Annotated in this window: 67 protein-coding genes and 1 tRNA gene (1 of these 68 only partly in view); 44 read left to right on the forward strand and 24 right to left on the reverse strand. The window is 69.0% G+C overall.

Annotated elements, in window-relative coordinates:
- Positions 1 to 168 precede the first annotated feature (168 nt).
- On the reverse strand, positions 169 to 2,046 hold the full coding sequence (locus DAERI_RS16335; RefSeq protein ID WP_103130509.1) for a menaquinone biosynthesis decarboxylase: 1,878 nt from the start codon (positions 2,044 to 2,046) through the stop codon (positions 169 to 171).
- A gap of 80 nt (positions 2,047 to 2,126) precedes the next feature.
- Here DAERI_RS16335 and DAERI_RS16340 point away from each other — a divergent pair, with 80 nt between their 5' ends.
- From DAERI_RS16340 to DAERI_RS16350, 3 genes are all read left to right on the forward strand, one after another.
- Positions 2,127 to 3,356, forward strand: a complete 1,230-nt coding sequence (locus DAERI_RS16340; RefSeq protein WP_235610436.1) for a M24 family metallopeptidase — start codon at positions 2,127 to 2,129, stop codon at positions 3,354 to 3,356.
- Positions 3,357 to 3,428: 72 nt separating this feature from the next.
- A complete protein-coding gene (locus tag DAERI_RS16345) occupies positions 3,429 to 4,106 on the forward strand; it encodes an SDR family oxidoreductase (protein ID WP_103130510.1) in 678 nt (225 codons plus the stop codon).
- 241 nt (positions 4,107 to 4,347) lie between these two features.
- Positions 4,348 to 5,328 carry a ferritin-like domain-containing protein gene (locus DAERI_RS16350; protein ID WP_103130511.1) on the forward strand — a complete coding sequence of 327 codons (981 nt, stop codon included), beginning with the start codon at positions 4,348 to 4,350 and terminating at the stop codon, positions 5,326 to 5,328.
- A 55-nt stretch (positions 5,329 to 5,383) separates the two neighbouring features.
- Here DAERI_RS16350 and DAERI_RS16355 read toward each other — a convergent pair whose 3' ends face one another.
- Positions 5,384 to 6,049 (reverse strand): HAD family hydrolase, encoded by a 666-nt coding sequence (locus DAERI_RS16355; RefSeq protein ID WP_165794251.1) that lies wholly within the window; start codon positions 6,047 to 6,049, stop codon positions 5,384 to 5,386.
- An 81-nt stretch (positions 6,050 to 6,130) separates the two neighbouring features.
- On the opposite strand from DAERI_RS16355, the gene DAERI_RS16360 reads away from it, so the two are divergent.
- The gene (locus tag DAERI_RS16360; protein ID WP_103130513.1) at positions 6,131 to 6,742 is read left to right on the forward strand and encodes a DedA family protein; all 612 of its coding nucleotides are present in this window, start codon (positions 6,131 to 6,133) and stop codon (positions 6,740 to 6,742) included.
- A gap of 96 nt (positions 6,743 to 6,838) precedes the next feature.
- Here DAERI_RS16360 and DAERI_RS16365 read toward each other — a convergent pair whose 3' ends face one another.
- From DAERI_RS16365 to DAERI_RS16385, 5 genes are all read right to left on the reverse strand, one after another.
- Positions 6,839 to 7,159, reverse strand: coding sequence for a hypothetical protein (locus tag DAERI_RS16365; protein WP_103130514.1), 321 nt, complete (start codon positions 7,157 to 7,159; stop codon positions 6,839 to 6,841).
- A gap of 93 nt (positions 7,160 to 7,252) precedes the next feature.
- On the reverse strand, positions 7,253 to 8,218 hold the full coding sequence (locus DAERI_RS16370) for an asparaginase (protein ID WP_103130515.1): 966 nt from the start codon (positions 8,216 to 8,218) through the stop codon (positions 7,253 to 7,255).
- A gap of 10 nt (positions 8,219 to 8,228) precedes the next feature.
- Positions 8,229 to 9,158, reverse strand: a complete 930-nt coding sequence (hemC, locus tag DAERI_RS16375) for a hydroxymethylbilane synthase (RefSeq protein WP_103130516.1) — start codon at positions 9,156 to 9,158, stop codon at positions 8,229 to 8,231.
- 246 nt (positions 9,159 to 9,404) lie between these two features.
- Positions 9,405 to 9,959, reverse strand: a complete 555-nt coding sequence (locus DAERI_RS16380) for a DinB family protein (protein WP_103130517.1) — start codon at positions 9,957 to 9,959, stop codon at positions 9,405 to 9,407.
- A 7-nt stretch (positions 9,960 to 9,966) separates the two neighbouring features.
- The gene (locus tag DAERI_RS16385; RefSeq protein ID WP_103130518.1) at positions 9,967 to 10,995 is read right to left on the reverse strand and encodes a tRNA dihydrouridine synthase; all 1,029 of its coding nucleotides are present in this window, start codon (positions 10,993 to 10,995) and stop codon (positions 9,967 to 9,969) included.
- A 161-nt stretch (positions 10,996 to 11,156) separates the two neighbouring features.
- Here DAERI_RS16385 and DAERI_RS16390 point away from each other — a divergent pair, with 161 nt between their 5' ends.
- Together DAERI_RS16390 and argB are read left to right on the forward strand one after the other, a co-directional pair.
- The gene (locus tag DAERI_RS16390; RefSeq protein ID WP_103130519.1) at positions 11,157 to 11,660 is read left to right on the forward strand and encodes a GNAT family N-acetyltransferase; all 504 of its coding nucleotides are present in this window, start codon (positions 11,157 to 11,159) and stop codon (positions 11,658 to 11,660) included.
- Positions 11,661 to 11,886: 226 nt separating this feature from the next.
- Entirely contained in the window at positions 11,887 to 12,636 is a 750-nt protein-coding gene (gene argB / locus DAERI_RS16395) for an acetylglutamate kinase (RefSeq protein ID WP_103130520.1), read from the forward strand.
- Between the two features lie 3 nt (positions 12,637 to 12,639).
- Here the strand turns inward: argB and DAERI_RS16400 are convergent, their stop codons facing one another.
- From DAERI_RS16400 to purE, 5 genes are read right to left on the reverse strand one after another with little or no spacing between them, the layout of a single operon-like run.
- Positions 12,640 to 13,200, reverse strand: coding sequence for a GNAT family N-acetyltransferase (locus DAERI_RS16400; RefSeq protein ID WP_103130521.1), 561 nt, complete (start codon positions 13,198 to 13,200; stop codon positions 12,640 to 12,642).
- A gap of 30 nt (positions 13,201 to 13,230) precedes the next feature.
- Complete coding sequence (locus DAERI_RS22460) at positions 13,231 to 14,064, reverse strand: GNAT family N-acetyltransferase (RefSeq protein ID WP_103130522.1); 834 nt, start codon at positions 14,062 to 14,064, stop codon at positions 13,231 to 13,233.
- 39 nt (positions 14,065 to 14,103) lie between these two features.
- A complete protein-coding gene (locus DAERI_RS16410) occupies positions 14,104 to 15,267 on the reverse strand; it encodes a VanW family protein (protein WP_103130523.1) in 1,164 nt (387 codons plus the stop codon).
- 46 nt (positions 15,268 to 15,313) lie between these two features.
- Positions 15,314 to 16,426, reverse strand: coding sequence for a 5-(carboxyamino)imidazole ribonucleotide synthase (purK, locus tag DAERI_RS16415; protein ID WP_103130524.1), 1,113 nt, complete (start codon positions 16,424 to 16,426; stop codon positions 15,314 to 15,316).
- Complete coding sequence (gene purE, locus DAERI_RS16420) at positions 16,423 to 16,956, reverse strand: 5-(carboxyamino)imidazole ribonucleotide mutase (RefSeq protein WP_103130525.1); 534 nt, start codon at positions 16,954 to 16,956, stop codon at positions 16,423 to 16,425. Before purE ends, purK begins: the two co-directional genes overlap by 4 nt.
- A gap of 51 nt (positions 16,957 to 17,007) precedes the next feature.
- Between purE and DAERI_RS16425 the strand changes: the two genes are divergently transcribed.
- Positions 17,008 to 18,228, forward strand: coding sequence for an NAD(P)/FAD-dependent oxidoreductase (locus DAERI_RS16425; protein ID WP_103130526.1), 1,221 nt, complete (start codon positions 17,008 to 17,010; stop codon positions 18,226 to 18,228).
- A 322-nt stretch (positions 18,229 to 18,550) separates the two neighbouring features.
- Here DAERI_RS16425 and DAERI_RS16430 read toward each other — a convergent pair whose 3' ends face one another.
- Positions 18,551 to 19,057: a vitamin K epoxide reductase family protein gene (locus tag DAERI_RS16430; protein WP_103130527.1), complete on the reverse strand. Its 507-nt coding sequence runs from the start codon at positions 19,055 to 19,057 to the stop codon at positions 18,551 to 18,553.
- A gap of 142 nt (positions 19,058 to 19,199) precedes the next feature.
- Between DAERI_RS16430 and DAERI_RS16435 the strand changes: the two genes are divergently transcribed.
- Positions 19,200 to 20,360 (forward strand): bifunctional folylpolyglutamate synthase/dihydrofolate synthase, encoded by a 1,161-nt coding sequence (locus DAERI_RS16435; protein WP_103130528.1) that lies wholly within the window; start codon positions 19,200 to 19,202, stop codon positions 20,358 to 20,360.
- Between the two features lie 37 nt (positions 20,361 to 20,397).
- Positions 20,398 to 20,473 (forward strand) — tRNA-Lys (locus DAERI_RS16440).
- Between the two features lie 186 nt (positions 20,474 to 20,659).
- On the opposite strand, the gene DAERI_RS23155 is transcribed toward DAERI_RS16440, so the two are convergent.
- Positions 20,660 to 20,794: a hypothetical protein gene (locus DAERI_RS23155; RefSeq protein ID WP_268806551.1), complete on the reverse strand. Its 135-nt coding sequence runs from the start codon at positions 20,792 to 20,794 to the stop codon at positions 20,660 to 20,662.
- Position 20,795: 1 nt separating this feature from the next.
- Positions 20,796 to 20,975 carry a hypothetical protein gene (locus DAERI_RS22085; protein ID WP_133162052.1) on the reverse strand — a complete coding sequence of 60 codons (180 nt, stop codon included), beginning with the start codon at positions 20,973 to 20,975 and terminating at the stop codon, positions 20,796 to 20,798.
- Positions 20,976 to 21,994: 1,019 nt separating this feature from the next.
- Between DAERI_RS22085 and DAERI_RS16445 the strand changes: the two genes are divergently transcribed.
- The 19 genes from DAERI_RS16445 to purL all read left to right on the forward strand — a co-directional run bounded on the left by DAERI_RS16445 (position 21,995) and on the right by purL (position 35,496).
- Positions 21,995 to 22,906, forward strand: coding sequence for an AfsR/SARP family transcriptional regulator (locus DAERI_RS16445; RefSeq protein WP_103130529.1), 912 nt, complete (start codon positions 21,995 to 21,997; stop codon positions 22,904 to 22,906).
- A gap of 28 nt (positions 22,907 to 22,934) precedes the next feature.
- The gene (locus tag DAERI_RS16450) at positions 22,935 to 23,540 is read left to right on the forward strand and encodes an NUDIX domain-containing protein (protein ID WP_103130530.1); all 606 of its coding nucleotides are present in this window, start codon (positions 22,935 to 22,937) and stop codon (positions 23,538 to 23,540) included.
- Entirely contained in the window at positions 23,537 to 24,157 is a 621-nt protein-coding gene (locus DAERI_RS16455; RefSeq protein WP_103130531.1) for an IMPACT family protein, read from the forward strand. The genes DAERI_RS16450 and DAERI_RS16455 overlap by 4 nt, the downstream gene beginning before the upstream one ends.
- A gap of 28 nt (positions 24,158 to 24,185) precedes the next feature.
- Entirely contained in the window at positions 24,186 to 24,674 is a 489-nt protein-coding gene (gene ispF / locus DAERI_RS16460; RefSeq protein ID WP_103130532.1) for a 2-C-methyl-D-erythritol 2,4-cyclodiphosphate synthase, read from the forward strand.
- Positions 24,671 to 25,129 (forward strand): tRNA (cytidine(34)-2'-O)-methyltransferase, encoded by a 459-nt coding sequence (locus tag DAERI_RS16465; RefSeq protein WP_103130533.1) that lies wholly within the window; start codon positions 24,671 to 24,673, stop codon positions 25,127 to 25,129. Before ispF ends, DAERI_RS16465 begins: the two co-directional genes overlap by 4 nt.
- Before the next feature lie 400 nt (positions 25,130 to 25,529).
- Complete coding sequence (locus DAERI_RS16475) at positions 25,530 to 25,772, forward strand: hypothetical protein (RefSeq protein ID WP_235610437.1); 243 nt, start codon at positions 25,530 to 25,532, stop codon at positions 25,770 to 25,772.
- A complete protein-coding gene (locus DAERI_RS16480) occupies positions 25,769 to 26,353 on the forward strand; it encodes a DUF2087 domain-containing protein (RefSeq protein WP_103130535.1) in 585 nt (194 codons plus the stop codon). Before DAERI_RS16475 ends, DAERI_RS16480 begins: the two co-directional genes overlap by 4 nt.
- Before the next feature lie 5 nt (positions 26,354 to 26,358).
- Positions 26,359 to 27,648, forward strand: a complete 1,290-nt coding sequence (locus tag DAERI_RS16485; protein WP_103130536.1) for an aminopeptidase — start codon at positions 26,359 to 26,361, stop codon at positions 27,646 to 27,648.
- A 21-nt stretch (positions 27,649 to 27,669) separates the two neighbouring features.
- Positions 27,670 to 28,272, forward strand: a complete 603-nt coding sequence (locus DAERI_RS16490; RefSeq protein WP_103130537.1) for a peptidylprolyl isomerase — start codon at positions 27,670 to 27,672, stop codon at positions 28,270 to 28,272.
- 96 nt (positions 28,273 to 28,368) lie between these two features.
- On the forward strand, positions 28,369 to 28,953 hold the full coding sequence (locus DAERI_RS16495; protein WP_103130538.1) for a Jag family protein: 585 nt from the start codon (positions 28,369 to 28,371) through the stop codon (positions 28,951 to 28,953).
- A 22-nt stretch (positions 28,954 to 28,975) separates the two neighbouring features.
- Positions 28,976 to 29,845 (forward strand): peptide chain release factor N(5)-glutamine methyltransferase, encoded by an 870-nt coding sequence (gene prmC, locus DAERI_RS16500; RefSeq protein ID WP_103130539.1) that lies wholly within the window; start codon positions 28,976 to 28,978, stop codon positions 29,843 to 29,845.
- Between the two features lie 251 nt (positions 29,846 to 30,096).
- Entirely contained in the window at positions 30,097 to 30,807 is a 711-nt protein-coding gene (purC, locus tag DAERI_RS16505; RefSeq protein ID WP_103130540.1) for a phosphoribosylaminoimidazolesuccinocarboxamide synthase, read from the forward strand.
- The gene (locus DAERI_RS22090; RefSeq protein ID WP_133162053.1) at positions 30,807 to 31,145 is read left to right on the forward strand and encodes a DUF7668 domain-containing protein; all 339 of its coding nucleotides are present in this window, start codon (positions 30,807 to 30,809) and stop codon (positions 31,143 to 31,145) included. The genes purC and DAERI_RS22090 overlap by 1 nt, the downstream gene beginning before the upstream one ends.
- Before the next feature lie 22 nt (positions 31,146 to 31,167).
- Positions 31,168 to 31,437, forward strand: a complete 270-nt coding sequence (gene purS / locus DAERI_RS16515; protein ID WP_103130542.1) for a phosphoribosylformylglycinamidine synthase subunit PurS — start codon at positions 31,168 to 31,170, stop codon at positions 31,435 to 31,437.
- On the forward strand, positions 31,434 to 32,117 hold the full coding sequence (purQ, locus tag DAERI_RS16520) for a phosphoribosylformylglycinamidine synthase subunit PurQ (RefSeq protein WP_103130543.1): 684 nt from the start codon (positions 31,434 to 31,436) through the stop codon (positions 32,115 to 32,117). Before purS ends, purQ begins: the two co-directional genes overlap by 4 nt.
- Positions 32,118 to 32,121: 4 nt before the next feature.
- Positions 32,122 to 32,484 carry a helix-turn-helix domain-containing protein gene (locus DAERI_RS16525; protein ID WP_103130544.1) on the forward strand — a complete coding sequence of 121 codons (363 nt, stop codon included), beginning with the start codon at positions 32,122 to 32,124 and terminating at the stop codon, positions 32,482 to 32,484.
- Positions 32,481 to 32,915, forward strand: coding sequence for a type II toxin-antitoxin system VapC family toxin (locus DAERI_RS16530; protein ID WP_103130545.1), 435 nt, complete (start codon positions 32,481 to 32,483; stop codon positions 32,913 to 32,915). The genes DAERI_RS16525 and DAERI_RS16530 overlap by 4 nt, the downstream gene beginning before the upstream one ends.
- Positions 32,912 to 33,250: a hypothetical protein gene (locus tag DAERI_RS22095; RefSeq protein WP_133162054.1), complete on the forward strand. Its 339-nt coding sequence runs from the start codon at positions 32,912 to 32,914 to the stop codon at positions 33,248 to 33,250. The genes DAERI_RS16530 and DAERI_RS22095 overlap by 4 nt, the downstream gene beginning before the upstream one ends.
- Positions 33,247 to 35,496, forward strand: a complete 2,250-nt coding sequence (gene purL / locus DAERI_RS16535) for a phosphoribosylformylglycinamidine synthase subunit PurL (protein ID WP_103130546.1) — start codon at positions 33,247 to 33,249, stop codon at positions 35,494 to 35,496. Before DAERI_RS22095 ends, purL begins: the two co-directional genes overlap by 4 nt.
- Before the next feature lie 77 nt (positions 35,497 to 35,573).
- On the opposite strand, the gene DAERI_RS16540 is transcribed toward purL, so the two are convergent.
- Entirely contained in the window at positions 35,574 to 35,924 is a 351-nt protein-coding gene (locus DAERI_RS16540) for an endonuclease domain-containing protein (RefSeq protein ID WP_235610438.1), read from the reverse strand.
- 97 nt (positions 35,925 to 36,021) lie between these two features.
- Between DAERI_RS16540 and purF the strand changes: the two genes are divergently transcribed.
- Genes purF through DAERI_RS16555 form a run of 3 tightly spaced genes read left to right on the forward strand, consistent with a single transcriptional unit; the run spans position 36,022 to position 38,121 of the window.
- Positions 36,022 to 37,440 (forward strand): amidophosphoribosyltransferase, encoded by a 1,419-nt coding sequence (gene purF, locus DAERI_RS16545; protein WP_103130548.1) that lies wholly within the window; start codon positions 36,022 to 36,024, stop codon positions 37,438 to 37,440.
- A 47-nt stretch (positions 37,441 to 37,487) separates the two neighbouring features.
- A complete protein-coding gene (locus DAERI_RS16550; RefSeq protein WP_103130549.1) occupies positions 37,488 to 37,760 on the forward strand; it encodes a BrnT family toxin in 273 nt (90 codons plus the stop codon).
- A gap of 4 nt (positions 37,761 to 37,764) precedes the next feature.
- The gene (locus DAERI_RS16555) at positions 37,765 to 38,121 is read left to right on the forward strand and encodes a hypothetical protein (protein WP_103130550.1); all 357 of its coding nucleotides are present in this window, start codon (positions 37,765 to 37,767) and stop codon (positions 38,119 to 38,121) included.
- A gap of 35 nt (positions 38,122 to 38,156) precedes the next feature.
- On the opposite strand, the gene DAERI_RS22100 is transcribed toward DAERI_RS16555, so the two are convergent.
- Positions 38,157 to 39,401, reverse strand: coding sequence for a DUF6602 domain-containing protein (locus DAERI_RS22100; RefSeq protein ID WP_133162055.1), 1,245 nt, complete (start codon positions 39,399 to 39,401; stop codon positions 38,157 to 38,159).
- 57 nt (positions 39,402 to 39,458) lie between these two features.
- Between DAERI_RS22100 and DAERI_RS16560 the strand changes: the two genes are divergently transcribed.
- The 10 genes from DAERI_RS16560 (at position 39,459) to DAERI_RS16605 (ending at position 45,458) form a co-directional block, all read left to right on the forward strand.
- Entirely contained in the window at positions 39,459 to 39,995 is a 537-nt protein-coding gene (locus tag DAERI_RS16560) for a hypothetical protein (RefSeq protein ID WP_103130551.1), read from the forward strand.
- 57 nt (positions 39,996 to 40,052) lie between these two features.
- Complete coding sequence (locus DAERI_RS16565; protein WP_103130552.1) at positions 40,053 to 40,289, forward strand: type II toxin-antitoxin system VapB family antitoxin; 237 nt, start codon at positions 40,053 to 40,055, stop codon at positions 40,287 to 40,289.
- Positions 40,283 to 40,627: a type II toxin-antitoxin system PemK/MazF family toxin gene (locus DAERI_RS16570; RefSeq protein WP_103130553.1), complete on the forward strand. Its 345-nt coding sequence runs from the start codon at positions 40,283 to 40,285 to the stop codon at positions 40,625 to 40,627. The genes DAERI_RS16565 and DAERI_RS16570 overlap by 7 nt, the downstream gene beginning before the upstream one ends.
- Before the next feature lie 44 nt (positions 40,628 to 40,671).
- Entirely contained in the window at positions 40,672 to 40,878 is a 207-nt protein-coding gene (locus tag DAERI_RS16575) for a YwbE family protein (RefSeq protein ID WP_103130554.1), read from the forward strand.
- A 126-nt stretch (positions 40,879 to 41,004) separates the two neighbouring features.
- A complete protein-coding gene (locus tag DAERI_RS16580; protein WP_103130658.1) occupies positions 41,005 to 41,826 on the forward strand; it encodes an AfsR/SARP family transcriptional regulator in 822 nt (273 codons plus the stop codon).
- A 223-nt stretch (positions 41,827 to 42,049) separates the two neighbouring features.
- Positions 42,050 to 42,517, forward strand: coding sequence for a CBS domain-containing protein (locus DAERI_RS16585; protein WP_201262780.1), 468 nt, complete (start codon positions 42,050 to 42,052; stop codon positions 42,515 to 42,517).
- On the forward strand, positions 42,514 to 42,696 hold the full coding sequence (locus tag DAERI_RS16590; protein WP_103130555.1) for a hypothetical protein: 183 nt from the start codon (positions 42,514 to 42,516) through the stop codon (positions 42,694 to 42,696). The genes DAERI_RS16585 and DAERI_RS16590 overlap by 4 nt, the downstream gene beginning before the upstream one ends.
- Positions 42,696 to 43,259 carry a cytochrome c oxidase subunit II gene (locus DAERI_RS16595; RefSeq protein ID WP_103130556.1) on the forward strand — a complete coding sequence of 188 codons (564 nt, stop codon included), beginning with the start codon at positions 42,696 to 42,698 and terminating at the stop codon, positions 43,257 to 43,259. The genes DAERI_RS16590 and DAERI_RS16595 overlap by 1 nt, the downstream gene beginning before the upstream one ends.
- Positions 43,260 to 43,272: 13 nt before the next feature.
- Positions 43,273 to 45,042 carry a b(o/a)3-type cytochrome-c oxidase subunit 1 gene (locus tag DAERI_RS16600; RefSeq protein ID WP_103130557.1) on the forward strand — a complete coding sequence of 590 codons (1,770 nt, stop codon included), beginning with the start codon at positions 43,273 to 43,275 and terminating at the stop codon, positions 45,040 to 45,042.
- Positions 45,042 to 45,458, forward strand: coding sequence for a c-type cytochrome (locus tag DAERI_RS16605; RefSeq protein WP_103130558.1), 417 nt, complete (start codon positions 45,042 to 45,044; stop codon positions 45,456 to 45,458). The genes DAERI_RS16600 and DAERI_RS16605 overlap by 1 nt, the downstream gene beginning before the upstream one ends.
- Positions 45,459 to 45,629: 171 nt before the next feature.
- Here the strand turns inward: DAERI_RS16605 and DAERI_RS16610 are convergent, their stop codons facing one another.
- Both DAERI_RS16610 and DAERI_RS16615 read right to left on the reverse strand, forming a co-directional pair.
- Positions 45,630 to 45,965, reverse strand: coding sequence for a hypothetical protein (locus tag DAERI_RS16610; protein WP_235610439.1), 336 nt, complete (start codon positions 45,963 to 45,965; stop codon positions 45,630 to 45,632).
- A 48-nt stretch (positions 45,966 to 46,013) separates the two neighbouring features.
- Positions 46,014 to 46,691 carry a DUF1990 family protein gene (locus tag DAERI_RS16615; protein WP_103130560.1) on the reverse strand — a complete coding sequence of 226 codons (678 nt, stop codon included), beginning with the start codon at positions 46,689 to 46,691 and terminating at the stop codon, positions 46,014 to 46,016.
- A gap of 107 nt (positions 46,692 to 46,798) precedes the next feature.
- Here DAERI_RS16615 and DAERI_RS16620 point away from each other — a divergent pair, with 107 nt between their 5' ends.
- Entirely contained in the window at positions 46,799 to 47,548 is a 750-nt protein-coding gene (locus DAERI_RS16620) for a GNAT family N-acetyltransferase (RefSeq protein WP_103130561.1), read from the forward strand.
- On the opposite strand, the gene DAERI_RS16625 is transcribed toward DAERI_RS16620, so the two are convergent.
- The 5 genes from DAERI_RS16625 to DAERI_RS16645 all read right to left on the reverse strand — a co-directional run bounded on the left by DAERI_RS16625 (position 47,534) and on the right by DAERI_RS16645 (position 50,608).
- Entirely contained in the window at positions 47,534 to 48,004 is a 471-nt protein-coding gene (locus tag DAERI_RS16625; RefSeq protein WP_103130562.1) for an HIT family protein, read from the reverse strand. The two genes, DAERI_RS16620 and DAERI_RS16625, sit on opposite strands and share 15 nt — an antisense overlap.
- A 35-nt stretch (positions 48,005 to 48,039) precedes the next feature.
- Positions 48,040 to 48,504 (reverse strand): NUDIX hydrolase, encoded by a 465-nt coding sequence (locus DAERI_RS16630; RefSeq protein WP_103130563.1) that lies wholly within the window; start codon positions 48,502 to 48,504, stop codon positions 48,040 to 48,042.
- A 16-nt stretch (positions 48,505 to 48,520) separates the two neighbouring features.
- The gene (locus DAERI_RS16635) at positions 48,521 to 49,441 is read right to left on the reverse strand and encodes a P1 family peptidase (RefSeq protein WP_103130564.1); all 921 of its coding nucleotides are present in this window, start codon (positions 49,439 to 49,441) and stop codon (positions 48,521 to 48,523) included.
- Between the two features lie 85 nt (positions 49,442 to 49,526).
- Entirely contained in the window at positions 49,527 to 50,195 is a 669-nt protein-coding gene (locus DAERI_RS16640; protein WP_011529345.1) for a response regulator transcription factor, read from the reverse strand.
- A gap of 104 nt (positions 50,196 to 50,299) precedes the next feature.
- On the reverse strand, positions 50,300 to 50,608 hold the full coding sequence (locus tag DAERI_RS16645; RefSeq protein WP_103130565.1) for a hypothetical protein: 309 nt from the start codon (positions 50,606 to 50,608) through the stop codon (positions 50,300 to 50,302).
- A gap of 99 nt (positions 50,609 to 50,707) precedes the next feature.
- Here DAERI_RS16645 and DAERI_RS16650 point away from each other — a divergent pair, with 99 nt between their 5' ends.
- Positions 50,708 to 51,625, forward strand: coding sequence for an alpha/beta fold hydrolase (locus DAERI_RS16650; RefSeq protein ID WP_103130660.1), 918 nt, complete (start codon positions 50,708 to 50,710; stop codon positions 51,623 to 51,625).
- Positions 51,626 to 52,048: 423 nt separating this feature from the next.
- Positions 52,049 to 52,299 carry the 5' end (the start) of a sugar phosphate nucleotidyltransferase gene (locus DAERI_RS16655; RefSeq protein WP_165794252.1) on the forward strand. It continues 787 nt past the right edge of the window, so only the first 251 of its 1,038 coding nucleotides appear in the window; the start codon lies at positions 52,049 to 52,051; its stop codon lies beyond the right edge, outside the window.

The following is a 52,299-nucleotide window of genomic DNA, read 5'->3' on the forward strand; positions in this document are numbered from 1 at the left end:
TGTCATCGTCACTTGCACCAGCTTGTCATGCGTCCCGGCGGGGCTCTTGCGAGCTTTTCCGCCTCGCCCTTTTCATCGGGCGAAGAGAAATATACGGCTTCCCGCCGAATCTGTCAACACCCCCCGCGCCGATCCGGCTTCCAGCGGGATGACGGGAGAAATGGCAGCCTAGCGCCACTTCTCCGGCAGGCCGTACAGGTGCCAGCGGGCGTCCACCCGGCGCCGCACCTCGGGGGTCATCTCAATCTTGGGGGGCCACTCGCGGACGAAACCTTCCCCGGGGAGCTTGCGGGCCCCGTCCCAGGCAAGCAGGCCTCCCGAGGAGGTGGGAAGGCAGTGGACATCCCGCTCGGGGTCGATGTTGTTGAGGATCGTCCACCAGACATCCTGGATATTGCCCACGTCGGTCTGCTCGTCGGCGATGAGGAGGTGGCGGATGCCCGCGGCGGCGGGATGGGCGGCGAACGCCCGCGCAAGGGCTTTGGCCTGACCGGGCTGGGTCTTGTGGAGGGCGACATGCCAGTAGCCGTCCGCCGTCTGACGTTGGGCGATGACCCCCTCGAAGGAGGGCAGCTCAGCGGCAACTCGGGGAACGAAGCTAGGCTCCATCGCCTCTTCCCTCCCCTGCTCTTCCCGGCTGCTGGCCGCGCTGCCGACCTCCTCGGGGAGCTTGCTCGTCGCGTCGATGATGAGCTTGCCGCCGTAGCCCCAGCCCCGGCTGGAGTGGTCGAGTACGTCGGTAGGACCGCGGGTCGTGAGTGTGTCGCGCCCCGGCACCGCCCTCGCCACCACCTCTCGCCACACGGCCCCAAAGTCGTTGACCCGCACACCCTCGTCCACGACGACGATCACCTTGGCGAACATCATCTGGCCGAGGCCGAAGAGGCCGTTGGCGACCTTGTACGCCTGGCCGGGATAGCTCTTCTTGATACTCACCACGACAAGGTTGTGGGCGACTCCGGCGGGCGGCATGTGATAGTCCGCAATCTCCGGGAGAATGGTCTGCGCGGCGGGGAGGAAGAGGCGCTCGCTGGCCTCAATGAGGTAGGCGTCCTCCATGGGCGGGCGGCCCACGATGGTCGCGGGATAGACCGGATGGCGCCGCATCGTGACCGCCGTGACGTGGAAGCGCGGGTAGAGATCGGGCAGGGTGTAGAAGCCGGTGTGGTCGCCGAAAGGTCCCTCCACCGCCCAGTCCTCCGCCGGGTCCACATAGCCTTCGAGGATGAACTCGGCGTTGGCGGGCACGTCGAGGTCCACCGTGACACCCCTCGTGATCGGGTATCGTTCGCCCCGCAGGTAGCCTGCGACCGCGAACTCGTCGAGGCCCGGGATGGGCGGCAACGGCGCGGTCGCGGCATAGATCAGGGCCGGGTCACCGCCGAGCGCCACCGCGACTTCCAGCTTTCGGCCCAGCTTCCGCGCCTTTTCCAGATGCCTCGTCCCGGTCTTGTGCCGCTGCCAGTGCATCCCGGTCACGTTCTTTCCCATAACCTGCATCCGGTACATGCCCATGTTGCGCTCGCCCGTCTCGGGGTCGCGGGTGACCACGAGGGGCAGGGTGACGAAGGGGCCGCCGTCCAGCGGCCAGCACTTCAGGATGGGGAGGCGGGAGAGGTCCACCTCGCCCTCCCGCCACACGACCTCCTGTACGGGGGCGGAGCGAACGCGACGGGGTGGGAGGTGCATGGCGTCCCTCAGCTTGCCGAGGTTGCCGAGCAGCCCACCCAGGCCCCCGCTCCCCTTGAGGTCGATCAGGTGACGCACCTTCTTCGCCAGGTCGTCGAGGTCGGAGACGCCCAGAGCGAGGGCTGTCCGCTCGCGGGTGCCCATCAGCCCGATGGCGAGGGGGAAGTCGCTGCCCTTCACGTTCTCGAAGAGCACCGCCGGGCCGCCCCCTTTCACCAGTCGGTCGGCGATCTCGGTGATCTCCAGCTCGCGGTCCACGGGGACAGACACGCGCACGAGTTCGCCGCGTTCCTCCAGCAGCCGGATGAAGCTCTGGAGGTCGGGCGTGCGCCGGGCGGGGGGGGAAGGGAGGGCCATGAGGCGAGTGTAGGGGCCGGGGGGCGGGGCAACCGTACCCGGAGCGCCAGGCCGAGTCCCCCGCCTGTTACCCTGCCCCCATGACCTCCTCCCCCACCGAACGGATGCGCGGCGCGCTGCAAGGGACCGGGCTCGACGGCTGGCTGCTCTACGACTTTCAGGGCCTCAACCCGCACGCGCGGACCGTCCTCGGCCTGCCCGCGGGTGCCCACCTCACCCGCCGCTTTTTCGTGTGGGTGCCGCGCGAGGGTCAGGCCACGCTGCTGCACAACCACATCGAGGGGGGGACGTGGCGGACGCTCTCGGCGGGGTGGAACGTTTCCCTCCGTGCCTTCGGCTCGCACGCGGAGTTGGACGCGGCGCTGCGCGAGGTCGTCGCCGGGAAGACGGTGGCGATGGAGTACAGCCCGAATGGGGCGGTGCCCTACGTGAGCCGGGTGGACGCTGGGACGCTGGAGCGGGTGCGCGCGGCGGGCGCGGAGGTGGTGAGCAGCGCCGACCTCCTCCAGTCGTTCCTGGTGTGGTCGGAGGAGGACCTCGCCGCCCACCGCCGGGCCGCCGCTGTCCTCATGGGGGCAAAGGACGACGCCTTCCGCCTGATGCACGAGCGGCTCCGGGCGGGCGAGACCGTCACGGAACTGGAGGTCCAGGCCGTGATCGAGCGGGCGATCCGGGAGGCGGGCATGACGAGCGGCCACCCGGTCAACGTGAGCTTCGGGGCGAATGCCGCCGACCCGCACTACGAGCCCGGGGGGGAGAAGAACGCCACCCTGAAGCCGGGCGAGTGTGTCCTGATCGACCTGTGGGCGCAGGAGCCGGGCCGCCCCTTCGCGGACGTGACCTGGGTGGGGCACGCGGGCGAGCCGGGCCCCGAGTACCTGGACGCCTGGGAGGCGGTGCGGGGGGCGCGGGACGTGGCGCTGGCCCTGCTGCGCGAGCGGCAGGCGGCGGAGGGCTGGGGGCGCCTGCGAGGGTGGGAACTCGACCGGGCCGCGCGGGACGCGGTGGGGCCCCGGTGGGAACCCTTCTTCCTGCACCGCACCGGGCACGACCTGGGGGTGCAGCTTCACGGCTCGGGCGCGAACCTCGACGACTACGAGACGCACGACACGCGGACCCTCACGCCCGGACTGGCGGTGACGGTGGAGCCGGGCACTTACCCCCGGGCACGCGGTTTCGGCATCCGCAGCGAGGTCAATGTCTTCCTGGCACCGGCGGGGCCGGAGGTGACCACCGACCTCCAGCGCCACCCCTTCGTGCTGGGAGCAGGCGAGTGGGAGGCTGTGCGGGCGGCGGGGTACGGGGAGTAGGCAGGGCCTGAGCCCGAACGTCCCGCGCTTTCTCAAGCCTGTCTGAACCCCTTCGCCCGGTAGTCTGGGGGCATGGCGAACCTCAGCTCCTCGACGATCATGCTTACGGGGGCGGGCGGCGCGCTGGCGACCGCTGTTGCCCAGGAACTGGAGGACGCGGGCGCGCAGCTCGTGCTCGTGGGACGCGGCGAGGCCCTGGAGCGCGCCGCCGACCGCTTTCCCGCGACCGAAGTTCTGGACCTCGACCTGCGGGACCCCGCCAGCGTGGAGGCCCTGCGCCGGGTGAAGGTGGACGCGCTCGTGCATACGGTCGGCGCCTTCACCATGCAGGACGTGCAGAAGGCGACCGAGGAGGACCTGCGGGCGATGTTCGACACGAACATGCTGACCCTCTTTCACGCGGTGCAGGGCGTGTTGCCCCACATGCTGCGGCAGAAAGACGGCCTCATTATGGGCGTGAGCGCCGGGCAGGCGGCCCGGATGAGCGGCCCCAAGGCGGCGCTCTACACCGCCAGCAAGGCCGCCGTCGCCGCCTACGTCCTGAGCCTGCACGACGAACTCAAGGGCCGGGGCCTGCGCGGCTGCGTGCTGTACCCCATGGGCGCCATCGACACGCCGAAAAACCGCGAGGCCGGGATGGACTGGGACGACCTGATCGACCCGCGGGGCCTCGCCAAGAGCGTCGCGCATGCCCTGACGCGCCCCGACCGCGCCCACGTGACGGAGCTCAAGATTTACCCGGACGCCTGACCTCTTTCGGCCCACGCCCTCCACGGATCACCGGTCCGGGAGGGCGCTCCTTCATGCGGGTTTAATCGTTCCCCTCAACCTGATTCCGCACTGATCCAATACAGGGGACGCCGCATAGAGGCGGGGTGAAGCGACGCTGAGGAGGTCCCCGGGCCTCCGCGTAACAGGACCGTACCCACGGCCCTGAGGCTTTCACCCTGTCGGCCCCGTTCCTTCCTTCTCGTTCCCGGAGGTTCCACGCATGAGCAACGACACGAAAGGCCTGAGCACCCGCCGCAAGTTCCTGGGCATGGCCGGCATGATGGGGGCAGGCGCCGTCCTGTCCGGCTGCACGAACGTGATCGCCGCGCCGTCCAATCAGGACAACGGCCTCGACGCCGCCATCTTCAACTTCGCGCTCAACCTGGAGTACCTGGAAGCCGCCTTCTACCTGGCCGCGGTGGGCCGTCTGGACGAGCTGACGGCGGCGGGCGGTGACGCGAGCAAGGTGATCCTTCCGGCGGGCTTCACCGGCATGGGCAAGGTCGGCATCCCCGGCATGTCCGCCGACGTGCGCAGCCTGGCCGAGGAGATCGCGGACGACGAGCTGGCGCACGTCAAGGCGATTCGCGCCGTGTTGAAGGCCGCCGGGGCCACTCCGGTCGCCCAGCCCACCCTGGACCTCGGCCCAGCCTTCGATGCTGCTGGTCGGGCCGCTTCAAAGGACGCCATCAAGGGTTTCAACCCGTACGCGAACGAGCTGTTCTTCCTGCACGGCGCGTTCATCTTCGAGGACGTGGGGGTGACCGCCTACAAGGGTGCGGCGCGCTTTATCGACGACCAGAGCGCGGGCGGCAACCTGGAGAATGCGGCGGGGATCCTGGCCGTCGAGGCATACCACGCCGGGGCGATTCGCCATGAGCTGTACCGCCGCCGCGAGGAGGTAGCGGCCGCGGGCCTGAAGGTCGGCCAGATCGTGCAGGCGATCAGCGACCTGCGCGACTCGGTGGACGGCGACACCGACGACGACCAGGGCATCGTGGCCTCGTTGCAGACTGGCCTGCCCTACGTGCGGGCGAGCGCCTCGAACATCGTCGCCGCCGACGCGAACGCCATCGCGTTCAGCCGCACCCCGCGCCAAGTGGGCAACATCGTGTTCCTCTCGCCTGGGGCGACCAAGGGCGGCTTCTTCCCGAACGGCCTGAGCGACGACGGCAACCTCGGCGCGCTGCTGAAGCTCTGACCTTTTTCCCCACACGCGCCGGGACCACTTCCCCGGCGCGTGTTCTCGTGCCGTCCTATCCCCCCGCCACCCGCAGCAATTCCTCCAGCCCGCCCGCGAAGCCGTCCTCCAGCCGGGGCCACTCGGGGGGGAAGGGCTGCGTGCGGGTCACGTCGTTCGGCACCACGATCACCCGGCAACCCGCGGCGACGGCGGCGGTCGCCCCGTTAAAGCTGTCCTCGACGGCCAGGCATTCCTCCGCGCGCAGGCCCAGGCGCTCGGCGGCCAGGGCGTAGAGTTCGGGGTCAGGCTTCACCCGCCGCACGTCATCCCGGGTGGCAAGGACCTCGAACAGGTCCAGCAACCTGTGCTGCTCCATCCAGCGGGTGACCCAGGCGCGGTCGCTGCTCGTGGCGAGGGCGAGGCGCAGTCCGGCGGCGCGCACCCCCTCCAGCACCGCCCGCACCCCGGGCCGCAGGTCCTGCTCGGCGATGTCGGCCACGATGCGTTTGTGCAGCCCGGCGCGCACCTGCTCGCGGTCGGCCCGCACGTGGTCGGGCAGCCCCGCCCAGGGGTCGAAGGCGTCCCAGGTGCCCACGCCGCGCTGCCAGTCGCTCAGCGCCAGTTCGCGCCCGTGGGTGCGGTACAGCTCCTGCCAGTGCCAGAACTCGCGGGTCTCGGTGTCGAGGATGGTGCCGTCGAAGTCGAAGATCAGGGCGCGCAGGGGGACGGGAGAGGTCATGGGGGCAGTGTAGGGCGCCCCCGGCCTCATCCTCACTTTAGGCGGACGTTCGCCTGCGGCCCAGCCGCTACTCTGGGGCGGATGGCCGACTGGGTACAGAACCTGATGGACAGCCTGGGCTACCTGGGCATCCTGCTGCTGATGATTGTGGAAAACCTCTTTCCCCCGATTCCCAGCGAGCTGATCATGCCCTCGGCGGGCTTCGCGGCGGCGCGGGGGGACATGAATATCTTCGTCGTGATCGCCGTGGGCACGCTGGGCAGTGTCGTGGGCACCCTGCCGCTGTACTACATCGGGCGGGCCTTTGGCGAGGAGCGGCTGGTGGCGTGGGCCGACAAGCACGGCAAGTGGCTCACCCTGCGCGGCGAGGACATCCGCAAGGCCGACGACTGGTTCGACCGCCACGGCACCAAGGCGGTGCTGTTTGGCCGCATGGTGCCCGGCATTCGCAGCCTGCTGAGCCTCCCGGCGGGCATGAGCGAGATGCCCATGCCCAAGTTCCTTCTGTACAGCGCTATCGGCTCGGGCCTGTGGGCGAGTGCCCTGGCCGGGGCGGGCTATCTGCTGGGCGAGAACTACGACCAGGTGGAGCAGTACGTCGGCCCCGCCTCCAAGGTCATCCTGGGGGTCGTCGTCGTCGCGGCGGTGCTGTGGTTCCTGAAGCGCAAGCGGGAGCAGGGGGCGAAGGCGTAAACGGGGCAGGACGGGGGGGGAGGCCGGGGGTCTCCCTTTCTTGACGGCGGGGCTTACGTCAGGACATCAGCCGCGAGCGTGTAGGGTTCGGCACCCCTACTCGTTCTCCACCGACCGCACGCTCTCGTGGGCACCGCGCGAACTGTAGAACGCTTTGCGGACGCCCTGCACAACGGGCGAGAGCCGGGTGCGGGCCTCGTCCTCGGGCAGGCTGGCCGCGACGCCGCAGGCCACGACACGCGAGTACGGCACGTACAGCCAGGGCAGGGTGCTGCGGTCCGCAAACCGCACGTCCCGGAGCATGACGCCGTCCACATCGGAAGCCTGGGCGAGCAGGGAGACTTCGTCCGCATCCACCTGGGTGGGAGTGCCCGTCACCTGCAAGCCGCCTTCAAGAATCAACACGACTTCGTCCATACTGCGCCCACTGTAGGCGAGGAGGCACCGACCCCGAACAGTTCAGGACAGGCCGGAGAAGGAGCGCAGCCTTAACCCTTGCTCCATCACGCCCTAGAACGCCCCCTCCCCGAACACCCGCCGAATGTCTGCCAGATTCCGCCCCAGGCTGAGCAGCACGAGGAGCAGCACCCGCGCCTTGTGCGCGTTCAGGAAGCTGGCCGGAATCGCCCCGGCGGCCACGAGTGTCGCGCCGCCACCGGGGTAGCCGTAGACGGGGAGGACCGGCCCGGCGTGCGTGCGGGTGGCGATCACGACGGGCCTGCCCTTCCCGGCGCTGCGCGCGACCAGCGGCAGCAGCTCGGCGGGCAGGTTGCCGGTGCCCAGCGCGGCGATCACCAGCCCGTCCGAGCGCGCGTCCGCCTCGGCGTAGCCCTCGCCCTGCCAGCCCGCGTAGGCATAGAGGATCTCGACGTGGGCGCTCACGTTCGGGGGCCGGTACACGGGCCGCGCCTCCGGCATGGCGAAGTAACGGACCTGCGCCCCCTCCCCGGTGCGGTCGATCCGGCCAATGGGCCCCGGATACCCCCCGAAGGCGTCCACCGCGGTCGTGTGAACCTTCGTCACCGTGCGCGCGTCGAAGATGTCCCCGCCGAAGACGACGAGCGGCCCGCGCCCCCGCGACTGCCTGTCCAGGGCGACATACGCCGCGTCGAGCAGGTTGCCCGGCCCATCCCAGGACACCTCCTCCGCGTGCCTCATGCTGCCCGTCAGGACGACGGGCGTGCGGGTAGCGAGGAGGAGGTGGAGGAAGAAGGCCGTCTCCTCCAGTGTGTCGGTCCCGTGGGTGACGACCACCCCGTCGTGCTCGGGGGCGAGGCGCTCGATCAGGTGCGCCAGCGACAGCATGTGCGCCGGGGTGACGTGCGGGCTGGGCAGGCGGAAGGGCTGGTGGTCGCGGACCTCCACCCCCGGCAGGCCCGGCACGCTGGGCGGCGACTGTGGGGTCACGCCCTGCCCGTGCGGGTCGGGGCGGCTGGCGATGGTGCCGCCCGTGTGGATGACCGCGAGGCGCTTCACGGGGCGGGGTTCAGGCGTGCGCCGCCTCGATCAGGGCCTGCGCGCCCTGCCCCAGCATGTCGCTCGCCAGCTCGGCCCCCAGGTCGGCGCACTCGGCGGGGTCGCCGGAGGTCGTGCCGCGGATGACCTGGCCGCCGTCGAGCGCCCCGACCCAGCCCTCCAGGGTGAGGATGCCGCCCTTCACGCTCGCGTGGGCACCCACCGGGGCCATGCAGCCCGCCCCCAGCCCCGCCAGGAACTCGCGCTCGGCGGTGATCCGGTCGTCGGTGCCGTGGTCGTGGATGGCGTAGGCGACCTCAATGTTCAGGTCGTCGTCGGCGCGGGTCTCCAGGGCGAGCGCCCCCTGGCCGGGCGCGGGGAGCAAAACGTCCGGCTCAATGAATTCGTCGATGCGGTGGCGCATCTCGGTGCGGATCAGGCCCGCCGCCGCCAGGATGATCGCGTCATAGTCGGGCGTGCTGATGGCCGCGAGGCGCGTATCGATGTTGCCGCGCAGGTCAATGATCGCCAGGTCGGGGCGGTAGGCGCGCAGAAAGGCCTTGCGCCGCACGCTGCTCGTGCCCACCCGGGCGCCGGGGGGCAGGTCGGCGAGCCGCTTCATGCCCTCCTTGCCGATCAGCACGTCGCGGGCGTCCACCCGCTTGGGGATGGAGGAGATTTCCAGGCCCGCGGGCTGCTCGGTGGGCAGGTCCTTGAGGGAATGCACCGCGATGTCAATCCGCTTCTCTAGCAGGGCGTCCTCGATCTCCTTGACCCAGAAGCCCTTGTCACCCTTCTGGGCCATCGACTCCAGGCTGGCGCGGTTGCGGTCGCCCTTCGTGCTGATGGTCTGGATGCGGAAGTCCGTGTCCGGCCATTCCTCCTTCAGGCGGGCCACCACCCACCGGGTCTGCGCGAGCGCGAGTGTGCTGCCGCGCGTTCCAACCGTCACCGTACGCATAACCGGGGCAGTATATACGGAGTTCCCGGTTTAGGGGCAGGCCGGGTTACAGAGGGCAGGGCAACCCCTCTGCGGTGCAGCTCTGCGAGTCCGGCCTTAGGGTCCACCTTCCCTTCAAGAGAGGCGACAGCCCCGGGTTCCTCGACCTGGATCCCCGCAAGGGGAGCTAATTGAGGGGTTAACCGCAGCCAGCCCTGCCAAAACCCGACTTTGCGCTTGCGCCGGGCCAAAAGCCTTCCCCGTGATTCAGCGGTCGTCGTCGAGGTCGTCGGGCATGTCCCCTGCCGGGACGAGCGTGTGCTGGGGCCGCATGAAGCGCAGGTAGTCCAGCCAGGGGGGCGTGTGCCCGAGTTGCCGGATCAGGAGCGCGATCTGCGCGGTGTGCCGGACCTCGTGCGTCATGACGTGCCACATGAGCTGGTCGAGCGTGACCGTGTCGCTCGCCGGGTCATCCTGAATGAGCTTCACCGGGCGGGCGAGGTCAGGGTTGGTTTCCAGGAAGGCGCGCGTCCTGTCGCCCACCTCCTGGCCGTACTCCAGAATCCAGGACAGGTCGTACTGCTCGGCGTGCGGCTGCACCCAGTCGTGGGGATAGCGTGAGGCCACCCCGTCCCGCCGCGCGATGCCGTGGACCCAGTGATCCTCCATGTCCACGACGTGCAGCAGCAGGTCCTTGATGTTGTGGAAGCGGTCCCCCTCGATCAGGGGCCGATCCAGGTCGGCGGTAGGAAGCGCCCGCAGGAAGTTCCAGAGCTGCTCGCGCGCACCCGAAAGGTAAGTGTAGTACTCGCGGACGTTCATGATTGCCTCACAGCATACCCCTTGCCCCCCCAGGGGGCCCGGAGATTTCATACACCTTCATCCTGTCCTCATCCGCGCCCGACCCGGCCAGCAGTGGGGCGAGGGCACGCTCCACGTCCTCCACCGTGTTGACCTGAACGAGCGCCTCGCGCAAGTCGGGGTGATCGGGCAGATACTGGGGCAGCACCTTGCGCAGGGGCCGCACGCTGAGGAGCCCGAAGCGGTCGGCGCCGTAAAAGGCCACGTGCAGCCGGGCATGTCGCAGGGCGGTGCGTGCCCGCTCCCCCGCGTCCGGCGCCGCGTCCTCCCCCGTCGCCAGCGCGCGGAACACCCAGGGGTTCCCGACTGCCCCGCGCCCGATCATCACGGCGGCCACCCCCGAGCGCAGCCGGGCACGGGCCTGCGCCGCGCTCCGCACGTCCCCGCTGCCCACGACCGGCACGTCCACGCTCGCCGCCACCCGGGCAACGGCGTCCCAGTCGGCCTCGCCCGTGTACCGCTGGGCGCTCGTGCGGCCATGGACGGTAATCAGGCTGGCCCCCGCCGCGGCCAGGCCCTGCGCGACCTCGACGCTGCGGTTGGTGTCCCAGCCGAGGCGAATCTTGGCGCTCACGTCGAGTTCGGTCGCCCCCCGCATCGCCCGCACGAGGTCGTAGGCCACCTCGGGCGTCTGGAGGAGGCAGGCCCCACCCCGGCCCCGCACCTTGGGGACCGGGCAGCCCATGTTCAGGTCGAGGGCGGCGGGGGTAAACCAAGCCTGGGCGCGCCGCACCGCCTCCGCCAGGATGTCGGGCTCGGCGCCGAACAGTTGCACGACCCGGTTCGCCTCGCCGGGGTAAGGCCGCCCCAGCGTGAGCTTTTCGGAGTCGCCGCCCAGCACCAGGCCGCGGGCGCTGATCATCTCGCTGACGGTCCACAGCGCCCCCTCCTCGGCGGCGAGCTGACGCAGGGGGGCGTCGCTGTACCCCGCCATGGGGGCCAGGACGGCGCCGGGCCGGGAGAGGCGGCGAGCGTAGAAGCCGGGACCGCAGGTCACCCCGGCAGGGTAGCGCAGGTGTACACCCCGCGCGTGAAGTTCGCCTCAAACGGCGGTAAGGAGCCAACTTACCCCCGCGGCGGGTGGAGGACGTATGCTGTCCCCAGTCCGGCTCACCCTCCAGATGTTCCAACCCCGCCCGCCGGACGGGAGGCCCTGACTTGAACGTCACGCCGCTGGCGCTCCACCACGCGCCGCTGCTTCACACGCTGTACGCCGCCGCCCCCGGGTATTTCGCCCTGCTCGGCACCCGCGTGCCCACCCCGCGCGAGGTCGAGCGCGACGTGGAAATCGCGCTTCTGGACCCCCGCCGCCGTCTGGAGCTGCTGCACGACGGCGGCGAACTCGTGGGCAGCCTGGACTGCAAGCTCGGCTACCCCGGACCCGGCGACCTCACCATCAACCTGCTGCTGATTCGGGAAGACCGCCAGTCGCAGGGGCTGGGCGAGCAGGCCGTGCGCGACCTGGAGGCCCGCTTGCCCCCCGGCACCACCCGCATCCTGGCGAGTGTGCTGGGCGACAACCCGCGCGGCGCCCGCTTCTGGGAACGCCGGGGCTACACCTTTGCCCTCGACGCCCGCCCGGCAATGACGTGGTACGCCAAGCCGGTGGCCACCTCCGAGGTCAAGGTGGGCCTCCCGGCGCTCAGCCTCGCCAGCGACTGAGGAGACGGTCCAGGAGGCCGGGAAGGCCAGGCTGTCCCACCTCTGGAAGCTGCGCTGACGGGCGAGCTTGCCGGGTGAGCGCCCCCTCACCCCTGGCTGCGCCAGGCCCTCTCCCACGAGGGGAGAGGGTCAGAACAGCCACAGGGGAAGGGACACCAGAGCGTTGGGGTGGAGATCAAAGCCTGGTTCCTGGACCCCTGAACCAGCCAGCCCCTAGACTTCCCCCGTGATCGTGAAATACGGCGGGAACGCCATGAAGAGCGCGGAGCTGCGGCGGGCGGTCGCCGGGGAGATCGCGGCGCTGCGGGCCGAGGTGCCCGTCGTGGTCGTGCATGGGGGCGGGCCGGTGATCGAGCGCGAACTGGCGGGGCGCGGCATCGGGAGCGAGTTCCGGGGCGGCCTGCGCGTGACCTCGCCGGAGGCGATGGAGGTCGTCGAGATGGCGCTTGCCGCATTGAACAAGCGGCTCAGCCAGGACGTGGGGCACGCGGTGGGCCTGATGGGCCGCGACTGCGAACTGCTGGTGGCCGAGAGCCTCGACCCCGCGCTGGGCCGGGTGGGCCGGGTAACGGGCGTGAACGCTGGCCTGCTGAGCACGCTGCGGGGGGCGGGCCTCACTCCCGTGGTGGGCTGCGTGGCCGTGGCCCCGGACGGTGAGGCGCTCAACGTGAACGCCGACACGGCGGCGGGGGCGGTCGCCGGGGCGCTGGGCGAACCCATCGTGTTCCTGACCGACGTGGACGGCGTGTACCGCGCCTATCCCGACCCGAAGAGCCTGGCGCCGCACCTCACCCGCGCGGAGGTCGAGGCGGGCATCCGGGACGGCTGGATCGCGGGGGGCATGATCCCCAAGGTGCGCGCGGCGCTGGAGGCGCTGGACGCCGGAGCCCCCTTCGCCGTGATCGCCAGCGGGATGAAGGCGGGCGTGCTGGCCGCCGCCGCGCGGGGGGAGGCGGGCACGCGGATCACACCTTGACCCCTACCTCGTCACGCTGAACAGCAGGGTATTGCGGAGCTGCCCGGGGTCGTCCGCCGCCACGTCGTCGTTTCTCAGCAAGGCGTCCAGGGTGTAACCCAGGGTGCGGGGGATCCGGGCGCTGCGCTCGTTGCGGCGGTCACAGCGAACCTCGATGCGGCGAAGGCCCAGCGTCTCCAGGCCCACCTCCGTCAGGGTCCTCGCCACCTCGGTCGCGTAGCCCTGCCCGGTATGCGCCGTGGCGATCCAGTACCCGATCTCCCCCTTCGGCACCCGCCAGTCGAGGGCGTGGTAGCCGCTGCTGCCCATCAGTTCCGTGCCCTCCGCGTTCCAGACGTGGTAGCGCAGGGTCTCCCGCCGCTCGAACCTCTGCGCCGCCTCCGTGAGGTTCTGGACCGTGCCGGGCAGGTCCAGGGGGTCGTGCGCCCAGACCATCCAGCGCCGTAATTCGGGGAGCGAGGTCTGGACGGCGGTATGCAGGGCGGGGGCGTCCTCGGGCCGAGGCGCGCGGAGGAGCAGGCGGGGCGTGCGAAGTTCAGGGGGAACCTGGGGCAGGGCCGTCATGGGGGCAGGGTACCCGCTGCCCCCTCCGCCTCAGGCGCCAAGCCCCGTGGGGAGCAGCAGGTGGTCGCGGCGGTAGGCGACCTGGAATCCCGCGCGGCGCATGTTGTGCTCGCTGGGATTGGGCTTGTCGGGCAGGTCCTCGGCGACCTGGGTGAAGACGGTGTGCGCCCCAGCACGGGCGGCGTCGGTGACCCGGCGGGCCACCAGGGCGAGTTGCGCCCCGCGCCGCCTCCAGTCGGGCAGGGTGGTGGCGTTGCCCAGCCAGGCGTACCCGCCTTGCAGGTGCAGGCTGGCGGAGGCGACGGGCACGCCCCCGTCCCAGGCGAGATAGTGGGTCCAGCCCGCCCGGCCCAGCACGCCGCGCCCCATCGCCATCAGGTCGGGGGGCATTGAGAATCCCCGGCCCATCACGTCCAGGAAGGTGCCCGTCTCCTCCGGCCCGACCTCCCGCAGGTCCAGGCCGGGAGCCGGGCTGTTCCAGGGGGTGGCCTCGCGCCAGAGCTGCATCCAGGCCCGGGTCGGCTGCGCCCCACGTTCCAGCAGCCGCCCGCGCAGGTCGCCAGGCTGGGCGCCGGGAACAACCCCGACCATCAGCCGCGTCAGCCCGTGGGCGCGGCCCGCCGCCTGAAGCTCGTCCAGGTCGGCCCCCGTGGCCGGTCGCTCCACACCCAGGCTCAGGGTGCGGTTGAAGTCCATGACCTGCGGGTAGTGGCCCAGGGTCAGGAGCGCCCCACCCGCCACGTCCGCGAGCGTCAGGCCCAGGACCGCCCGCTCGGCCTCGGGAACGCTGCCCACCAGGCCCTCCAGGACCAGCCGCTCCTGACGCTCCAGGCTCCGGGGTGAAAGGTCGCGGTGATGGGTCATGCCCGAGCGTACACCCACCCGGCCCGGCGGCCCCGAGGGTCAGGACCCCTTCAGCCGCCGGTCCCCCGGGTTCACCCCGTACACCGCGCCCCAGGGCTTGTACACGCTCCTGAGGATGTCCTGGCTGCTCTCACCGCCGGGGTAGGCGACGACGCGCCTCATCACGACCGTCATCCCCTGGGCGGGCGTGTCGAGCAGGCGGCTCTGCCCGAGGACGACCCCGGGGTCCGGCGTGTAACTGGGCGCCCCGGATGGCCGGAAGTTGGTGACGACGGGGGGGCTGATCTGGACCCTGCGCCCGGTGTTCGCGCCGAACACATCGAACCGCAGGGTCTGGGCCGCCCGGTTCCAGCTCGCCTGGACGAACAGGTATTTGCCCGTGTCGTTCCTCATCCGCAGGTTCTTGCCGGGCGCGTACACGGTCGCCTCGAAGCCCACCGGGTCGTAGTACCCGACGCGGTGGCTGTGCTCGTGCCGCTCGGTAACGGGGAGGCCTGCCTTGTACAGCGCCCGGAAGATCGTCGTGCTGACCTGGCAGATGCCGCCGCCATCCTCCTTCGCCAGGGTGCCGTTCGAGATCACGAAGCCCTTGACGAAGCCGGTCGAGGCGTTGATCTGCCCGACCTCGGCATTGAAGTCGAACTCGTGCCCGGGCGCGATGAAGAAGTTGTCGAGCTTGGCCGCGCCCACCAGGACGTTCCTCTCGCGGAAGGCGGGGCTGCCCGCGTAGCTGCTCTCCCCGGTGGAGACATGCCACAGGACGCCGCGCCGGGCGAGTTCCCGGACGCTGCGCCGGGGCACGAGGGTCCGGTAGACGACCTCGGCGGCAGGCTTGCCCGCCCGGATCGCCCGCAGGAGCCGCGCTTTCGTCCGCTCGCGGTCGGCCAGCCAGCCCGTCTGATCGGCGGCGACCCAGTGGCCCCGAACGTTGCGGAACACGGCGGGTTGCGGCTGGCGGGCATCAATCTGGTCGAAGATGCGGTCGAGCGTGCCGCTCAGGGTGGTGCTGACCTTGCCGTACTGGCGGCTGCGGGCCACGCCGCCTGCCGGAAGGACCCAGCTCTTGACCACGGCGCGCGGGGTCACCTTGCCCTTTTCAATTCGGTACTCGGTGGCGTGCAGGGTCAGCCGGAAGGGCTCGGCCCCCGCGGTTCCCACCGCCGTGACGAGCGAGAGGGTCAGGAGGGAGAGGACGCGGCGCATGCCCCAGGGTAGGGAGCGGGCTCTGACGCGGCTCTGACGCCGTGGGTCAGGGAATGAGGGCCTCCAGCCGGGTCAACCGGTCCCGCAGCGTCCCCACATCCGGCGCGACGAGGTTCACGTGCCCCAGCTTGCGGCCCGGGCGCGGCGCCTTGTGGTAGAGGTGCCGCCGGGTGCCCGGCAGGGCGTCGATGGCCGCCCAATCCGGTTCCCGCCCGTCCCCCGTGCCGATCACGTTCACCATCGCCGTGGGGTGCAGCGGCGCCCAGTCGGCTAGCCCCAGCCCCAGCACCGCCCGCACCTGCGCCTCAAACTGGCTGACCCCGCCGCCGTCCTGGGTGAGGTGCCCGCTGTTGTGAACGCGCGGCGCGACCTCGTTCACCAGGAGTTCCCCACCGGGGAGCTGGAAGAACTCCAGCGTGAGCAGGCCCTCCAGCCCCCAGGCCCCGGCGACGGCGCGGGCGACCGCGCGGGCCTGGGCCTCGGTGCCCTCCGGGGCGGCAGAGGGGTAGACGCTGGTGCGGAGGATGCCCGCCCGGTGGGTGTTCTCCACCAGCGGTCCGAACGCCACCTCGCCCGCAGCGCTGCGGGCCACGCCGAGGCTGACCTCCCGCTCGAAGGGGATCAGGCCCTCCAGCACGCAGGGCACCCGGCCCAGTGTCTCCCAGGCCTCCCGCAGCTCAGCTTCACCCGACACCCGCGCCTGCCCCTTGCCGTCGTAGCCCAGCTCCGAGGTCTTGAGGAGGCCCCGCCCGCCGACCCGCTCCAGCGCCCCCTCCAGGTCCGCCCCGTACTCGATGGGGACGAAGGGGGCCGTGCGCGCTCCCGCCGCCCGCAGGGCTTCTTTCTCACGGGCGCGGTGCTTACTGCGGGCGAGCAGGTCGCCACCGGGCCGCACGGGCACCCGGCCCTCCAGCGCGGCCAGGGCCTCCACCGGCACATTCTCGAACTCCAGGGTCACGGCGTCGCACGTGGCGAGGCGGTTCAGTCCGGCGGGGTCGGTGTAGGGCGCCTGGATATGCTCGGCGCACAGCCGGGCCGGGGCCTGGGGGTCGGGCTCCAGCACCACGACCCGCACGCCCAGGGGCAGGGCCGCGAGCGCGAGCATCTGGGCAAGCTGGCCCCCGCCGAGAATGCCGAGGGCACGAGACGGGAACGTCATTCCGCCCCCGCCTGAGGGTGGCCGTCGAAATACGGATCTTCGAGCACGGCCTGCGTCTGGGCCTGGCGGAAGGTGTCCAGCCGCTCCCTCACGCCCGGGTCCGTCGTGGCGAGCAGGGCAGCGGCGAAAAGGGCGGCGTTCCTCGCCCCGGCCGCCCCGATGGCGAAGGTCGCCACCGGCACCCCGGCGGGCATCTGCACGATGCTCAGCAGGCTGTCCTGGCCGCTCAGGGCGCGCGACTGGACCGGCACGCCGAGCACGGGCACGCGGGTAAAGGCCGCCAGCATCCCCGGCAGGTGCGCCGCCCCGCCCGCCCCCGCGATGAGGCAGCTCAGGTTCAGCCGCTCGGCCCGCGCCGCGTAACGGGCGAGCAGGTGCGGCGTGCGGTGGGCCGAGAGCACCCGCACCTCGTACGCAATGTCCAGGTCGCGCAGCACGTCCAGCGCGCCCGCCATCGTCTCGAAGTCGCTGCGGCTGCCCATCACCACGCCCACCCGGGGCGCCCCTCGTCCGTCCGTCACGGCCCGCATCCTAACGGAGATGACGGGGAGGCCGCCCCGGGGCCGGATAGACGTTGGGTGATGGCCGCGCCGACCCGGGCGTGTCAGCCTGGCCGGAATGCGGCTGAGCGTGACCCCGTGGCCGGACGACCCCACCTGCTGCTCGTCGGCGGGGGCCACGCCAACGTCGCGCTGCTCCGGGCCGCCGCGCGCTGGGTCCGGCGGGGGGTGCGCGTCACGCTGCTCACCCCCGACCGCTTCCTGTGGTATTCCGGCATGGCTCCCGAGTTCGTCGGCGGGCGGTACCGCGAGGAGGAGACGCGCATCGACCTCCTGCGCCTGTGTCTGCGGGGCGGTGTGGCGGTTGTACCGGGACGCGCCGCGAGGGTGGACGTGACGGCGCGCGAGGTCGTCACGGCGGGGGGCGAGCGCCTCCCCTACAACCTCGCCGTGTTCGACATCGGCGGGCTGCCCGCGGATGAGGAGGCCGCCGGGAACGCCGTGCGGGTCAGGCCCTTTCCCGGGTTGCGCCGCCTGGTTAACTGGCTGGACACGGCCCCGGGCGGGCGGCTCACGGTCGTCGGGGGAGGGGCGGCGGGCGTGGAACTGCTCCTGAACATCACGGCGCGGGGGGGCAGGCGGCCCGGGTTCACCTTCACGCTGCTCGAACCCGGGCCGCGTCTGTTGGCAGCGTTCGCGCCCGGCCTGGGACGGCACGCGGGGGCGCGGCTGCGGGCACGGGGCGTGGACGTGCGCCTGCACACCTGCGTCGCCCGTGCCCTCCCCGGACGGGTGGAGCTGGAGGACGGGACGAGCCTCCCCGGCGACCTGACCCTGTGGGCGACCGGCACGCGCGGCCAGCCGCTCTTCCGCGCCTCCGGCCTGCCCGTGGGGGAGGGCGACTTCCTGCGGGTCACGCGAACCCTCCAGGTGCCGGGGTACCCGCGCCTGTCGGGGGCCGGGGACGCCGTGCAGGTCGAGGGGACGCACCTGGACCGCAGCGGCGTGAATGCGGTGAAACAGGGGCTGCACCTGCGCGGCAGTGTGGACCGTCTTCTGCGCGGTCTGGACCAGGACCGGCCCCCGGAGACCGTGCGGCTGCGGCGCTTTCGCCCCTATCCCGCCTCGCCCTACCTGCTCTCGACGGGGGAGCCCGAGGGCTGGCTGGCGCTCGGCCCGTTCCTGTGGGGGCGGGGCCGGGTGTGGCTGGGGCTCAAGCACCGGGTGGACCGTCTCTGGGTGGGCCGTTACCGGGGAGGAGCGGTTTGCTTGGCCCCCAGGGTTCCCTGGCCTCGCGACTAGGATCAGGGAGACATCACCCCTCCCCTTCTCCCAGCCTTTCGCGTCCGCACCTGGAACCCGGCACACTTCCCAAACCTCCTGCGCTCGGCCAACAGGCGGGATGCGCGGGGTGGCGCCCTCGGGCGATTTGCTCCCGCGCGCCACGCCCGAACAGGACAGCTACCATTTTCAGCCTCTGCAACCTCCATGCGTGCAAGGCAGGGCAGCGTAGGTTTTTCCGCCTCCCAGGGCGAAAGGGTTGTCCTGCCCAGCGCCAGCGAAGCGTCCCCAAGTCTCGGGACCTTCCGCGGGGCTCAGGATGACCAGCCTGCTGCGCCCCGCCCTAACCCCGCCTGCCGAGCAGGTTCGCCAGCGCCCGCCGCGTCTCGGGAAAGGCGAGCGGGATGGAGGCCAGCGAGGCCAGGGTCGCCACCTGGCAGTACGCGCACAGGGCCTTGTTCTCCCGCCACTCCTCCCGGCCCAGTTCCACGGCGGTGGCGGCGTCGCCCAGAATCTTCAGCCCCATCATGACGGGCAGCAGCGGCAGGGTAGAGGCGCGGTCCTTGCCCCCGGCGGCGGCCAGCCAGGCGGTCGCGCCGTAGCTCACGACCATCATCACGGCGTCCGGGGTGTTCAGGCGTTTATAGCCGTACTCGGAGGCGTCCACCCGGCTGGAATCAAAGATGTTCAGGGGCGGGTCGGGCAGGCGGCGGATGATGCCAGTCTGGTACAGGGTCACGACCTGTCCCATCGCCGCGCCCAGCAGCGACAGGCCGATGATCCAGCGGCGGCGGTGGAGGTCGGGGGTGTGCGCTTCGCGCAGTTCACGGCTGAGCTGAGTCGGGTCCATCGTGTTCCTCCCCGGGCGCGGCGGGCGCCCATGCCCTCCCACTCTTCCCGGCAGTTCCCCACTCCCGGATGAAAGGCCTGTGGTCATCCCTTGGGGGTAGGTCCCCTGTGGAAGCCGGAGGCCCGCACGCTACCCTCACCCCATGACGGGCGCCCCGGACTACGACTGGCTCTACGCCCGCACCCGCTCGGGCCGGGAACGGGGGCCGGGGGCCGCGCGGGCGCTCCTCGACCGTCTGGGTTCGCCGGACACTGCCTTCACCAGCGTCCGGGTGGTTGGCACGAACGGCAAGGGCAGCACCTGCGCGATGCTGGAGGCCGGGCTGCTCGCCTCGGGCGTGCGGGTCGGCCGCTTCACCAGCCCGCACCTCCAGCACTACGAGGAGCGGGTGCGGGTGGACGGGCACGACCTCGACCCGGCCCGTACTGCCGCCTTTATCGAGTGGGCGAAGGAACACGCCCCGGAGGCCGCCTTCTTCGACCTCACCCTCGCCCTGGCCTGCCTGACCTTTGCCGAGGCCGGGGTGGAGGTCGCCGTGATGGAGGCGGGGGTGGGCGGCGTGACGGACGCGACCCAGGCCCTGATCCATGTCGTGGCCGTCGCCCTGACAAACGTGGCCCTCGACCACGTGAGCGTGCTGGGAGAGACGGTGCCCGCCATCGCCCGGGATAAGGCCCGTGCCGCGCGGCGGGGCGTCCCCTTCCTGACCACGGCCACGGGCGAGGCCCTGGAAGTGATCCGCGAGGTCACGGCGGGGGTGGGAGCGCCGCTCCTCACGCCAAATACCCATCCGGCCCTGTTCACCCTCCCCCACCCTCCCGCCCTGGCGGGGGCGCACCAGGAACGGAACGCGGCCCTGGCCGCCGCGACCCTCCGCATCCTGGGCTATGGAGGCGGGGTGGAGGCGGCCTTGAACGCTACCCACCCCGCCCGCCTCGAACGTTTCGAGGTGGGGGGCCGGACGGTCCTGATCGACGGCGCGCACAACCCCCACGCGGCCCGCGCCCTGGCCGCCAGCGTTCCCCACGCCGATGTGCTGCTGTTCGGCAACCTCGCCCGCAAGGATACCGGGGCCACCCTCGCCCCCCTGCTGGCGATCGCGCCCGCGCGCGTCTTTACCGCGCCCGGCAGCCACGCCACCCCACCGGAACTCCTCGCGCGGCAGTACGGGGGGCTCGCCCATCCCGACCCCCGGGAGGCCTTCGCGCGCGCCCTCGCCCTAACCCCACCGGGGGGCACCCTGCTCGTCACCGGGAGCCTCTACCTGGCCGGGGTGATTCGGGGTCTGCCCGGCCTAACTTGACAGGACCCGCGGGCGTTCCTATACTGCTCTCCGCTCTGGGTCGTTAGCTCAATTGGCAGAGCAGCTGACTCTTAATCAGCGGGTTGTAGGTTCGATTCCTACACGACCCACCAGAGAAAAGCCCCGCCCGGTGCGGGGTTTTACATTTGCCGCCGTCAAGCGGACTTCTACTCAGCGTGTAAGGATGACGGCACCGTAAGTAGGGATACGAAGGAGCCTCGGCTGGAGCCGCACAGCCACGCATTGAAAGCAAGCGGGGCCACCTTCACGGATGGCCCCGCTTTGCTCTAATATGCCGCTCAGATGACCCCGAAATCCGCGTTCCCTCCCCTCATGACCGGTACGGTCACCTCGCGGGGCTTCTGCGCCACCGGGCGCTCGGTCTTGATGGGCTGGGGCGCCGGGGCGGGCGTGACCTTCATGACCACGCGCATGTCAGGCCGCCTTCCCGAGGGCGGGGGCCATCACGCCGAACTCCTTGGAGCCACCCAGGCGCATCACGCCGAACTCCTTCGAGCCACCCAGGCGCATCACGCCGAACTCCTTCGAGCCACCCAGGCTGTAGGGGGTGTGTGATACTTTTGTAAGGGTTACGGTGATAGCCTGAACTTTCATGACTCCAATTTACCGAGGCAGGCATGAGGAGACAGATGGGCGCGCTGGATGCAATAAAATCAGCGTTTGAAGCAGGCAATTACCGATCTGTCATCACAAACGCGCCTCTGATCGAAGAGACCACACCCGAGTTGTGGCGAATGGTTGGCTTATCCTATCTTAGACTGCGCGAGTTCGAACTGGCTGAGACGCCCTTAACCAGAGCCAGTGTCTTGGGTGACTTGGAGGCGATGGTTGAACTCGGGAATTTACTGCGCCTGATGGGGCGATTCGAGGAGGCTGTTGAACAGTTCTCCCAGATCGAGCCATTGCTAAAAGGAGAGCTGGCACTCCGCAATCAACGGTGGTGGGGCACCACTGAATTCCAAATGGGTAATGTTGACTTAGGCCTGGCACGCTGCGAAAAAGCGTGGCATGGCTACATAGCTTTTGGAGACGAAGAATTGACTGGCCGTGTTACCCAGACATTGGGACAAATGTATTCCATTATTGGGAATGATCGCCGCGCATTACAATTATACAAAGAGGCTTTAAAGGTTTTAGGGGTAGACCCAATTCCCTATCCTAGAGTATCCGCATTGCAGAGCATAGCAAGTTTGTGCCTCGATTTTCGCGATTTCAATTCAGCGGAGAAATACATCAGTGAAGCGCGAGAAATCCTCACAAAACCTCAGTTTAGTTCAGATCAATGGTTGATTATTATTCTTACGGTAGAGGCGGAACTTCACCGACTTCGTGGTGATCAGGCGCGGCTCCTTCCCACTCTCCTGGAACTTCTCGACTTAGTGCAGCAGAGCGGCGACCATGAAAACCGTGTATGGACCGCCTCCCGCCTCGCTGAGTTTTACAGCGAACAGGGGCAACACGCGAAGGCGCTGGAGGCGCTACATGGCGCCGTGCCGTTGGGCCAGGAGTTGCCTCCTCCCCTGCTGATCACACGAGGCGTGGTGCTGCGTCGGCGGGGGCAAATTGAACTCGCTCTGGCTGATTTCAATGCCGGGTTACCGGGTATTCGAGCCATGCAGGACTCGCACCTCCTCACCCGCACTCTCCTTCACTACGCGGATGCCCTGCGGCGGGCGGGCAAGGCGCGGGCATCGGTGGAGAGCTTGCGCGAGGCGCTGGAGCGACTTCTCCAGGAGCGCGACAAGGCGCGGTACCGCCCGGACATCGAGGAGCTGGCCGAGCTGACGCACAGCGCGATGCTGGAGCCGGAGGTCGCCCCCTTCATGGAGGCGGTGCTGGAGAAACTGGCGGCCATGACGGGCGGGGCGCTGCTGGACGAGGAACGCCTGACCCACGTGCAGGTGCAGACCCTGGGGCGCGTGCAGGTGACGCGCGACGGGCGGGCGGTGCCGCTGACGCTGCATGGGAGCGCGCTCCTGCTGGTTTACCTCAGCCGGAACCCCGGGCGGACCCGGCAGGAAATTCAGCTCGACCTGTATCCCGACAAGGAACCGGTGGCCGGGTCCAACTACATCCGCAGCGCCATCCGCGAACTCCGGGAGGGGCTGGGGAGGGACGTGGTGGTGCATTCGGGGCCGCACAACCAGCCGCGCTACGTGCTGGGGCCGGGGGTTAGCCTCACGCTGGATGTGGAGGAACTGGAGTACGCGCTGGAGCGCGGGGACGTGGCGCGGGTGCTGGCGCTGTACCGCGGCCCCTTCATGGCGCCGGTCACGGACAGCGAGTGGGCGGATAGTCTGCGCGAGGAGTTGCAGGCCTCGGTCACGACCGCGCTGCGCGAGCAGATGCGCTCGGCGCGGGCGGCAGGGGACCTGCGGCGGGCCCTGCTCCTCGCCAACCAGTACCTGCGGGTGGACCCCTACGACCCCGAGGTGCTGGCCGAGCGGGTGGAGATCGCCCGGGCCGTGGCCCCCGCCCAGGAGGTCGCGCGGTACGTGGTGGAGTTGCAGCGCATGGAGGCCTGAACCCAGTTTCGCGGGGTAGCCTGCGCGCATGGCGGACGAGCGGACGGAAGAGGCGCATCCCAACTGGGCCAGGCTGGTCCCGGACGAGGCTCAGCCCTGGGACACCCTCGCGTCCCGGGTGCTGGTGGACGGCTTCCGGGTGGTGCTGGAGGACCGGGCGCGGACGGCGGCGGGGGTGGAGGTCGTGTACCAGTACCGACCACGCGGACCCCGGGCCGTCTTCGTGCTGCCGGTCACCGCGCGGGGGGAGGCCGTCCTCATCCGGCAGTACCGCTACCCTCTGCGCGCCACCATCTGGGAGGTCGTGGCGGGCGGCGTGGAGCGTGGCGAGGACCTGCCTGCGGCGGCGGCACGCGAACTCGCCGAGGAGGTGGGGGGAGCGGCGGCAGAGTGGGTGCCCCTCCCCGGCTTCTACCCCCAGCCGAGCATCAGCGGGGTGGTGTTCTACCCCTTGCTGGCGCTGGGGGTGACGCTGGGCGAGACCGCGCACGAGGAAACGGAGGTCATCGAGCGCGTCGCCCTGCCTCTGGCCGAGGCGTACCGGATGCTCGACGCGGGCGAGATTCAGGACGGCCCGAGCAGCCTGACCCTCTGGCACGCCCGGCGGCACCTGCTGGAGCGCGGCCTGCTGTGACCGGGTCCGACCTGCCCGCCCCCTTCACCACCCTCGCCTCGCCGCACCGCCTGAACGCCGTGATCGAGAACAGCGAGTTCCTGGCGTTTGCGCAGCGGGCGGACACGCCGGAGGAGGCCCTGTCCCAACTTGCGGCCCTGAGGGAGCGTTACCCGGACGCCACCCACCACTGCTGGGCGTACCACATCGGCCCCCTGTACCGCTTCCATGACGACGGGGAACCGGGGGGGACGGCGGGGGCGCCCATCCTGCGGGCCATTGAGGGGCAGGGGGTGGATCACGTGATGGTCGTGGTCGTGCGCTCCTACGGCGGCGTGAAGTTGGGCACCGGGGGCTTGGTGCGGGCGTACGGCGGCACGGCGGCGGAATGCCTGCGGACGGCCCCGCGTGAGACCGTTCGCCCCCGCCGGACCCTCACCGTCCAGGTGCCCTTCGAACATCTGAGCGCCCTGTACCACCTGCTGGGCACGTTCGACACGGTGCGCGGCGAGGAGGGATACACGGCCTCGGGCGTCACGTTGGACGTTGGGGTCCACCCGGAGGACGCGGGCGCCTTTGCGGCGGCGCTGCGGGATGCGACTCGGGGGGCGGCGGGGGTGGAAGGGCCGGACGCCTGAAGCAGGGCGGGCCCTCTATCCTCCCCCCATGACTTCCCCCCTCCCCTACCGCATCGGCTATGGAGAAGATGCCCACCGCTTGACGGCGGGACGGCCCCTCATGCTGGGGGGCGTGCCCATTCCCCACGCCGAGCGCGGCGCGGTCGCCCACAGTGACGGGGATGCCGTGCTGCACGCCGTGGCGGACGCGCTGCTCTCGGGCCTGGCGCTGGGGGACATCGGGCAGTATTACCCGGATACGGCGCCCGAGAATGCGGGGCTGGACTCGCGGGTGATCCTGGGGCGCTGTCTGGAGCTGGTGCGGGAGGGGGGCTACGCGCCTGCCAACGTCGCCCTCGTCGTCACGCTTGACCGCCCGAAATTGGGGCCGCTGCGCGCCGACATCGCCCGCAGCCTCGCTGACCTCCTCGGGCTGCCCGAAACCGAGGTCGGCGTGAGCTTCAAGACCTCGGAGGGCCTGGCGCCCGACCACGTGCAGGTGCGGGTGACGGTGCTGCTCGCGCGGGTGGAAGGGTGAGTCCCCTGCTCCGCGTCGTGCTGTTCGAGCCCGAGAAGGCGGGCAACGTGGGAAACGTCGCGCGCACCTGCGCCGTGCTGGGGGCCGAGCTGCACCTGATCCGGCCCTTCGGCTTCCACCTGCACGACCGCGAGTTCCGCCGGGCCGTGATGGACTACCTGGAGGGAGTGACCCTCCACGAACACGCGAGCTGGACGGCGTTCCAGGCGTCGCTGGAGCCGGGTGCGCGGGTGTGGGCCTTTTCCACCCACGCGACCACCCTCTACACCCGGGCGGGATTTCAGCGGGGCGATTACCTCTGCTTCGGGTCGGAGTCGCGCGGATTGCCGGTGTGGCTGCGCGAGGGACTGCCCGCCCTGAGGCTTCCGCAGCCCGGCGGGGGCCGCAGCCTGAACCTGGCGGTGGCGGTGGGGGCAGCGGCCTTCGAGGCGGGGCGGCAGATCGAGGGCTGGTAGAGGGGGGTCAGCCGCTCCGCGAACCCCGCTGCGCCAGACGGGCCAGCCACACCAAGCATCGCCCCGACGGGCAGCGTCACGAGCATCAGCCAGCCCAGGACGAACAGCCCGGCGAGCAGGCAGCCCACGTCCCGCCCGGCGACGACGCAGGGATGGGCGCCGCTCTCGTCCAGGCGGCAGCCGTGGGCATTCGCCACGGCCGAGGCCACCAGCACGCCGAGCAGCGGTCCGAACGTGAACAGCACCCACAGCACGGCGGCGAGGAGAACCCAGCGGCGGCGCATACCCTAGCGTACAAGAGGCCCCACCACCATCAGGACCAGCGGTTCAGGCCCCTACGCCACTTCTCCTATTTCGATAGTCCTCGAATTGATTTAACTTTGATTCGAAAGGAGTCGAAATGTCACAGCCTGATGTAGAAGTGCCCCGAACGAGGATGAATGCCGAGTACCACCGCATCCTCCAGGGGTTGCTGAACAACGCCGAGCGGGACCTGCGGCTGGCCCGTGCGGAGAGAGACCAGGCGGCCACCGCGAAAGCCCAGGCCCGGCTGGACACACTTAGGGCGGCGCTGGAAATCTACGCCTCCAGCCACCTCATCGCGTACGGCGAACGGCCCTGGCCCCGGGAGGCGCGGGCATGAGCGCCGACCTGAACGCCCGCGCCGCCGTCTTCCGCGCGCTGTCGCATCCGGCGCGGCTGACGCTGCTGCGGCTGACCTGGACTGAACCCCTGTCCGGCGAGACCCTGGCGCGGCTGATGAACCTCGCGCCCGCCACGGTCAGTCACCACCTCGCGCAACTGGCGGAGGCGGGGTTGACGACCGTGCGCTCCGACGGACACCACCGCCTCGTCATGGCGAACCACGCGGCCCTGGGTGTGACGCTCGACACCCTGATTCGGGGGGAGGCCGCTCCTCCCGCCGCCGAGGACCCCTACCGCGCCCGGGTGCTGCGCGCCTTCCTGAGGGACGGGCGGCTGACCCGCATTCCCGCCCAGCGCAAGAAACGCGACGTGATCCTGCATGAACTCGCCGCCCTCTTCGAGCCGGGCCGCACGTACACGGAGCGCGAGGTGAGTGACAAGTTGGCCGAGTACCACCCCGACTTCTTCACCCTGCGGTGCGAACTCGTGGGGCTGGGCCTGCTGGCCCGAGAGAACGGGGTGTACTGGCGGGTGGTCGGGAGCGACGCCCCCTCTTCCCCGCCCGGGGCCGTAGAGTGACGCCCATGACCTCCACCCCAGCCTCCCAGGAGAAGCTCGCCCGCTACGCCGAACTGCTCGTCCGCACGGGCGTCAACCTGCCGAAGGGGGGCAAGGTCCTTGTCCGCGCCCCCGTGGACGCCGCGCCCCTGGTACGCCTGGTGGTCCGCGCCGCGTACCGGGCGGGGGCCGACGACGTGCGCGTGAACTACGGCGACCCCCACCTGGCCCTCGCCCTGTTCGAGGACGGCACAGACGCTGCCGTGGACTACCTGCCCGCCTGGCTCGCCGCCGAGCAGGAGGCGATGGTGGGGGACGGCTACGCCTTCATCTCCATCGTGGGCGAGGACCCCTCGCTGCTCGCCGGGGTGGACCAGGGCCGGGTCGCGCGGAGAAGCAAGGCCCTCGCCGCCGCCACCCGCGACGTGAGCCGCGCGATCAGCGGGATGGAGGTCAACTGGACCGTCGCCGCCATGAGCACCCCCGCCTGGGCGCGCCGCGTCTACCCCGAACTGCCCGAGGAGGAAGCGGTCGCCCGGCTGTGGGACGACATCTTCGCGGTGACCCGCGCCGATCAACCCGACCCGGTCGGGGCCTGGGCCGCACACCTGGACCGCCTGGAGCGCCTGACCACCTTTCTGACCGGGCGGCAGTACAAGGCCCTCCACTTCAGGAGCGGGCTGGGCACCGACCTCACCGTGGGGCTGGCGGAGGATCACATCTGGCAGGGCGGCGCGGAGACGGCGAAAAATGGCGTCCGCGCGGTGCCCAACCTCCCCACCGACGAGGTGTTCACCGCGCCCCACCGCGAGCGGGTGGACGGGGTGGCGGTCGCCTCCAAGCCGCTGAGCGTGCGCGGCCAGCTTGTCGAGGGCATCCGCGTGCGCTTCGAGGGCGGGCGCGCCGTCGAGGTCAGCGCCGAGAGGGGCGAGGAGACGCTGCGGCAACTGATCGAGACGGACGAGGGGGCGGCCCGGCTGGGCGAGGTCGCGCTCGTGCCCGCCTCGGCGCCCGTCGCGCAGCGGGGGACGCTCTTCCTGAATACCCTCTTCGACGAGAACGCCGCCTCGCACATCGCCCTGGGCCGCTGCTACCCCACGAACGTGCGGGGCGGCGAGGACCCCGAGGCCCTGCTCGCGGCGGGCGGCAACGACTCGCTGATCCACGTGGATTGGATGATCGGCACGCCCGATACAGATGTGGACGGCGTGCGGGCGGACGGCGCACGGGAGCCCTTGATGCGCGGGGGCGAATGGGTGGTGGAGGAGTCTTCAGACGCGGAAGTCCAGCCTTCGCCCCTAACCGCTGAATGCTGACCGCCCATTACAATGCCCCCCATGACCTCTTCTGACGCCTACCAGCCCGCAGGCTTCCAGCCGACGCCCGAACTCTCCCGCGAGCGCCAGACGCGCTTCGCCAAGGCCCCCGACCTCGGCGAGGGCATCGAGCCGGGCAAGGCTTACCGCGCCGTGCTGGAGACGAGCAAGGGCCGCATGGTGATCGACCTGTTCGCGGACGAGGCGCCCGTCACGGTGAACTCCTTCGCCTACCTGATCCGCCACCACTACTACGACGGGATCAAGTTCCACCGCGTGATCGAGGGGTTCATGGCGCAGGGCGGCGACCCTACCGGCACGGGCTCGGGCGGTCCTGGCTACAAGTTCGACGATGAAGTGGCAGGCAATCCCCACCGCCACGACGGCAAGGGCGTGCTGAGCATGGCGAACGCCGGTATCCAGATGGGGCGGGGCACGAACGGCTCGCAGTTCTTCATCACCTTCACGGCCACGCCCCACCTCGACGGGAAGCACACCGTCTTTGGCCGCGTGGTGGAGGGGCTGGATGTGCTCGACCGCCTCACCCGCATTCAGCCGGGGATGCCCGGCACGCCCGACGTGATCGAGCGGGCGTACCTGGTGGAAAAGAACGCGGGGGGCTGAAGGTCGAAGGCGAAAGGCAGGGAGCCGGAGTTCCGGCCTCCTGCCTTCAGCCTTTCTGTGGGAACCCCGTGAGAGGGTCGCGCTAGACTGAACCCCATGGACAACCGCACGAACCTCGACGACTACCTCGCGGGGCTGGGGATCAGTGGCGCCGACGAGAGCGCGCCGCTTCCCCCAGCGCCGGAGGTCGCCGCCCCGGCCTCTCCCGCGCTGGAGGCCGCGCACGAGGACCCCCGGGCGGTGCTGGAACGCTTCCTGAAGGGCCTGACGAGCCGCATCGACCCCGGCCTTACCGTCACCGTCCGCGAGGGCGAGGACGCCCTGGAGGCCGAGATCGCCGGGGAGAACGCCGCCCGGCTGGCGGGCCGCGACGGGCGCACGCTGGGCGCCATCGAGGTGATCGCGTACACGGTGCTCGCCAAGCAGGCGGGCCGCTCCGACCTGCGGGTGCGGGTGGACGTGGGCGGCTTTCGCAGGCGGCAGGCCGACACCCTCTCCCGCCTCGCCGAGCGGCTGGCCGTGCAGGTCGCCAAGAGCGGCGAGCCCCACGAACTCCAGCCCATGCCCGCCGCCGACCGCCGGGTGATCCACATCGCCCTCAAGGAACACCCCGACGTGATGACCGAATCGGTGGGCGAGGGAAGCGCGCGGCGGCTCATCATCAAGCCCCGGCACGGGTAGGGGGACGGGCGGGCACCCTCCCATGCCCCCCGAACCCGGGTTCCTCACCGTCCGCGCGTGGCTGCGCGAGGCCGCGCGCCTGCTGCGGGAGGCGGGCGTGCCCTCTCCCGAGGCGGACGCGCGGGCGCTCGTCACGCACGGGCTGGGCCTGGGCGGGGCGGCGCTGCTCACCCGGGGGGGGGAGGTCGTCCCGGAGGCCGACGCGGCGAGGCTGCTGAACTTGATTCACCGCCGGGCCGCCCGCGAACCCCTCCAGCACCTGCTGGGGGAGGTGGAGTGGGGTGGGGTGCGGCTGCGGACGGATGCCCGCGCCCTCATCCCCCGACCCGAGACGGAATGGTTGCTCCACCTGGCGCTCGAAACACTCCGGGCCGCCGTGTCCCCGCGCGTGCTCGACGTGGGCACGGGCACGGGGGCGCTCGCCCTGGGGGTAAAGGCCGCCCGCCCCGACGCCACGGTGACCGCCACCGACCTCAGCCCCGACGCCCTGGACCTGGCGCGGGAGAACGCGGCCCTCAACCGGCTGGAGGTCACGTTTCTGGGGGGCAGCCTCCTCGCGGGTCTCCCCGGCCCCTTCGACCTGATCGTGAGCAACCCGCCCTACCTGCCCGCCGCCGACCGGGAGGGAGCCGACCCGGAGGTGCGCTTCGACCCCGACCTCGCCCTGTACGCGGGGCCGGATGGACTGGACGTGGCGCGGCCTTTGGCGGCGGAGGCGAGCAGCGCCCTCGCCCCGCATGGTGTGCTGCTGCTGGAACTCGACCCGCGCAACGCCGCCCCGTTTGCCGCCGAACTGCGCGCCCGGGGCTGGCACGCCGAGGTCCTCCCCGATCTCGCCGGGCGGGCGCGGTTCGTGCGGGCTGGGCGTGCGGGGGCGCGGGCCCCAGTCTGAACGGGCTCACACCCCCGCCCTTCAGGGGATGTTAGGGTGGAGTACGGCAGCCCCGGCTGCGTCCCTTTCCTTTTTCCTTTCTCCCCCCTTCCACCCGCGTCCCGCGAGACGCCCCGTGCCCGCACGGTAAGCCCGCCCGAGAGGCGGCGATGGAGGCCCCCGCATGTTCAGCCCCGCGCACCCCACGAGCGTCTTCCCGCACCTTTCCGGGGGACGCTCGCCCTACTGGTCCAGCCCCCTGGGAGTCCCCGATGAAGCTTGAGCAACGGTACGAAGGCAAGGCCAAGAGGGTTTACGCCACCGAGAACCCCCGCGAGTACGTGGTCGAGTACAAGGACGACGCCACCGCCTTTAACGGGGTGAAACGCGCCCAGATTCGGGGCAAGGGCGAGATCAACAACGCGATCACGGCGCACCTCTTCCCGCTGCTGGAAGGGGCCGGGGTTCCCACCCACTTCATCGAGCGGCTGAGCGAGCGCGAGCAGCGGGTGCGGGCGGTGGAGATCATCCCCGTCGAGGTCATCGTGCGGAACGTGGCGGCGGGCAGCTTCAGCAAGCGGCTGGGCGTGGAGGAAGGGACGGAACTGCGCCGCCCCGTCGTCGAATACTGCTACAAGAGTGACGCGCTGGGCGACCCCCTCATCAACACGGATACCGCCGTTGCGCTGGGCTGGGCGAGCGAGGAGGACCTGACCCGCATCCGCGAACTCGCCTTGAGGGTCCGCGACTTCCTGACCCCGTACTTCGCGGCGCGGGGCATCCGCCTGATCGACTTCAAGCTGGAGTTTGGCAAGACGCAGGGCGGCAGGGTCGTCCTCGCCGACGAGATCAGCCCCGACACCTGCCGCTTCTGGGACGCCGAGACGAACGAGAAGCTCGACAAGGACCGCTTCCGCCGCGACCTGGGCGGGGTGGAGGACGCTTACGCCGAGATGCTGCGGCGCGTGACGCAACCTACTTGATGGGAGACGTTCCCGAGGAGATACGGGCAGAGGTGAAAGCCCTCATCTCTCTTTTAGTGCGTGGAGACATAGCGAGCATGCACCGTCACGGACTGTTTGGAAAATCAGATCTGGAGGTAATTCGAGAAGTACTTGAGTCTTACCCCGGTGAGATGACCATGCCTCCAGACTCCGCGTTTTTGGACTTCGACATGTATGGAGACGTGAAAACCGGAACCTTTATGGCGGACTTTCCACTGTGGTTCGACGGAGCCGAGAGTGACTTCTATGCCCTGATCGCACAGGAAGAGAAATCAATGAAACGGCGCTTGTATGTCTACGACCTCAGAGTTCCCTAACAGCCCACAAGGAGCTTTCTCAATGCCCACCTTTACCGCCAAAGTCTTCGTCACCCTCAAACCCTCCATCCTCGATCCGCAGGGCCGCACCGTCGAGCGGGCGCTCTCGCACCTCGACCACGCCAACGTGTCGGGCGTGCGCGTCGGCAAGTACATCGAACTCACGCTGAGTGGCGAGCGCGCCGAGGTCGAAACGCAACTGCAAGGCATCGTCGAGAACGTGCTGAGCAACCCCATTATGGAGAATGCGCGCTGGGAGCTGGAAGAGGTGCGCGAGGTGGCGGGCGCGTGAAGACGGCGATCATTCAGTTTCCCGGCTCCAACTGCGACGCCGACGCCCTGCACGCCGCCCGGCTAACCCTGGACCCGGACGCCCAGTTCGTGTGGCACACCGAGGCGGGATTACCGGAAGGCACCGAACTGGTCTTCCTGCCCGGCGGGTTTTCCTACGGAGACCACCTCCGTTCCGGCGCGATTGCCGCCCGCAGCCCGATCATGGCCGCCGTCAAGGAACACGCCGAGCGGGGCGGTTTTGTGCTGGGCGTGTGCAACGGCTTTCAGGTGCTGACGGAGGCGGGGCTGCTCCCCGGAGCCCTCTCGCGCAACCGCGACCTGCACTTCCACTGCGCGCCCGTTCACCTGCGGGTGGAGAACGCGCACACGGCCTTTACCGGGGCCTACGCACCGGGCCAGATCCTCGAGATCCCCATCGCGCACGGTGAGGGCAACTATTACGCCGACCCGGGGACGATTGCCCGCCTGGAGGCCGAGGGCCGGGTGGTGTTCCGCTACGTGGACAACCCCAACGGCTCGCTGAACGACATCGCCGGCATCGTCAACGAACAGGGGAACGTGCTGGGGATGATGCCTCACCCCGAGCGGGCCGTCGAACGGCTGCTGGGGAGCGAGGACGGGCGGGGCATTTTCGAGTCGTTGAAAATAGTACCAACTTCCCGAAGTTTGATAAGATAATAGTATGACGCTGCGCCTGAACCTCGGACGTTACCTGCAAGAACATGACATCTCCGCGTACCGGCTGGTGCAGGAGGTGAAGGGCCGCGTGGCGCCGGGCACGGTCTACAGCCTGGCCCGCAAGCCCGCGCAGCGTATCGATCTGGATACGGTCGCCAAGATTTTGCAGGCGCTGGAGCGGGTCAGGGGGCAGAAGGTGGAGATTACGGAGATGCTGGAGGACACGCCCGATGCCATGCTGACCACGCCGCCCGTCTACGACGCCAGCAACCGCAAGGTGTTCAAGTACAACGGCTACCGTGCCACAGTCGCCCCCGGCCCCTCGGCGCAGGAGATTCTGGACGACCTGCGGGGGCACACGGAATGACGACGCTGTACCTGGATTCCAACGCCTTCGTCAAGCTGTTTACCGACGAAAATCCCGAAGAGGCCGCGCAGGTCGAAGTCGCCCTTGGGAGAACCAGCGACCTCGCCAGCAGCGCCATCACCCACGCGGAGGTCTGCGGCGTGTTCGCTCGTCAGCTTCAGCAGGGGCGCATGAGCGAGGAAGCGTACTGGGAGACCCGGCAAGCCTTTGAACAGAACTGGGAGCAGGTCAACATCGTCGAAGTCTCCGCCCCAGTCTCCAAGATCGCTGCCGACGTGTTGAAAGCCCACAAGGGCCTGCAGGCGATGGACGCCCTCCACCTCGCCTCTGCCCTCGCCCTTCGCCAGAGCACGGAAATCAAGTTCCTGACCTTTGACGTGAGGCTGCAAGACGCCGCCGGGAAATTGATGCCGGAGGCGACATACCCGTGACCTATGTTAGGGCAGCGCTTGTCATAGTCGGTGTCATCGCCGCCCTCTGGGTGACTTTCTTTCATCCACCCCTTGTCCTGACAGCAGGGCCAGGAGACTATGCCGACGCAAGAGCGCATTGTGGGCAGAGTGCTCAACAAATTGTCGGACAGCAGACCGGTGAATTTGACGACCTCTTCCCAGAAAGCGCAGCCAGACAAAAGGCGCCTTATAGCCAGGAGTTTCATCGCTGCATGTCCAATGCCAGCGTCCGCACTTCTCAGCTTCTGATTCAACTTGCTGTCATCGCCGTAAGTACAGCCGCCCTGCTTTGGGCGACGAGGTTCCTGAAATGACTCAGTCCCCCCCATCCCCCTCCCTCCGCGACCGTGCCGGAACGTTCGGCCTCACCGCCGAGGAATACGACCTCCTCGTGCAGGGCATCGGGCGCGAGCCGAACGCGCTGGAAGCCGCCATCGTCGGCGCGATGTGGTCCGAACACTGCGGGTACAAGAACTCGCGGCCCCTCTTCCGCGCCTTTCCCACGACCGGGCCGCAGGTCCTCCAGGGACCCGGCGAGAACGCGGGCGTGGTGGACATCGGGGAGGGGTGGGGCGTGGCGTTCAAGATGGAGAGCCACAACCACCCGTCCGCCGTGGAACCCGTGCAGGGCGCCGCGACGGGTGTGGGCGGCATCCTGCGCGACATCTTTGCGATGGGCGCGCGGCCCTTCGCGGTGCTCGACTCCCTGCGCTTCGGCAACCCCGACAGCCCCCGCACCCGCTTCCTGCTGAACGGCGTGGTGGAGGGCATCTCCCACTACGGGAACGCCATCGGCGTGCCGACGGTCGGCGGCGAGGTCACCTTCCACCCCTCCTACCAGGAGAACCCCCTCGTGAACGTCATGGCCCTGGGCCTCCTCCGGCACGAGGACCTGGCGAAGGGGACGATGGGCGAGGTCGGCAACAGGGTCGTGTACGTCGGCTCCAAGACGGGGCGCGACGGGCTGGGGGGCGCGGTGTTCGCGTCGGCGGACCTCAGCGACGCCTCGCAGGCCGACCGCCCCGCCGTGCAGGTGGGCGACCCCTTCATGGAGAAGCTGCTGCTGGAGGCCACGCTGGAGGCGATCCAGGCGGGCCTGGTGGCGGGCGTGCAGGACATGGGCGCGGCGGGGCTGGTGTCCTCGACCTGCGAGATGGCGTACCGCGCGGGTCTCGGCATCACCATGGACCTCGACCTCGTGCCCACCCGCGAGAGCGGCATGGTGCCGATGGAGCTGTGCCTCAGCGAGTCGCAGGAGCGCATGATCCTGGTTCCGGTCCCGGGGCGCGAACAGGAACTGCTGGACCTCCTCGCCAAGTGGGAACTCGACGTGGTGACCATCGGCGAGGTGGAGGCGCACGGCCGCTACCGCCTGACCTGGCGGGGCGAGGTCGTCTGCGATCTGCCCGTCGCCCTATTGAACGAGGCGCCCAAATACACCCGCGAGGGCGTGGAGTCGGAGGAAATCCGGGCCAAACGCGAACGGGACCTGAGCGGCGTGCCCGTGCCCGGTGACCTGGGCGCCGTGCTGGTGGACCTGCTCTCGCACCCCACGATTGCCTCCAAGCGCCCGATTTTCGAGCGGTACGACTATCAGGTCATGACGAACACCGTGGTCGTGCCCGGGGCCGCCGACGCCGCCGTGCTGCGGGTGAAGGGCAGCCGCATGGGTGTGGCCGCAACGAGCGACTGCAACCCGCGCTTCGTGTACCTCGACCCCTACACTGGGGCCGCCGCCGCCGTCGCGGAAGCCGCCCGCAACCTCGCCTGCGTGGGGGCGACGCCGCTGGCGATCACGGACAACCTCAACTTCGGGAACCCGCACGAGCCGGGCGTGTACTACCAGCTCCGGCAGTCGGTGCAGGGCATCGCGGACGCCTGCCGGGCGCTGAACACGCCGGTCACGGGCGGCAACGTGAGCCTCTACAACCAGTACACCGAGGGGGATCACAAGGTCGCCATCCACCCCACCCCCACCATCGGCATGGTCGGCGTGCTGCCCGACGTGAACCAGCGGGCCACGCTGGGGTTGAAGGCCGGGCCGCACACCCTCTACCTGCTGGGGCGCCACGCGACGACCATCGGCGCCTCGCAGTACCTCGAAACGGTACACGGGCTGGAGGCGGGCCGGGTGCCGGAACTGGACCTGGAGGTGGAGGGGAAGGTCATCGAGGGGACGCTCGCCCTCATCCGCGCCGGGTTGACCGACACGGCTCACGACTGCTCGGAGGGTGGCCTTGCCGTCGCCCTGGCCGAGATGGCGATCACGGGGGGGCAGGGGCTGAGGGTCACGCTCGACGCGCCGGAAGGGGGGCGCCCGGACGCGCTGCTGTTCGGGGAGGCGCACAGCCGGGTGATCGTCGCCGTTCCCGTGGGCCACGAGCAGGCGGCGCAGGAACTGCTGGACGGGCTGGGGGTCCCCTATACCGCGTTGGGGGAAAGTCTGCCCGGCAGTGACCGCATCGCTATTTCCGTGACCGGGGCGAACGTACAGTTGAGCGTGACTCTTGACGCGCTGAGAACGGCATACGAGACGCCGCTGCGGGAGATATTGGGATGAGCTTGGGCGGTGGAGCTGAGTACGCGCCCCCTCACCCCCGGCCCCTCTCCCACGGAGGGAGAGGGGAGCAGGGGGGGCTAGGGCAGGTGGGTTCGGATGCTCTGGATGACGCCCTCCAGGTTGGAGCGAACCTCGCTGTTCCAAAATCGCAGGACTTTGAAGCCACCTGCTTCAAGAAACTCCGTGCGGACAGCGTCATAGGCGCGGGCAGCTTCCTCGGCATGCTGGGAGCCGTCCAGTTCGATCACCAGATGGGCCTCGTAACAGACGAAATCCACGACGTAATGCCCGATGGGCTGCTGGCGCCTGAACTTGAGAGTCAGGAACCTGTTCCGCAGGGCATGCCAGAGCATCTGCTCCTCGGGCGTCTGATTGCGCCGCAAAATCCGCGCCTTCTGCGTCCCCTGCCCCACACTCCGTGTCGCCACACGACAATCTACCCGCCTGCTCCCCTCTCCCCCCGTGGGAGAGGGGCCGGGGGTGAGGGGGCGTCCGACCCGCGCCACCGCCCCAAAGGACTCCCCCATGCTCTTTGACCCCGCCACCGACAAGCCCCAGGACGAGTGCGGTGTCTTCGGCCTGTACTCGCCCACGCCGAACGACCTCGCCTGGCTGACCTACCTGGGCCTCTTCGCCCTGCAACACCGCGGGCAGGAGGCGGCGGGCATGTGCGTCTCCGACGGCGAACGCTTCCACGTGGACAAGGACCTGGGCCTGGTGACGCAGGTGTTCGACGAGCGGCGGCTGGACGGCCTGCGCCTCCCCAACGCCCGCGTGAGCATCGGCCACGTCCGGTACTCCACCACGGGCTCCAACCTGCGCTTCAACGCCCAGCCCCTCACCACCCGCACGAACAAGGGCATCCTGGGCCTGGCGCACAACGGCAACTTCGTGAACGCCCGCGAGGTCCGGGGCGCCATGCTGATGGAGGGCGCCCTCTTCCAGACCACGAACGACTCCGAGGTGATGCTCAACCTGATCGCCCGAGAGTCGCACATGGACCTGATCGAGGCGACGGCGAGCGCGATGAAGAAGCTCAAGGGTGGGTACGCCTGCGTGCTGATGAGCCGCACGGCCCTGATCGGCTTCCGCGACCCGCACGGCGTCCGGCCCCTGGTGGTCGGCCAGCGCGACGACGGGGCATGGGTTCTCGCCTCCGAGCCCTGCGCCCTGTACGCGGTCGGTGCCCGGCTGATCCGCGACGTGCAACCCGGCGAACTCGTGTGGTTCGACAGAGGCGGCCTGCACTCGCTGATGGTGGAACCGAAGCGGCCCACCCCCTGTTCGTTCGAGTGGATCTACTTCGCCCGCAGCGACGGCGAACTCGACGGCGTGGACATCCACGAGAGCCGCCTGCGCATGGGCGCGCAGCTCGCCCGCGAGAGGCCGGTGGACGCGGATATCGTGGTGCCCGTCCCCGACTCCGGCATCGGCGCGGCCATCGGTTACGCCCGCGAGAGCGGCATTCCCTTTGACTACGGCCTGTACAAGAACCCCTACGCGGGCCGCACCTTCATCGCCCCCACCCAGGAGGCGCGCGAGCTGAAGGTCAAGATGAAGCTCTCGCCCACGAGCGCGGTGCGGGGCCGCCGCGTGATTCTGGTGGACGACTCCATCGTGCGCGGCACCACCAGCCGCCAGATCGTGAACCTGCTGCGCGAGGCGGGGGCGCTGGAGGTCCACTTCCGCGTCTCCAGCCCGCCCATCACGCACCCGTGCTTCTACGGCATCGACACCGCCGCCCGCAAGGAACTCGTCGCCAGCACCCACAGCATTGAGGAAATCCGGCAACTGATCGGCGCCGACACCCTCGCCTTCATCAGCGAGCCGGGGCTGAGGCAGGCCATCGGCGGCTCGGGGCTGTGCGGCGCGTGTTTCACCGGGGACTATCCGGCGGGCACGCCCCTGCTGAACGACGTGGACAAGCTGGCGCTGGAAGTGTAAAACTACGAACCGAACAACATACGAAGGTATACACTGGGTCCCAGCCGATGGAATTCAACTGGGACTTCGCTAATCTGGAACACATCGCCCGGCACAAGGTCGAACCGGAGGAAGCGGAAGAGGCCGCAACCGACCCGGACGCCGTTTCGCAGCCCGCACATCGGGGACCGGGAGGCCAAGCCCGCTTCGCTTTCATAGGGGCTACAGAAGCAGGCCGCCTTCTTGTCGTTGTTCTTGAGCCCAGGGGTGAGAAAGCCCGCGTCGTCACCGCCCGTCCTGCCAGTACGGAGGAGCGCCGACGGTACGAACTTCAGGAGTGAGCGTATGACCATCGATTACGACAACCTGCCCGTCATCAACAGCCGCGAAGAAATCCCCGAGAACATGACGACCGAGGAGGCCGCCGAGTTCTGGGACACCCACGCTCTCGGCCCCGGCCTCTTCGAGGAAGGCAAGCATGACCCGGAACTGCAAGCCTTCGCCGCACGCCTGCGCCGTGACAAGCCCCGGCAACCGCGCCAGCCCAAAGCCACACACATCACCACCCTGCGCCTGGACGAGGACATGGAAAAGCGGCTCAAGCACGTCGCCGCATTGAAAAAGGTGCCGTACCAGACGCTGCTCAAGCAGTTCGTGGCCGAGCGGCTGTACGAGGAGGAGAAGCGGTTGGGGGTGATTTAGGATTTGCGTCTAGCTTTTACTAACCCTTTGCATAATCACTTCCTATAGCGGGGCTGGGCATTATCAGCCGCGTACATACCACTGGGAGTCATAACTATTGCACACTCCTCAGTAACATAACCGGCAAACCTCTTGTCTTTAGTTAAGGCCACAATCCTACCATCTATAAGTCGTTTTAAGGCTTCTATGGGAGATGGGTATCCTTTATTCTTGCAAAATTCTATTAGATCTGAGTCTTTAAGGTCGATCCTTCCCTGACTACCTAAACCTAGTAGCAATGTAGACTCTACCTCGTTAATCTCCACGGGCTCCCAATCATATTCTACTACTTCCGATTCGTCAATTATATTGTAATATCTTATCTCCCACGCGGTCTCGCCTTTTTTTCTTTTGGGCTTGGCTTTTAGAAACATGTTCAACCGTTCGATCTTTAAATCTTCTCCCCACGGCATGTAGACGTCAAATTCATTTGATATCTTCGTCCAAAGAACTTCAAGAAGAATTACGAGTGGGTTAAATGTTGTTGAGGCGAGAAAGTCCCAGTATCCATCAGTACTAATTGGGGTATATGGGTTACCGTTACACTTGACTATTGAGACGTTGTTAGATATGATAAGATTAGGATAAGAAGTTATGCCATAACCCTTCTTTTGCCGTGCCTGGTAAGAACTTAGAAATCTATACAAGGCGTCACGCATACCCTTTTCCGTTTTATAACCATTGTAGGACAGTATTATCTTCAAAGGCTGCATTCGCTCATAAACTAATGCATTATATATTAGCAGTTCGCCATCAGACATTGAATCTCTGTTCGAAAATCCACTCGATATTTCTCCAAATATAGTTGCATAGTCTCTCTCAACTTTATCAACACCAATTGGCTTGTTAGAGGCACTTCCTTGCCTGATTTCTTGATAAAACATATCCCAGACCACCGCTAAGTGAGAAAAGGCATCTGTGAGGTCGCTAAACGACATGTCTTTCTTTATTTCGAAGACAGCAAGCACATTACCTATATCATATATGTATAAATCTGTGTTGGGTAACTTTTGTCCCTCACCGGTAGCCACCATAACGTCTATTTGTCCAGATAGAGTACCCAAGCTATTACGAATAAAGCCAGAGACGACACGAATGTCCAGTTCTTTTGGGATAGAAGAGCTAAGAAAGTTTTGTGAAAGTCCCTCGTACATAGCTCCTATTGTAGGAGCGTGTTTTATTTTAATTTTTTCCATTTCAATGAGCTCTTTTTTGATCAATTGCTCGACGAGCTCTGCCACGGTACGTATCATATCCACCTCTATTGGAAAAGAACGACGGAAGTTAGAGTATGGAACATGATACGCCACTTGATATCTCTAGTACCTTCGTTCAAGGGCTGTATAGCAACCATCTGTCGCCAGAGTTCCCCCTCCCCCGACCTCCGCTACGCCCTCGCCCGCGTCCACCCTCCCCCTGACGCCCGCCTCTCCTGCATCTGGGCCGCCGACGCCTACTCCCGGCCCGACGGGTGGGAGGACGTGCCGCCCGGCGTGCGGGCGTGGTGGCTATCCCTGACCGGGGAGTTGCTGCGCGGCCTGGGCTGGGGCCGCGTGGTGCTGGTGCAGGACGCGGGGTATCGGTGGTTCCGAATGCGGTACAGCGTGCAGGAGGCGACGCCCGAGCGGGTGCGGGCGGCGGTGGAGGGGGATCACGGGGCGCCGTCGTCCTCCGGGTCGTTCACGCTGGCGTGGGGGGCGAGCGTGGAGCGCGGGCGGGTGGCCTGCCGGGGCGCGGCGTTCAGCGTGGGGGATCAGCTCGGGGTGTGCCTGTACGCGGTGCCGGATGATCTGGAGCGGCTGGGGGCTTGGGCGGATCAGGGGCGGTGGCTGTGAGCCTTCCGGCTTCGTTGCCCCACGCAGACAAGGGTATGACACGGTTATACTCCAGCCGTGAAGACCGCCATCTCTCTGGACGATCAGACTTTCGCGGAGGCGGAGGCTCTGGCACAGAAATTACGGCTCACCCGCAGTGAACTGTACCGGGCAGCCCTGCGCGAGTTCCTGGCCCGTCACAGGGGCGAGGACGTGACGGCGGCACTCGACCGCGTGTATGGCGCGGGCGCCGAGCAGGACGACGACCTGCGGCGGGAGGCGGCGCGCCGAACGTTCGAGGCGAACGAGTGGTGATCTCGCGCGGCGAAATCTGGTGGGCCGACCTGGGCGAACCTGTGGGCAGCCGTCCGGCCTTCATTCGCCCGGTGCTGGTGGTTCAGGCGGACAGCTTTAACCGAAGTCGCATCGCCACTGGCATCGGAGCCGTGTTGACCAGCAACCTCGCGCTGGGGGCTGCGCCGGGGAATGTCCTTCTGGAAGCTCACCGTACACGCCTCCCCAAGGACAGTGTGGTGAACGTGTCCGCCCTCGTCACCCTCAATAAGGTCGAGTTGACAGAACGGGTGTCGGAACTGAGCGTGACTGCCATGCAGGAGGTGGACGCTGGGCTGCGGCTGGTGCTGAGCCTGTAGCTCGTGTTGGAAGCCGTTCCCTCCCCCTCCTCTATCCTCTCCCCATGCCTCCTTCCCGTTCCCAGATTCGGCCCGGCCTGACCGTGGACATCGTGCAGAAGCAGGACCAGGCGACCGGCAGGCTCACGCGCGGCGTGGTGGCAGGGCTGCTGACCAAATCGCCCACCCACCCGCACGGCATCAAGGTGCGGCTGACGACCGGACAGGTGGGCCGGGTGCAGGCGGTCGTGGGCGAGGCCGAGGCGGGCTGAGTGCGCCTCATTAACCGGGGCGAATGGCCGCACTCCCAGGTTCGACGAGCGCTTTCGGTTAAGGCCGAGATGGGGACAACTGACTGCCCGATTGAGCCCATTATGCTTGTGAAGGGAGTCACGAATATGACAGGCCACGCCCCCATCACTCAGAACCTCCAGCTCCGCACGCTCGGCGACGCGGTGGTCACGCGGGGAGGTCAGCCCCTGGAGTGGCCCGCCCGCAGCGCCGAGGACCTGCTGTGGTACTTGCACGCCCACCCGGGGGGCGCGTACCGGGCAGACCTGCTGATGGACCTGTGGGGCCTGGAGGACACCCCCGCCGCCGCCAACCGCTTCCGGGTGGCGCTGCACCGCCTGCGGGCGACGCTGGGCAGCGTGGACGCCGTGGCCGAGGTGCGGGGGCGGTACGCGCTGCACCCCGACCTGCTGACGGCGAGCGACACGGCGGCACTCCAGGAGGGCTTGCAGGCGGCCCGGCTGGCCCGGACCGACGCCGAGCGGGAGGAGGCGCTGCGCCGGGCGCTGGCGTGCGTGGAGGGCGAGTACCTGCCGCAGGTGCGGGCCGACTGGGTCGAGGAGGCGCGGGCGTACTGGCGCTCGGCGCGGGTGCGGGCCCACGTGTCGCTCGCCCTGCTGCACTGCGCCCGGCGCGAGTGCCCGCTGGCCGCGCAGGCGCTGGGGCGAGCGGTGCAGGCCGACCCCCTGATCGGCGAGGACCACCACCAGCGCCTGATGACCTGCCTGGCCCAGACGCGCGGGAGATACGAGGCGGTCGAACACTACCGCCGCTACCGCCGTTACCTGCGTCAGGAGGTGGGCGACACGCCCATGCCCGACACGGTGGAACTCGCCGAACGTCTCAAGGCGGGCGAGCTGATCTGCCTGGAGGCCGAGCGGGAACTGGGGCGGGCGGGGCACCGGGAGGATGAGCCAGCGACCTGCTGAGGTTGGGAATGTAAGGGCCTGGGGGTGAACGGGGTCGGAAGGCCCGTTCGCCCCCACAACCCTTTTCTCCCCGGGAAGGTCCTTGGGCTTAGACTCGTCTCTGCACCCCCATCAACCGAGTAGGTCCCACAACCCTTTTCTCCCCGGGAAGGTCCTTGGGCTGGGACGGTGGTAATGACCCCGTAATGGGGGGGCGGGAGCCTGCGGGCATGGAGGCCCTGCCATGAATGTCGCCGCCCTGATGACCTCTCCCCCCGTCTCCGTCACCCCCGACCACAGCCTGCCCGACGCGGCCCGGCTGATGCGGCAGCGGGGCATTCGCCGCCTGCCCGTGCTCGACGGCCCCCGCCTGGTCGGCATCGTGACCGACCGCGACCTGCGTGAGGCGATGCCGGGCCGGGTCACCACCCTGAGCATGTGGGAGGCGACCACGCAGCTCGCGGGCGTGTGTGTGGGCGAGGTGATGCGCCGCAGCGTGGTCACGACCACCCCCGACGCGAACGCCCGCGACGCGGCCTACACGCTGCTGCGCCACCGCATCGGCGGAATGCCCGTGGTAGATGACTCGGGTGCCGTGGTCGGGATGCTCACCGTCACCGACCTGCTGCACGACTACGCCCGCACGCCGGAGCCCCTGACCAAGGAACCCAGCCGCACGGACGCTCCCGCCGGGCTGGAGGCCCCGCTATGAGTGACTCCTCCACTCCGCCCCCCCGCCCCGCCGCTCAGGAGGACACGGCACCGGTCACCCACGAACACCGCGGCCCCAGCGTGGTGCCCGTCGGTACGCTGATGCTGGTCGCCGTGGTGCTGCTTTCGATCATCTGGCTGTGGATGCTCGTTCTCGGCATCCAGCAGGGAAGGGCCTGATGACAAAGGGTTCACGCGCCCCCGTCCCCCGGCTGGAGCATCACACCCTGGAGCGGATCGAGACCGTGTGGTTCGGCATTGCGGTGGCGATGGCCGTTCTCCTGTTCGCCAGCGTCCTTGCCAGCTTCGTCAGCGGCACCTACCCGGCCTTGAAGGGTGAGGGGGGGCACCACATCACCGGCGTGGAGAACGGGCGGCTCGACCCCCGCAACCTCGCCGCCACGCCCTTTGCCAAGCCCGGCCTGCGGGAGAACCCCGACGGCAGCCTGGAGGCCTTTGTCGTCGCGCGGGCCTTTGCCTTCGAGCCCGCCGTGCTGCGGGTGCCCGCGGGCCGCCCGATCACCTTCCACGTGACCTCCGCCGACGTGCTGCACGGCTACCAGGTCGAGGGCACCAACATCAACGCGACCGCCATGCCCGGCCAGGTGGCGAGCTTCACGACCACCTTCCGCCAGCCTGGCGAACTCGACACCATCTGCAACGAGTACTGCGGCGTCGGCCACCACAACATGATCACCCGCGTGATCGTGGAAGCGCCGCAGCAGGCCACGACCCAGCCCTGACAGGAGCCCCCTTGTGACGACCTCTCCCGTTCATGCCCCGCCCCGCCGGGCCAGCGCCCCCGGCATCCCCGCCCCGTCCGGCGCCGTCCGCCAGGCCCCGCCCATCACCGACGCCGCCTACCTCGCCAGCCTGAAGAGGGTCACCCAGTACTACGTTGTGACGGCCTTCCTCGCCCTCTTCATCGGGGTGATGATCGGGCCGCTTCAGGCGCTGAACTACGGCGGGATCAACCTCTACGACAACCCGGTCGTCAAGGCCATTCTCAAGTCGTACTACCAGGGGCTCAGTCTCCACGGCGTCCTGAACGCGCTGGTGTTCACCCAGTTCTTCATCTCGGGCTGGATGCTGTACCTGCCGGTGCGCGACCTGGGCGCCCGCATCAACATGCGCTTCGCCTGGTTCACCTACATCCTGATGACGGCGGGGCTGCTGATGGCCGCCGTGCCGCTGCTCACCAACCGCGCCACCCTGCTGTACACCTTCTACCCGCCCATGCAGGGGGACGCCCTCTTCTATATCGGGGCCGCGATCATGGTGGGCTCCAGCCTGCTGGTGGTGGGGCAGGTCGTGCTGATGTGGTGGAACTGGAAGCGGGCGAACCCCGGCAAGGTCACGCCGCTGGTCACCTTCATGAGCGTCGCCACCTGGATGATGTGGTCGGTCGCCTCGCTGGGGATCGTGATCGAGGTCGTGGGGATGCTGATTCCCTGGTCGCTGGGCCTGTACCGGGGCGTGGACCCGCTGCTCTCCAAGACGCTGTTCTGGTGGACCGGGCACGCCATCGTGTACTTCTGGGTGCTGCCCGCCTACATCTCGTGGTACGCCTTTATCCCCCGGCACGCGGGCGGGCGCACGGTGTCCGAGCCCATCACGCGGCTGGTCTTCGTGATCTTCCTGCTGAACTCCACGCCCGTCGGCATCCACCACCAGTACGCCGACCCCAACATCTCCAACGTGTGGAAGACGATCCACATGTTCCTGACGTTCATGATCGCCGTGCCCAGCCTGCTCACCGCCTTCTCGGTGACGGCCTCGCTGGAGGACGCGGCGCGGGCGCGGGGCGGGCGCGGTCTCTTCGGCTGGACCCTCAAACTGCCCTGGGGCAACGCGATCTTCAGCGCGCAGGTCCTGGCGATGATCTCCTTCATCCTGGGCGGGGCGGGCGGCATCGTGAACGCCAGTTCCTCCTTCTCGCCGGTCGTGCACAACACGGCCTGGATTCCCGGGCACTTCCACATCACGGTGGGCACCGCGACCACGCTGAGCTTCATGGGCATCGCCCTGTGGCTGATTCCGCACCTGACGGGCAAGCGGCTGCCCAGCATGAGGGTCGCCTCGGCGGCGGTGTGGACCTGGTTCGTCGGCATGATGGTCTTCGCGCTGGGGATGCACTGGCAGGGCCTGTACGGCGTGACCCGCCGCGCCCAGGTCAGCGCGACCGCCCAGGACGTGTACCGCGACATGCCCATCGCCATCCCGACCGCCCTGACGGCGATCAGCGGCATCATCCTGCTCGTCAGCGCGCTGCTGTACTTCTACGTGCTGTTCCGCATGCTGCTCTCCAAGCGGGTGGAGAACGGCGAGAACACCCCGATCCCCTACAGCGAGGCGATCAGCCCGGCGGGGGAGAATCTGGCGACTGCGAGTCCCCTGGTGCGCGCGACCGAGCCGCTGCTGGCCCTGTGGGTGCTGGCGCTGGTCCTCGTGCTGCTGATGTACGGGCCGGTGCTCGCCCGCCTGCTCTCGAACCTGGAACTCGTCCCCGGCTGGAGGCTGTACTGATGAGCGGGGACCGTTCCTTCACCCGCGGAGAGATCACCGGGGCGCTGACCTTCGTGGTGCTCGCCGTCGCCATCGGCATAAGCTCATACCGCGCGGGCCTGAACATCTCGGGGGGCACGGGCGGGGCCGGGATGACCGCCTCAGCCGCCCCGGCCCCGGTGAACGGGCAGGACCTCTACGCCTCCAACTGCGCGGGCTGCCACGGGGCGCAGGCGCAGGGCGGAGTAGGTCCCGGTCTGGCCGAGACCAAAGCCTGGGCCGACGCCGACTTCCGGCAGGCGGTGCTGCACGGCCAGGCCCCGGGAGGCCGCACGCTCTCGCCCGTCATGCCCCGCTTCGGGGACACGGGCCTGGGCGGCGAGGCCCCCACCGAAGAGCAGATCGACGCCATCCACGCCTACGTGAAGGGGCTGTAGCCCGGCCCACCCCAGAAGGACGCCCCGGCCAGAAGCTGGGGCGTCTGCCTTGTTGTTCCCCCGCGTTAGGGCGGGGCTCGGAAATCTGGTCACCCTCAGCGCAAGCGTTGGGTCACGGGGCCTGGGGACGCTTCGCTGGCGCTCAGCAGGACAACCTCGTTGCGCCCCGCCCTAATCCGCCGCGCTCCCCGTCACTTCCTCCAGGGCGGGGAGGTGGTGGGCCGCCGTGTCGTGCAGCCCGGCGAAGCGCAGGTGGCGCTGGCAGATGAACCACAGCTCACCCCTGTCGTTGGGCAGGATGAAGTAGGCGTCCGAGGTCTCGGAGGGGTTATAGATGCCCAGCACGCGGTAGAGGCGGTCCGTGCTGAAGCCGCTGTCGAGCGGGCGGGGCACCGGGGCGCGCGGACCTTCGAGCTGCTCGACACGCACGAACATCTGGGGATGAAAGGCGAGCATGGTGCCCTCACTGTGCGCGCGGGCCGGGGCCGAGACGGGAGCTTTTGCCACAAGCTCAACCGTAGGACCGCTGCGTCCCAAGGTTGAATCAAGGGCGGCTCAGGTCTGCGCGGAGGAAGACGGTTCCAGCCCCACCGGCGCCTCGGGCAACTCGGGCAGGGTGTAGGAGTGGGCCACCTGCGGCATCTCCAGCGACTCGTGCCCCCGGCTGACGATGCGCCCGCCGCTGTACCCCGCCACGCTCGTCAGGGTGAGTTCCCAGTTGCGCCGCTGCGCCGCGTGGACGCCGAAGATATACGCCAGGCGGTCGAACTGCGAGTTGGTTCGCAGCAGCGACTCGATCTGGAGGACCAGGCGGCCCGGCTCCTCCTGCGGGTAGACCCGGAAGTCGGAGGTGCCCGCGTCGGGGTGCAGCCGCAGGGTGCGGACCCGGAAACCCAGCGGGTCGATGTGTTCGACGACCACGTACCCCCGGCGGATCAGCAGCATCCGAATCCCCAGGCGGTCGCCCTTCTCCACGGGCGGCACGGGATGGTCCAGCCCCCGGAACCAGGCGAGCCACTTCGGCGCGTGGTCGGGCAGGTGGTTGCGCCAGTGCTCGGCCACTGCCTCGGGCGTGCGGGTCGCGCCCTCGACCTCCACCCAGTAGCGGCGGCGGGTGAGGGGACCCACGCCGTCCTCCGGCCCCGAGGGACGCAGCGGGTCGGGCGGGCCCTTCAGGGCGTAGGCGGCCAGGGCCACGGCGGGCAGGGTGAGCAGGCGGAGCAGTCGGGACATGGAAGAGACCTCCAGGGGGAGCGGGAGCCCGCGCGGTGCGCGCAAGATACCGGCCAGGAGACCCGGCCCGACTTCATCCAGCCCAGAGGAAGGGCCACAATGAGGCCATGACCGAAGGCCCCCTCCCCCGCCTGGCCCGTGCGGAGGCGGCCTCGCATGCCCCCTATGGCGGGAGGGGAGCCGCCGCGCGCTTCGGCCCGCTCGCGGCTGTCCACGCCGGGCCGGATCTCCCGGTGAACACAGCCTGGCACGACGGGAGCCCCGGGCTGGGCGAGGCCCACCTGCGAGAGTTCGAGGTCTTCTGCGCGGAGCACGGACAGCGGCCCACCCTGCATGTCCTCTCGCACGCCGCGCCGCCCCTGCTGCCGCTCCTGAGCGCGAGGGGCTACACGCTGGGACACGTTCTCCACGTCTACGTCCACGACCTCGGCACCCTCCCGCCGCCCCCGGCGCTGGAGGTTCGGGAGGAAGCCGATGCGGAGGTCTGGGCCGACCTCTCCGCGCGGGGATTCGGGCCGGGCAGCGAGGCGATCATGCACTGGGTAGCCAATGCACCCGGCGTGCGCCGCTTGGTGGCGTGGGTAGACGGCAGGCCCGCCGGAACCGCCGCCCTGAGTATTCGGGAGGGCGTGGCGGCCCTCTACGGCACCTCGACCCTGCCGGAGTTCCGGGGCAGAGGAGCGCAGACGGCCCTGCTCGCCGCGCGGCTGCACCTGGCCACCCGGCTGGGGGCCGACCTTGCCAGCGTGTTCGTCACGCCCGGCAGCGGCAGCGAACGCAACGTGCGGCGGGCGGGATTTGCGGTGTCGGGGGCGCGGCTGACGTTCGTGCGGGAGGGAAAGTCAGAGCAGATGTGATTTCAGCCGAGCGGCGTATCCCGCCCGCTCCTCCGGCGGCATCACCGAACCGTGGGTGAAGTACAAACTGTCGTCCGGCCAGCGGGGAAAGACGTGCAGGTGGGAGTGCCACACGTCCTGCTGCCCCGCCGGTTCGTTGTGCTGCCGGGTGCTGATCCCCGCGCAGCCGTAAGCCGCCTTCATGGCAAGGGCTACCCGGCGGGAAAGCGCGTGGACTCGTGCCCCAACGGCGTCGGGGAGGACGTACAGGTTTTCGTAGTGCGCGGTGGGAATGATCAGAACGTGTCCGGGCGTCCCGGGCCACTGCTTGGCGGCGATCAGGGCCAGCGCGAACTCTTCCCTGTAGATCACGTCGCTCTCCCGGCTCCAGACGTGTTCGTTCTCTACGCCCGCGGCGAGCAGGCAGAACGGGCAGACATACCCCGGCGGAGCGTGCGTGATCGTCTGTTCGGTCATTTAAAATCCACGCCACCGGGAAGCAGTCCCAGAGTTCACCTGTCCACAGGGTTGCCCAGCAACTCCACCGCGCGCCTGCCGACTGGCCCCGCTAACGGTGGAAGGTCATCCAGCCCGAAGAACCGCAGTTCCTCGCTCTCCTCCCCGTCGGGCGTGGGACTCCCCGTCCACTCGCGGACCGCATAAACCGCCGTGTACATGTAGAACTCGTCGCCGTTCCCGATGCGCTTGAAGGTTTCCCCCCCGCTCACAACCCCCAGCAGCTCGGCCCGCTCCACCGTCAGGGCCGTCTCCTCTCGTAGTTCACGGCATAGGGTATCCTCGAACGCCTCGCCCAGCTCGCAGATGCCGCCGGGAACAGTCCAGCGGTCGGTCCCGCATTTCCGCTGGAACAGGAGTTCGCCCGCTGCGTTCAGGACCAGTCCAGCCGCCCCGACCAGGTTGACCGGGTGGGTGCCGATCCGATCCCGCAGGTCCCGAATATAACTCTCTTTACTCACGTGAGTATCCTACACACTACTTCTCTTTACTTACGCTTCTGACTGCGTCCCGCACCGCCGCGCAGACCACCTCCTGCACCAGCGCGCCCAGCAACATGGGGTCGGCGGGGGGCAATACGCAGGAACTCAGCACGAAGGCGCTGTCCCCATCCCAGAAGGTGTGGCTGGGGTGGATCACGCGGCCCAGCGCGGTCTGCGCGGCATCCGCAAGGCGGCGGGCATCGTTCTTCGTCAGGGTGTGTTCGGTGACGACGGCGACGAGGGTGGTGCTTTCGACCTCGCCGGGGGTGACCGCGCCTCCTCCAAAGGCCGCGGCCCCCGGTCCCACCCCCGGCCCCGCCAGCACCCCGCCCCGTTCGTCCAGCACGTCGCCGATGGGGTTGACTACGGCCAGGGCACCGACCCGGGCGCCGTGCCGCTCGACACAGACGCTGCCCAGACCGCCCGGCACGGTGAACGCCTGCCCCAGGTACTTGCCCGCCGTCGCGCCCGTGCCCGCGCCGACCCGCCCGCGCTCCACCGGGTCACCCGAAGCCGACCGCGCCGCTGCCTCGCCCTCCCGCTCGCCGGGCCTGGCCCCCGGGTCGCCCACCCCCAGGTCGTAGATCACCGCCGCCGGGACGATGGGCACGCGCGCCCAGGGCGTCTCATGGCCCACGCCTCGTTCCTCCAGCACGCGCACCACCCCGGTCGCCGCCGCGAGGCCAAAGGCGCTGCCGCCCGTCAGCAGCAGGGCGTGGACGCGCTCGACCTTCTTCTCGGGGGCGAGGAGCACCCCCTCGCGCGTGCCCGGGCTCGGCCCCAGGAAGGAGGCGGAGGCCACGGCGCCCACGTCGGGGCAGAGGATCACCGTACAGCCCGTCAGGCCCACAGGGTCAGTCCAGTGGCCCACCCGGAAACCCGGAACGGCGGTGAGGGTGGTGTTGGGCAGGGTCATGGCCGCCAGTGTGGCAGGGCCAGCGGGGGCCAAACACGACAAACCCCACCACACGGGCGGGGTCACGTCTGACGGCTGACCGCTCCTACGGCGTCTTCAGCGCGTACCCGATCCCCCGCACCGTGCGGATAATCCCGTACCCGTCCAGATCGCGCAGTTTGGCCCGCATATTCGCCATATGCACGTCCACCACGTTGGAGTTGCTGGGCAGCTCGCCATTCCAGACCTCGCGCTCGATCTCCTGGCGGGAGTAGACCCGGCCGGGCTGGCGCGCGAGGAAGGTCAGCAGGTCGAACTCCTTGGGCGAGAGGCGGACCTCGTGGCCGTTGTAGTGGCACAGCCGCTTCTGGGGGTGAATTTCGAGCGCCCCGATGGAGATGACTTCCCCGTGCTGCTGGTGACGGAGCTGCACCTTGACCCGGGCGACGAGTTCCTCCGGGTGGAAGGGCTTGGTCATGTAATCGTCCGCGCCCGCCTCCAGCAGGTTGACCTTGCGGTCCACGGCGTCCATCGCGGTCAGGATGATGATGGGCACGCTGCTCGTCTTGCGCAGGCGGCGGGCGATCTCGGCCCCATCGAAGTCGGGCAGCCCGAGGTCGAGGATCACGAGGTCGGGGCTGTTCTCCCGCGCGCTGGTCAGGCCCGTGACGCCGTCCGGCGCGGTCAGGACCCGGTAGCCCGCCTGCTCCAGCTCGTACTGGACGACACGGGTGATGTCGGGGTTGTCTTCGATCAAGAGAATGCGCTGGTCCATGGGTCTGCCTTCGTCTCCCGGCGTGAGCCTGTTTACCCCGCATCGTAGGGGCCGAACTGGGCAGGGTGGGTGACCTCGGCAGTTTATGCTCTCTTAACAGCCGGTCAGTTTCGCCCCGCCCCCTCGCCCGGCACCCAGACCGAATCCACCTGCACCCCGTGGCGCAATAGCAACGTCTTCAAGCGCTGCATGGCCGCCACCGCCCGGGTGCGGTCCCCGGGGCGGAACACCAGTGTCAGCCGGGCGGGCAGGCCCGGGCGGGGCTCCTGCGCCTGCACCTGGAGGGGCCGGGCAAAGGCGGCGTCCCCCATCAGGTCGCGCAGGATGCGGGCGAAGGTCAGCTCGTCCACGCCCTCCAGGGTGAAGGCGATGCCCTGCGGCGCGGCGTTCGTGGGTCCGGCATCGGGCGTCATGGGCGCAGGGTAGCGGAGACAACCGGGACGGCTTGTGAGCAACGCTCCCACGTGACGTTCGCGTGGGGCCGCCCGCCCGCCCCACCCTACAATGCCCCCATGACCTCGTCCGACGAGCCCAACTTTGAGCGCCTGAACGGGGCGGACCTGTACTTCGAGGTGACCGGGCCGGAGGACACGCCCGGGGACGAGCCGCCGGTCGTGTTCCTGCACGGCGGCCCCGGCTACAACAGCTACTCGTTCCGGGAACTGTTCGGCGAGCGCCTGGCGGGGCGGCGGGTGGTGTATCTCGACCAGCGCGGCTCGGGGCGCAGTGGCCCGCTCGCGGACACCGACCAGGGCGCCGCCACCCTCGACCTCGACACCCTCGTGGCCGATGTGGAGGCGCTGCGCGAACACCTCGGCGCGGAACGCCTCGTCCCCCTGGGCCACGGCTTCGGGGCGCTTGTGGCGCTGGAGTACGCCCGGCGCTACCCCACGCGCACGGCCCGGGTGATCGTGGTCAACCCCTGGGTCCACTTTCCCGAACTCGCCCTGACGCTGCTGCGCGAGGCCTCGGCGCTGCGGGGGGTGCCGCTCGACGACCCGGCAGGGGAACTCCGCGCCCGCACACCCGAGGGCGAGTACCCCCAGGTCGGTGGGGCGCGGGTGGAGGCCGCCTTCGGCCTGCTCAACGCCCGCGACCTGCTCAACGCCATGCAGTTCCGCGACATCCAGAGCCGCATGCGCCTGGAATTCACCGACACCGAGGGCCAACTCGCGGGCGGCGGCGAGGTGCAGGAGGCGCTGGTGAACCAGGGCCTGTGGGAGTTCGAGTACCCGCCCTTCCTCCAGGAGCTGCGCCGCCCCCTCTTCGTGATCGCCGGAGTTCACGACCGCACCAGCTATCCCGAACAGGTCGAGTGGCTCGCCGACCTTGGCGGCGCAGACGTGACCGTCCTCGACGCCGGGCATTACCCCTGGCTCGACGACGAGGACGCCTTCGCCGAGGCGCTGGAGGAGGCGCTGACCCGCTGAGGGAGGGTTGAAAAGGCTTTTGGGAAAGGGTAGGGCTTCTTCCGCCTTTGAGCAGGAGGGCAAGCTGGCGCTTGCCACCCCCCTGCCCACCTCCCCCGCAAGGGGGAGGAGTAAGTGTGCCGGAGCTTTTGCTTTTCAAAACCGTCTATTGTGGACGGCCCATTCCTGCCAGTGGCTCGCACTCGCACCGCCTTCACCACGCCTTGCTCGCACAGCGAGACGGTGGGCACGCGGCTTGGAACACAGCAAGATCAAACATTACGGGTGGAAGAGGACGGCTACAGACGCGGCGGGCAAGCCCTTTGCCTAGCGCAGCGCCACTCCCCCTGCCCCTCAACCCCCATACTCCAAAATCTCCCTTCCCAGGCCCAGCCTCCCTCTCCGCTCTCTCACAGGTCCGCCGCGTATACTCCCCTCACCCTTATGAAAGGCGTGATCCTCGCTGCCGGGCGCGGCAGCCGTCTCCTCCCCGTCAGTGCCGGGCGGCCCAAACACGCCGTGCCCATCGCGGGCGTCCCCATCATCACCCGGGCGGTGCGGGCCCTGCGGGCGGCGGGCGTGGAGGAGGTCGCCGTGGTCACCAGCCCGGCGGCCGAGGCCCACCTGCGCGCCGCGACCCGGGAGGAGGGTCCCCTGACCTTCCTGCGCCAGGAGGAGCCGCGCGGCACCGGGCA

The sequence above is a fragment of the Deinococcus aerius genome (assembly GCF_002897375.1).
GTDB lineage: Bacteria > Deinococcota > Deinococci > Deinococcales > Deinococcaceae > Deinococcus > Deinococcus aerius.

Coding starts and splice junctions, on each gene's coding strand:
- DAERI_RS16425 (WP_103130526.1), top strand. CDS start 17,008: ATGGCCGCGCCGACCCGGGCGTGTCAGCCTGGCCGGAATGCGGCTGAG.
- purE (WP_103130525.1), bottom strand. CDS start 16,956: ATGCGGGCCGTGACGGACGGACGAGGGGCGCCCCGGGTGGGCGTGGTG.
- DAERI_RS16595 (WP_103130556.1), top strand. CDS start 42,696: ATGACAAAGGGTTCACGCGCCCCCGTCCCCCGGCTGGAGCATCACACC.
- purS (WP_103130542.1), top strand. CDS start 31,168: ATGCCCACCTTTACCGCCAAAGTCTTCGTCACCCTCAAACCCTCCATC.
- DAERI_RS16580 (WP_103130658.1), top strand. CDS start 41,005: ATGACAGGCCACGCCCCCATCACTCAGAACCTCCAGCTCCGCACGCTC.
- prmC (WP_103130539.1), top strand. CDS start 28,976: ATGCCCCCCGAACCCGGGTTCCTCACCGTCCGCGCGTGGCTGCGCGAG.
- DAERI_RS16485 (WP_103130536.1), top strand. CDS start 26,359: ATGACCTCCACCCCAGCCTCCCAGGAGAAGCTCGCCCGCTACGCCGAA.
- DAERI_RS16355 (WP_165794251.1), bottom strand. CDS start 6,049: ATGACCTCTCCCGTCCCCCTGCGCGCCCTGATCTTCGACTTCGACGGC.
- DAERI_RS16435 (WP_103130528.1), top strand. CDS start 19,200: ATGACGGGCGCCCCGGACTACGACTGGCTCTACGCCCGCACCCGCTCG.
- DAERI_RS16645 (WP_103130565.1), bottom strand. CDS start 50,608: ATGACGCCCGATGCCGGACCCACGAACGCCGCGCCGCAGGGCATCGCC.
- DAERI_RS16400 (WP_103130521.1), bottom strand. CDS start 13,200: ATGACGGCCCTGCCCCAGGTTCCCCCTGAACTTCGCACGCCCCGCCTG.
- DAERI_RS16620 (WP_103130561.1), top strand. CDS start 46,799: ATGACCGAAGGCCCCCTCCCCCGCCTGGCCCGTGCGGAGGCGGCCTCG.
- DAERI_RS16560 (WP_103130551.1), top strand. CDS start 39,459: ATGATACGCCACTTGATATCTCTAGTACCTTCGTTCAAGGGCTGTATA.
- purF (WP_103130548.1), top strand. CDS start 36,022: ATGCTCTTTGACCCCGCCACCGACAAGCCCCAGGACGAGTGCGGTGTC.
- DAERI_RS16340 (WP_235610436.1), top strand. CDS start 2,127: ATGACCTCCTCCCCCACCGAACGGATGCGCGGCGCGCTGCAAGGGACC.
- DAERI_RS22460 (WP_103130522.1), bottom strand. CDS start 14,064: ATGACCCATCACCGCGACCTTTCACCCCGGAGCCTGGAGCGTCAGGAG.
- DAERI_RS16430 (WP_103130527.1), bottom strand. CDS start 19,057: ATGGACCCGACTCAGCTCAGCCGTGAACTGCGCGAAGCGCACACCCCC.
- DAERI_RS16365 (WP_103130514.1), bottom strand. CDS start 7,159: ATGGACGAAGTCGTGTTGATTCTTGAAGGCGGCTTGCAGGTGACGGGC.
- ispF (WP_103130532.1), top strand. CDS start 24,186: ATGACTTCCCCCCTCCCCTACCGCATCGGCTATGGAGAAGATGCCCAC.
- DAERI_RS16615 (WP_103130560.1), bottom strand. CDS start 46,691: ATGTCCCGACTGCTCCGCCTGCTCACCCTGCCCGCCGTGGCCCTGGCC.
- DAERI_RS16590 (WP_103130555.1), top strand. CDS start 42,514: ATGAGTGACTCCTCCACTCCGCCCCCCCGCCCCGCCGCTCAGGAGGAC.
- DAERI_RS22090 (WP_133162053.1), top strand. CDS start 30,807: ATGGGAGACGTTCCCGAGGAGATACGGGCAGAGGTGAAAGCCCTCATC.
- DAERI_RS16550 (WP_103130549.1), top strand. CDS start 37,488: ATGGAATTCAACTGGGACTTCGCTAATCTGGAACACATCGCCCGGCAC.
- DAERI_RS16585 (WP_201262780.1), top strand. CDS start 42,050: ATGAATGTCGCCGCCCTGATGACCTCTCCCCCCGTCTCCGTCACCCCC.
- DAERI_RS16635 (WP_103130564.1), bottom strand. CDS start 49,441: ATGACCCTGCCCAACACCACCCTCACCGCCGTTCCGGGTTTCCGGGTG.
- DAERI_RS16575 (WP_103130554.1), top strand. CDS start 40,672: ATGCCTCCTTCCCGTTCCCAGATTCGGCCCGGCCTGACCGTGGACATC.
- DAERI_RS16525 (WP_103130544.1), top strand. CDS start 32,122: ATGACGCTGCGCCTGAACCTCGGACGTTACCTGCAAGAACATGACATC.
- DAERI_RS16640 (WP_011529345.1), bottom strand. CDS start 50,195: ATGGACCAGCGCATTCTCTTGATCGAAGACAACCCCGACATCACCCGT.
- DAERI_RS16410 (WP_103130523.1), bottom strand. CDS start 15,267: ATGCGCCGCGTCCTCTCCCTCCTGACCCTCTCGCTCGTCACGGCGGTG.
- DAERI_RS16475 (WP_235610437.1), top strand. CDS start 25,530: ATGTCACAGCCTGATGTAGAAGTGCCCCGAACGAGGATGAATGCCGAG.
- DAERI_RS16335 (WP_103130509.1), bottom strand. CDS start 2,046: ATGGCCCTCCCTTCCCCCCCCGCCCGGCGCACGCCCGACCTCCAGAGC.
- DAERI_RS22085 (WP_133162052.1), bottom strand. CDS start 20,975: ATGAAAGTTCAGGCTATCACCGTAACCCTTACAAAAGTATCACACACC.
- purK (WP_103130524.1), bottom strand. CDS start 16,426: ATGACGTTCCCGTCTCGTGCCCTCGGCATTCTCGGCGGGGGCCAGCTT.
- hemC (WP_103130516.1), bottom strand. CDS start 9,158: ATGCGTACGGTGACGGTTGGAACGCGCGGCAGCACACTCGCGCTCGCG.
- purL (WP_103130546.1), top strand. CDS start 33,247: ATGACTCAGTCCCCCCCATCCCCCTCCCTCCGCGACCGTGCCGGAACG.
- DAERI_RS23155 (WP_268806551.1), bottom strand. CDS start 20,794: ATGCGCGTGGTCATGAAGGTCACGCCCGCCCCGGCGCCCCAGCCCATC.
- DAERI_RS16625 (WP_103130562.1), bottom strand. CDS start 48,004: ATGACCGAACAGACGATCACGCACGCTCCGCCGGGGTATGTCTGCCCG.
- DAERI_RS16530 (WP_103130545.1), top strand. CDS start 32,481: ATGACGACGCTGTACCTGGATTCCAACGCCTTCGTCAAGCTGTTTACC.
- DAERI_RS16360 (WP_103130513.1), top strand. CDS start 6,131: ATGGCCGACTGGGTACAGAACCTGATGGACAGCCTGGGCTACCTGGGC.
- DAERI_RS16650 (WP_103130660.1), top strand. CDS start 50,708: ATGACCTCGTCCGACGAGCCCAACTTTGAGCGCCTGAACGGGGCGGAC.
- DAERI_RS16350 (WP_103130511.1), top strand. CDS start 4,348: ATGAGCAACGACACGAAAGGCCTGAGCACCCGCCGCAAGTTCCTGGGC.
- DAERI_RS16450 (WP_103130530.1), top strand. CDS start 22,935: ATGGCGGACGAGCGGACGGAAGAGGCGCATCCCAACTGGGCCAGGCTG.
- DAERI_RS16480 (WP_103130535.1), top strand. CDS start 25,769: ATGAGCGCCGACCTGAACGCCCGCGCCGCCGTCTTCCGCGCGCTGTCG.
- DAERI_RS16490 (WP_103130537.1), top strand. CDS start 27,670: ATGACCTCTTCTGACGCCTACCAGCCCGCAGGCTTCCAGCCGACGCCC.
- DAERI_RS16555 (WP_103130550.1), top strand. CDS start 37,765: ATGACCATCGATTACGACAACCTGCCCGTCATCAACAGCCGCGAAGAA.
- DAERI_RS16495 (WP_103130538.1), top strand. CDS start 28,369: ATGGACAACCGCACGAACCTCGACGACTACCTCGCGGGGCTGGGGATC.
- purC (WP_103130540.1), top strand. CDS start 30,097: ATGAAGCTTGAGCAACGGTACGAAGGCAAGGCCAAGAGGGTTTACGCC.
- DAERI_RS16345 (WP_103130510.1), top strand. CDS start 3,429: ATGGCGAACCTCAGCTCCTCGACGATCATGCTTACGGGGGCGGGCGGC.
- DAERI_RS16380 (WP_103130517.1), bottom strand. CDS start 9,959: ATGAACGTCCGCGAGTACTACACTTACCTTTCGGGTGCGCGCGAGCAG.
- DAERI_RS16605 (WP_103130558.1), top strand. CDS start 45,042: ATGAGCGGGGACCGTTCCTTCACCCGCGGAGAGATCACCGGGGCGCTG.
- DAERI_RS16445 (WP_103130529.1), top strand. CDS start 21,995: ATGCAGGACTCGCACCTCCTCACCCGCACTCTCCTTCACTACGCGGAT.